This window comes from Tolypothrix sp. VBCCA 56010, assembly GCF_050875635.1.
Taxonomy (GTDB): domain Bacteria; phylum Cyanobacteriota; class Cyanobacteriia; order Cyanobacteriales; family Nostocaceae; genus Hassallia.
Map to the genome: position 1 here is coordinate 1 of NZ_JBPAOH010000041.1, position 50,687 is coordinate 50,687.

The 50,687-nt window shown below is 40.2% G+C and carries 39 protein-coding genes and 2 pseudogenes; 25 read left to right on the plus strand and 16 right to left on the minus strand.

The annotated features are described in order from the left end of the window. Window positions 1-131 precede the first annotated feature (131 nt). The 8 genes from AABK37_RS16015 (at window position 132) to AABK37_RS16050 (ending at window position 14,983) form a co-directional block, all read left to right on the plus strand. Complete coding sequence (locus tag AABK37_RS16015) at window positions 132-2,921, plus strand: protein kinase domain-containing protein (protein ID WP_432552553.1); 2,790 nt, start codon at window positions 132-134, stop codon at window positions 2,919-2,921. After that, window positions 2,918-4,111 (plus strand): CHAT domain-containing protein, encoded by a 1,194-nt coding sequence (locus tag AABK37_RS16020; RefSeq protein ID WP_432552554.1) that lies wholly within the window; start codon window positions 2,918-2,920, stop codon window positions 4,109-4,111. Before AABK37_RS16015 ends, AABK37_RS16020 begins: the two co-directional genes overlap by 4 nt. A 113-nt stretch (window positions 4,112-4,224) precedes the next feature. Continuing rightward, window positions 4,225-7,950 carry a caspase family protein gene (locus AABK37_RS16025; protein ID WP_432552555.1) on the plus strand — a complete coding sequence of 1,242 codons (3,726 nt, stop codon included), beginning with the start codon at window positions 4,225-4,227 and terminating at the stop codon, window positions 7,948-7,950. Then, on the plus strand, window positions 7,947-9,134 hold the full coding sequence (locus AABK37_RS16030) for a CHAT domain-containing protein (protein ID WP_432552556.1): 1,188 nt from the start codon (window positions 7,947-7,949) through the stop codon (window positions 9,132-9,134). Before AABK37_RS16025 ends, AABK37_RS16030 begins: the two co-directional genes overlap by 4 nt. Next, the gene (locus AABK37_RS16035) at window positions 9,134-9,913 is read left to right on the plus strand and encodes a hypothetical protein (protein WP_432552557.1); all 780 of its coding nucleotides are present in this window, start codon (window positions 9,134-9,136) and stop codon (window positions 9,911-9,913) included. Before AABK37_RS16030 ends, AABK37_RS16035 begins: the two co-directional genes overlap by 1 nt. Next, a complete protein-coding gene (locus tag AABK37_RS16040) occupies window positions 9,910-11,784 on the plus strand; it encodes a ligand-binding sensor domain-containing protein (RefSeq protein WP_432552558.1) in 1,875 nt (624 codons plus the stop codon). Before AABK37_RS16035 ends, AABK37_RS16040 begins: the two co-directional genes overlap by 4 nt. A 29-nt stretch (window positions 11,785-11,813) precedes the next feature. Continuing rightward, a complete protein-coding gene (locus AABK37_RS16045) occupies window positions 11,814-13,601 on the plus strand; it encodes an Hsp70 family protein (protein WP_432552559.1) in 1,788 nt (595 codons plus the stop codon). 77 nt (window positions 13,602-13,678) lie between these two features. Then, the gene (locus AABK37_RS16050; RefSeq protein WP_432552560.1) at window positions 13,679-14,983 is read left to right on the plus strand and encodes a clostripain-related cysteine peptidase; all 1,305 of its coding nucleotides are present in this window, start codon (window positions 13,679-13,681) and stop codon (window positions 14,981-14,983) included. Between the two features lie 12 nt (window positions 14,984-14,995). Here the strand turns inward: AABK37_RS16050 and AABK37_RS16055 are convergent, their stop codons facing one another. Both AABK37_RS16055 and AABK37_RS16060 read right to left on the minus strand, forming a co-directional pair. Beyond that, window positions 14,996-15,433, minus strand: coding sequence for an HNH endonuclease (locus AABK37_RS16055; protein WP_432552561.1), 438 nt, complete (start codon window positions 15,431-15,433; stop codon window positions 14,996-14,998). Next, window positions 15,426-15,827 (minus strand): STAS/SEC14 domain-containing protein, encoded by a 402-nt coding sequence (locus tag AABK37_RS16060; RefSeq protein ID WP_432552562.1) that lies wholly within the window; start codon window positions 15,825-15,827, stop codon window positions 15,426-15,428. The genes AABK37_RS16055 and AABK37_RS16060 overlap by 8 nt, the downstream gene beginning before the upstream one ends. 267 nt (window positions 15,828-16,094) lie before the next feature. On the opposite strand from AABK37_RS16060, the gene AABK37_RS16065 reads away from it, so the two are divergent. From AABK37_RS16065 to AABK37_RS16075, 3 genes are read left to right on the plus strand one after another with little or no spacing between them, the layout of a single operon-like run. Then, window positions 16,095-17,015: a HipA-like protein gene (locus AABK37_RS16065; RefSeq protein WP_432552563.1), complete on the plus strand. Its 921-nt coding sequence runs from the start codon at window positions 16,095-16,097 to the stop codon at window positions 17,013-17,015. Continuing rightward, the gene (locus tag AABK37_RS16070) at window positions 17,012-17,782 is read left to right on the plus strand and encodes an HIRAN domain-containing protein (protein WP_432552564.1); all 771 of its coding nucleotides are present in this window, start codon (window positions 17,012-17,014) and stop codon (window positions 17,780-17,782) included. The genes AABK37_RS16065 and AABK37_RS16070 overlap by 4 nt, the downstream gene beginning before the upstream one ends. Beyond that, window positions 17,779-18,015 carry a hypothetical protein gene (locus AABK37_RS16075; RefSeq protein WP_432552565.1) on the plus strand — a complete coding sequence of 79 codons (237 nt, stop codon included), beginning with the start codon at window positions 17,779-17,781 and terminating at the stop codon, window positions 18,013-18,015. Before AABK37_RS16070 ends, AABK37_RS16075 begins: the two co-directional genes overlap by 4 nt. 456 nt (window positions 18,016-18,471) lie before the next feature. Here AABK37_RS16075 and AABK37_RS16080 read toward each other — a convergent pair whose 3' ends face one another. The 9 genes from AABK37_RS16080 to AABK37_RS16120 all read right to left on the minus strand — a co-directional run bounded on the left by AABK37_RS16080 (window position 18,472) and on the right by AABK37_RS16120 (window position 29,474). Then, window positions 18,472-19,437, minus strand: a complete 966-nt coding sequence (locus tag AABK37_RS16080; protein WP_432552591.1) for a CHAT domain-containing protein — start codon at window positions 19,435-19,437, stop codon at window positions 18,472-18,474. A 710-nt stretch (window positions 19,438-20,147) separates the two neighbouring features. Then, a complete protein-coding gene (locus AABK37_RS16085) occupies window positions 20,148-21,221 on the minus strand; it encodes a VWA domain-containing protein (RefSeq protein ID WP_432552566.1) in 1,074 nt (357 codons plus the stop codon). Beyond that, window positions 21,211-22,125: an AAA family ATPase gene (locus AABK37_RS16090; protein WP_432552567.1), complete on the minus strand. Its 915-nt coding sequence runs from the start codon at window positions 22,123-22,125 to the stop codon at window positions 21,211-21,213. The genes AABK37_RS16085 and AABK37_RS16090 overlap by 11 nt, the downstream gene beginning before the upstream one ends. Next, window positions 22,113-23,204, minus strand: coding sequence for an XRE family transcriptional regulator (locus AABK37_RS16095; protein WP_432552568.1), 1,092 nt, complete (start codon window positions 23,202-23,204; stop codon window positions 22,113-22,115). Before AABK37_RS16095 ends, AABK37_RS16090 begins: the two co-directional genes overlap by 13 nt. A gap of 102 nt (window positions 23,205-23,306) precedes the next feature. Then, window positions 23,307-24,632, minus strand: coding sequence for a WD40 repeat domain-containing protein (locus AABK37_RS16100; protein ID WP_432552569.1), 1,326 nt, complete (start codon window positions 24,630-24,632; stop codon window positions 23,307-23,309). 7 nt (window positions 24,633-24,639) lie between these two features. After that, complete coding sequence (locus AABK37_RS16105; RefSeq protein WP_432552570.1) at window positions 24,640-25,713, minus strand: trypsin-like peptidase domain-containing protein; 1,074 nt, start codon at window positions 25,711-25,713, stop codon at window positions 24,640-24,642. Window positions 25,714-25,992: 279 nt separating this feature from the next. After that, window positions 25,993-27,294, minus strand: a complete 1,302-nt coding sequence (locus AABK37_RS16110) for a tetratricopeptide repeat protein (RefSeq protein WP_432552571.1) — start codon at window positions 27,292-27,294, stop codon at window positions 25,993-25,995. 260 nt (window positions 27,295-27,554) lie between these two features. Further along, window positions 27,555-27,983: a hypothetical protein gene (locus AABK37_RS16115; RefSeq protein ID WP_432552572.1), complete on the minus strand. Its 429-nt coding sequence runs from the start codon at window positions 27,981-27,983 to the stop codon at window positions 27,555-27,557. Window positions 27,984-28,043: 60 nt separating this feature from the next. Then, window positions 28,044-29,474 carry an NB-ARC domain-containing protein gene (locus AABK37_RS16120; RefSeq protein WP_432552573.1) on the minus strand — a complete coding sequence of 477 codons (1,431 nt, stop codon included), beginning with the start codon at window positions 29,472-29,474 and terminating at the stop codon, window positions 28,044-28,046. Between the two features lie 314 nt (window positions 29,475-29,788). Here AABK37_RS16120 and AABK37_RS16125 point away from each other — a divergent pair, with 314 nt between their 5' ends. Beyond that, window positions 29,789-30,538, plus strand: coding sequence for a sucrose-phosphate phosphatase (locus AABK37_RS16125; protein WP_432552574.1), 750 nt, complete (start codon window positions 29,789-29,791; stop codon window positions 30,536-30,538). A 184-nt stretch (window positions 30,539-30,722) separates the two neighbouring features. On the opposite strand, the gene AABK37_RS16130 is transcribed toward AABK37_RS16125, so the two are convergent. Further along, window positions 30,723-34,943: an NB-ARC domain-containing protein gene (locus tag AABK37_RS16130; protein WP_432552575.1), complete on the minus strand. Its 4,221-nt coding sequence runs from the start codon at window positions 34,941-34,943 to the stop codon at window positions 30,723-30,725. A 45-nt stretch (window positions 34,944-34,988) separates the two neighbouring features. Here AABK37_RS16130 and AABK37_RS16135 point away from each other — a divergent pair, with 45 nt between their 5' ends. The 10 genes from AABK37_RS16135 (at window position 34,989) to AABK37_RS16180 (ending at window position 46,199) form a co-directional block, all read left to right on the plus strand. Further along, window positions 34,989-37,145: a CHAT domain-containing protein gene (locus tag AABK37_RS16135; RefSeq protein WP_432552576.1), complete on the plus strand. Its 2,157-nt coding sequence runs from the start codon at window positions 34,989-34,991 to the stop codon at window positions 37,143-37,145. A 1-nt stretch (window position 37,146) separates the two neighbouring features. Then, window positions 37,147-38,790 carry a hypothetical protein gene (locus AABK37_RS16140; protein WP_432552577.1) on the plus strand — a complete coding sequence of 548 codons (1,644 nt, stop codon included), beginning with the start codon at window positions 37,147-37,149 and terminating at the stop codon, window positions 38,788-38,790. Window positions 38,791-38,944: 154 nt separating this feature from the next. Continuing rightward, a complete protein-coding gene (locus tag AABK37_RS16145; protein WP_432552578.1) occupies window positions 38,945-39,520 on the plus strand; it encodes a hypothetical protein in 576 nt (191 codons plus the stop codon). Between the two features lie 124 nt (window positions 39,521-39,644). Next, a complete protein-coding gene (locus tag AABK37_RS16150) occupies window positions 39,645-40,643 on the plus strand; it encodes a tyrosine-type recombinase/integrase (RefSeq protein ID WP_432552579.1) in 999 nt (332 codons plus the stop codon). A gap of 623 nt (window positions 40,644-41,266) precedes the next feature. Next, window positions 41,267-42,685 (plus strand): NB-ARC domain-containing protein, encoded by a 1,419-nt coding sequence (locus tag AABK37_RS16155; RefSeq protein WP_432552580.1) that lies wholly within the window; start codon window positions 41,267-41,269, stop codon window positions 42,683-42,685. A gap of 439 nt (window positions 42,686-43,124) precedes the next feature. Continuing rightward, window positions 43,125-43,406, plus strand: a complete 282-nt coding sequence (locus AABK37_RS16160; RefSeq protein ID WP_432552581.1) for a TRADD-N-associated membrane domain-containing protein — start codon at window positions 43,125-43,127, stop codon at window positions 43,404-43,406. A gap of 609 nt (window positions 43,407-44,015) precedes the next feature. Then, window positions 44,016-44,189, plus strand: coding sequence for a hypothetical protein (locus AABK37_RS16165; RefSeq protein WP_432552582.1), 174 nt, complete (start codon window positions 44,016-44,018; stop codon window positions 44,187-44,189). A gap of 3 nt (window positions 44,190-44,192) precedes the next feature. Beyond that, window positions 44,193-44,843, plus strand: a complete 651-nt coding sequence (locus AABK37_RS16170) for a hypothetical protein (protein WP_432552583.1) — start codon at window positions 44,193-44,195, stop codon at window positions 44,841-44,843. Between the two features lie 32 nt (window positions 44,844-44,875). Then, a complete protein-coding gene (locus AABK37_RS16175; RefSeq protein ID WP_432552584.1) occupies window positions 44,876-45,283 on the plus strand; it encodes a DEAD/DEAH box helicase in 408 nt (135 codons plus the stop codon). Beyond that, on the plus strand, window positions 45,231-46,199 hold the full coding sequence (locus AABK37_RS16180; protein ID WP_432552585.1) for a helicase-related protein: 969 nt from the start codon (window positions 45,231-45,233) through the stop codon (window positions 46,197-46,199). Before AABK37_RS16175 ends, AABK37_RS16180 begins: the two co-directional genes overlap by 53 nt. A 182-nt stretch (window positions 46,200-46,381) precedes the next feature. Here the strand turns inward: AABK37_RS16180 and AABK37_RS16185 are convergent. Further along, window positions 46,382-47,900: pseudogene (locus AABK37_RS16185) on the minus strand (ISLre2 family transposase). A 221-nt stretch (window positions 47,901-48,121) separates the two neighbouring features. On the opposite strand from AABK37_RS16185, the gene AABK37_RS16190 reads away from it, so the two are divergent. From AABK37_RS16190 to AABK37_RS16200, 3 genes are all read left to right on the plus strand, one after another. Further along, window positions 48,122-48,637: a Zn-binding domain-containing protein gene (locus AABK37_RS16190; protein WP_432552586.1), complete on the plus strand. Its 516-nt coding sequence runs from the start codon at window positions 48,122-48,124 to the stop codon at window positions 48,635-48,637. A gap of 277 nt (window positions 48,638-48,914) precedes the next feature. Then, window positions 48,915-49,238, plus strand: coding sequence for a hypothetical protein (locus tag AABK37_RS16195; RefSeq protein WP_432552587.1), 324 nt, complete (start codon window positions 48,915-48,917; stop codon window positions 49,236-49,238). A 150-nt stretch (window positions 49,239-49,388) separates the two neighbouring features. Beyond that, on the plus strand, window positions 49,389-49,529 hold the full coding sequence (locus AABK37_RS16200; RefSeq protein WP_432552588.1) for a hypothetical protein: 141 nt from the start codon (window positions 49,389-49,391) through the stop codon (window positions 49,527-49,529). Window positions 49,530-49,534: 5 nt separating this feature from the next. Here AABK37_RS16200 and AABK37_RS16205 read toward each other — a convergent pair whose 3' ends face one another. From AABK37_RS16205 to AABK37_RS16215, 3 genes and pseudogenes are all read right to left on the minus strand, one after another. Next, entirely contained in the window at window positions 49,535-49,855 is a 321-nt protein-coding gene (locus AABK37_RS16205) for a hypothetical protein (protein ID WP_432552589.1), read from the minus strand. A gap of 66 nt (window positions 49,856-49,921) precedes the next feature. Beyond that, window positions 49,922-50,332 (minus strand): transposase, encoded by a 411-nt coding sequence (locus tag AABK37_RS16210; RefSeq protein WP_432552590.1) that lies wholly within the window; start codon window positions 50,330-50,332, stop codon window positions 49,922-49,924. 71 nt (window positions 50,333-50,403) lie between these two features. Continuing rightward, window positions 50,404-50,586 (minus strand): annotated as a pseudogene (locus AABK37_RS16215) (ISKra4 family transposase); the annotation flags it as partial. Window positions 50,587-50,687 lie beyond the last annotated feature (101 nt).

The following is a 50,687-nucleotide window of genomic DNA, read 5'->3' on the forward strand; positions in this document are numbered from 1 at the left end:
CTTGCCACACCTTGATTCCTTAAAAACTACCCATAAGGGTTTTGACCCTTCTTGCTTAGTCTCTCACAAAAATGGTCGGTTTATTTCCGCCACCCTGTACTAGTTATGAATTTTTTTGGAATAATATATCATTGGATAATTCAGATTCCATAGATACCATACTTACAAATTCTCCAGATACTTTATCTATAGGTGAGTTAATCAAAGGACGCTATCGAATTATTAAAATTTTCAGTGACCAAGATAATGATAATGATTTTGCATTATATCCTCCAGAATTTGAGGAATTGATTAATCAATTTTTGATTAAAGATGAAGCTCTACCAGGTGAACCAATCGCCATATTTAAACAATTTTTATCTAAAAATAGAACTATTATACTGAATAAAGATACATCCATTTTGCATTCTGCAAAATTACAATTTGAGAACCAAGCCATAATTTTAGGTAAAATAGGCCATCACTCCAATTTGCCCCGACTTTTAGATTATTTTGAATTTCAAGAAGCTTCTTATCTAGTTTGCGACTATATTGATGGTCATACACTACAGCAAGAATTACAAAAATCTGGTTTATTGAGCGAAGTTAATATCATAGATTTTCTTCAAGATTTTCTGCCAATCTTAGAATATGTTCATAGTCAACAGGTAATTCACCAAAATATTAACCCTACTCAAATAGTTCGTCGTAAGCAAGATGGTAGTCTATGTTTAATAGACTTTAGAATAGCATTATTGCTGACTTCCAATCAGTCAATTTTGATTATCGGAACCCCTGGGTTTGCAGCACCAGAGCAAATGGCAGGGCGCTCGGTTTATGCTAGTGATATCTATGCTCTTGGGGTCACTTGTGTTTATTTGTTAACTGGCAAATTACCGCGTCAGTTGGAGACTAATACGGCAGGGGTGTGGCTCTATGACGTAGATGTTAGCAATGAACTTGCTGAAATTTTGCAAAAAATGTTGGCTGTTAACGTTAGAGAACGCTATCAATCTGCCACTGAGGTATTGCAAGCTATTCGACAACTGACCAATTATTATCAAACAATCAAGCTGTCACCTGAGTTTGAATCTAAATTTGTAGCATATAGTTTATTACAGAATGTATCATCAAATTCATTACTAATTGGTGGAGAATTAGAAGTTGCGATTTGTCTCACCTTACTAAATGACAACAACACAACCTACATCCTAGAAATCTCCCACAACGAAGTCACTGGAAACGAACTCAACATATTTCTCACTGCCCCTGGCTTTCAATTTAACGCTGACAACACCACAAGCTTACCCATTGACCCCGACACCGCCAATATCACCCAAACCGCAACTTTCAATCTTACCGCCCTGCGTCCAGGCAAAACGAAAATCAAAGCAGAACTTTACTGTGGAGAAACCTATAAAACAACCCTCGAAACCGAAGTAGAAGTTACCGCATTTGAAGAAACAGAACTACGCCCACTTATTGCCGCCCGATCGCGTCCCGTTCCCCAACCAGATATAATTCTCCAAGTGCGTACTACTTGGAACGCAGATATCTGCGCTTGTACTTTCAATTATCACATCGATAGCTATCAACCACGCCTGCTATTCGCGGATGACGTTGACTACAACTCACAGTCTTTATCTGCTACTTGGGTCGAGCGATCGCACTCATTATTAAAAACCACCCTTGAAGAAGTAGCAAGTAGCCTTAGAGAAGATTTCCGTTCTCGCCTTGTTTCTCTCGGTCATTACCTGTTTCATTCCTTACTTCCAGAAGAACTGCAAAATACCTTTCGCACCATAGCCAGTTTTAATCAGCCTTTCACTTTACTGATATTAGCTCACCAGGATGCTTGGTTTCCTTGGGAACTGTTGCATGATGGGCAGAAATTTTTAGGCGATCGCTTTATTATTGGCCGATGGCTTTGGGAGTTAGAAAAATCACGACCCTATGAGTTTCCTGTGGGTGCGGTGAATGTTGCCCATTATGCTAGTGTGGAACAACCGGAACTTTGGACTGAGCTTTTGCACTCATCAGGAGCGCCGCCACCTATTTCCATGCAAGCTGGTATATTTAATGATATTACTTTGTTTGAATCAATACGTGGCTTGCATTTAATTCGCTATGGTCAATCTGTGGACACAACAAACCGCCAGGATGCGCCAGTGCGGGTGAATAGCAGTAGCGATATTCAGGATATTGAGCGTGAGGTGCAACCAGCCAAGCTGAGTCTGCGTCGCAATCATCCCCTTGTATCTTTGAGTTATCTAAATGCAGGACAACCGGAATTAACAGCATTAGAGCAAACCTGGGCTTCTACCTTTGTCAGAGCAGGTTGTAGCGCCTTTGTTGGTTCCCTCTGGGCGGTGCAACCGAATGTGGAAGCAGCTTTTGTTAGTGCTTTTTATAACAGCATTTGGGCAGGGCAAACTTTGGGTGTGGCGTTCCAAACGGCTCGCAGATTGGCTAAAACCGTTGTACCAGAATCCTTGGACTGGCTGGCTTATGTATTATTTGGCGACCCAATGGCGCGTCCTTACCGACCAGTACAGGGACAGGGCTACGCGGTTGTGGAACCTATAGGTCAAGAAATTGACGACCCAGTACCCCCAGGAAGCACAGTAAGGTTTCGCGTTAGCCTGCGCCGTACTCCTCCTGTATGGTACGAGAATCGATTAATGGAAGTGGCTGAAGATTTAAGTTTTGATGATTTACGTGTTTTTATCGTCACGTCCGGATTGCAGGTTACTCCTGGTGATTCAATACTTATGACACGCACAGCTACCGGAGATTATTTAGGTTGGTTTACGCTTACTGCCCCTGCTGAGATGGAAACTCGCTCAGTGTTAGTTCAGGTTTATTTTGAGGACGGGATAGAACCTGTTCACAATTTGCGTTTTGCACTGAATATTGTTAAGCAGGACGGTGAGGCGCAATGAGAGGAATTGGCAGTCCAGTTGGTGTAAATTTGGCTAGTTCTTGCTTAGAAATTATAATCGATAAAGATTACTACTCAATTGGTCGGTGGAGCTTTCCTAAACCTGATAATAAAGTTTTGGAAGTGCTGACCGAAGAAATTTTAGATTGTTTTGATACTTTAAGAATAACTCTTAATAAAGAAAAAACCCTCGCACTAGACGAGGGTTTGTGCAATCAATATTTAATCAAATTAGCTGAATGGGGACGGACTGCTTATCAAGCATTTTTTGGTGAAGATAGACCAAATAAAATCCTCACCAGTCGCCTAAATGAAAATGTTGCTCCTACCTTTGTTTCTGAAGTTATGCCGTTTCCTTGGGAGGTTTTGTTTGAGGGAACTGAAGAGGACTATGAACAGGGAAACCCTGAAATGTTTTGGGGAATGCGCTACACCCCGGCTCGGATTCTCAACCCAGAAAAAGATATCGCAGATTATGTCTTGGAGCAAGCCCAACCTTCAGATATGTTATTTTGCTTGCATCACAGGTTGCTTTATGCTCATAAAAACGAAAGACCAGAAATTGAAAAGTTGGTGAGGGTGACAGCAAAAGACCGTTTTACATTGCTGGGGACAGCTTGCAATTTGACAAATGATAAATCCAGCGATCCCTTAAGTGATGATTTACTCAAGTATCTTTACAAAGCTAGCCACAATATGTTGCATTTTGCTTGCCATTGTAAGGAGAGTAGGCGGGGGGATAAACTGCTGATTTCTTTTATTAAAGATGAGGATATTGTAGAAAATGGCTTGGTTTTAGAGTTAGAAACTTACAAATTTTTGTTGCGACAGGGGAAATTTCTCTGTCAGCCATTGGTGTTTCTTAATGCTTGTCAGTCGGCTGGGGGTGCGGATGAGTTACGGAGGACTTTCAATTTACCCAAGGTGTTTATTCAGCATGGTGCGGCAGCTGTGATTGCTACAGCTTGTCCTGTACCGGATATGTTTGCGGCTGCATTTGCGAAGGTGTTTTATGAGTTTTTTCTGCGGGGGATGGTGGTGATGGATGAAGTAACTGGGGATAAAGTCGTTAAAATTCTGACAATTGGGGAGGCATTACGTGCAACGAGACGGTATTTTTTGAAGGAGTTTAATAATCCGTTGGGGTTGGCTTATGGTGTTTATAGTCCTGCGAGTTATAGGGTGGGGTGAGTGTGAACACTGTATTGTAATTTAGTAAGTATTTATTTATTTAAATAAAACGTGTTATTAATATCTAAAAATTTTCTAGTTAATTTTGCAATTTATGGAGAGAACAGTTGTAAATGGCGAAAGTTGCGCTGCTAATAGGAGTTGCTAAATATGAGGACGCAGGATTAAATCCATTACCTAGCGCCATCAAAGATGTTGAGTCAATGCAACGTGTATTGGAAAATCCTGAACTAGGCAATTTTAATTTGGTTACAACCTTGCTCAATCCCCAAAGACAAGAGATGGAGGATGCCATTTACGAACTGTTTGCTAATTGTAAAAAAGAGGACTTACTATTATTCTACTTTTCTGGTCATGGGCTGAAAGACGAAGCGGGTAAATTTTATATGTCAACCAGTATTACCCGTAAAAACAACGGGAGATTAGTAAGGCACACAGCAATAGCAGCTAGTTTTTTACAAGAAAATATTTATGAGAGTAAATCCAAAAGAATAGTGGTTATTCTGGATTCTTCTTTTAGCGGCGCGATTGCTCAAGGGGTAAACATCAGTCGTACAGAAATGGCTTTCCTTACTTCTTCCACATCAACTCAGTTTTCGTTTGAGCAACAAGGATTGGAAGAATCAATATATACTCATTATCTAGTTGAGGGTATTGAAACCGGAGCGGCAGATCACGATGGAGATGGATGGATTGCATTATATGGATTGCATGAATACGCGAGTAACAAAGTGCAAGAAGCTGCTCCGGCAATGACACCACAATTTTATCCTATTGGAGAAGGTTACAAGATTGTAGTGGCTAAAGCACCTGTTAGTAATCCAACTCAGAGAAACAAGCTAAAACTAAAGGAAACTGTTGATTATGAAAACGAGATAACATCTCAAGAAAAAAATGAACTAGAAAAGCTTAAGCAAGACTTGGATAATCAACGCATCCAATTAGAATTGGAGCGTGCAAAGTTAAAGGAGGATTTTTATAATTCAATTATTCAGTTAAAAAACTGGCATTCATTTGTATTGCATTTGAAGAATAATCCAGAGGATGCTGGACTCATATTACAACTATTCAAAACACAGCAGCAAATAAATAAAAATGACATAACAGCTTTTTTAACACTGCTGCTGGATAATGATGATTTGAAACAATTTCGTAGTGGTGAATCTGGTAAAATCCTACTACAAGAGTTGACCAGGCTATCTGAAGAACAGAATATTTTGGTAGGTACTAGAGATGCATTGATTGTTGGAATAAATCGGTATCCTTTTCTTAAAAATTCACTGACAGCAAAGGCTCACCATCTTCAAGCCCCTGCTTATAATGCAGAAGCTGTTGCTCAACTTCTGGAAGCCTACGGTGATTTTTTAGTAAGACGCTTACCAGTTACCAATATTGATGGAAAATTGCAGGTAGACCCAAACATACCTGTGAAAGCACAAGAGTTAGAGGAAGCAATAATTAATTTGTTTCTCCCAGAAAGTCGTAAACCAGCAGATACAGCATTACTATATTTTTCTGGACACGGACTACGTAAGACCAGAGGAATATCAGAAGGATATTTGGCTACTAGTGATGCAAGTCCTAGCAAAGGATTGTATGGAATATCTCTACAATGGCTACGCCGATTGCTACAAGAAAGTAAAGTTAGACAGCCAATTATAATTTTAGATTGTTCTCATAGTGGAGAATTATTAAATTTTGATGAAGTAGATGCTTGGAATAAAAATAAGACATACAGTAGTTGTTTTATTGCTAGTTCACGCGAGTTTGAGGATTCATATCAAACACCTGATAACAAACATGGTGTATTCACAACTGCACTACTCAAAGGTTTAGAGCCTAAGAAAGAAAACTTTGTTACTAACCATAATTTAGTAGATTTCCTTAATCGTGAACGCCTATTATTACCTCAACGTCCTATTTTTGCAAATTATGGTGAACCGATAATTATTACCAGTCGCCTGCTAGTAGAAACAAAAAAGTTATCACTGTTACAAGAATCGTTAACTTATGATTTATGGTTAGACGTATCACAAAACGTAGTTTCTGTAGGTGAAGAGTTAGACATTACTTTACATCAAAACCAACCCCGTGCAGATAATAATAGTTCCTATCTACTTGAAATTCCTTATGAGGAAGCGATCGCCAACGAACTAAACCTCATCATCAACGCTCCAGGCTTCCAAATCAACGGCGACAACACCGCCAGCCTACCCCTCGATACCTACACAGTGCAAGAAACCCAAACCGCCCGCTTCCGCCTCACAGCCCTTCGCCCAGGTAACGCCACCATCACCGCTGAACTCTACCGAGGGGACACCTTCGAGACAAAACTAGAAACTCAAATTCAAGTCGCTGAAATTGACGAAGCAACCTTCATCCCTCAATGCATAACCACCCAACCCCGTCCCGTCCCCCAACCAGATTTTATCCTCCGCATTCAAACAATTTGGAATGAAACAAACTCCACCTGTAAATTCCAATACCAACTCAGAAGTTTCCGGTTCCCTTCAGTATTTCCCGGTAACAACATGTATACATCAGACTCACTTTCAACCAATTGGTTAGAACAGACGCGGGGATTGTTAGCAACTACACTCGAAAATACATCCGGTAGTTTACCAACTGAGGGAAAATCTCGTTTAATTTCCCTTGGTCAATACTTATTTGAGCAAGTCTTCCCCACAGAATTACAAAACGAGTTTCGCAGTTTAATACCCCAAAATTCTACTTTTACACTTTTAATTATCGCCGACCAAGAAGCTTGGATACCTTGGGAATTATTATATGATGGTCAAAGATTTTTAGGCGATCGCTTCATCATTAGCCGATGGCTACAAGAATTAAACGACACCAGACCCTACGAGTTTCCTGTAGGTACAGTTGACATCGCTCATTACGCCAACGTCGAACAACCCCAACTCTGGGCTACCCTCCTGGAAGCACACGGCGCACCTCCACCCCAGCCTTTACCAGCAGGTGTATTGCATGATTCCACTGAAGCTATACGGGGTTTGCATTTAATTCGCTACAGTCAATCCTCAGATGCAGCCAACCTTCGTAACGCTCCTGTAACCTTAGATAATATCAACGACACAGAAGACATAGAACTCCAAATGCGTCCCGCCAAACTAAACCTGCGGCGCAATCGTCCATTTGTAACCTTGAGTTACGTGAAAACCGATACTTCAGAATTGACAGCATTAGAAAACACATGGGCATCCGCCTTTATCCGCGCTGGATGTAGCGGCTTCACAGGTTCCCTTTGGGCTGTAGAACCAGCAGTAGAAGCTGCCTTTATTAGTAGCTTCTACAATCGTCTGTGGGCTGGCGCTTCCTTGGGCGAAGCTTTTTATACTAGCCGTCAGTTAGCCCGTGCAGCTGCACCTGATTCCCTTGACTGGCTAGCCTACGTTCTTTTTGGCGACCCAATGGCGCGTCCTTACCGTCCCGTTCCTGGTGATGGTTATGCCATTGTCGAACCTATAGGACGGGAAATTGATGACCCATTGCCCCCCGGTGCGATCGCTCGTTTTCGTGTTACTCTGCGAAGAAACCCCCCTGTGTGGCATGAAGATAGAGTCATCGAAGTAGCAGAGCATCTCGTCTTTGAAAATCTACAGGTACACATCGTAACCTATGGTCTGCAAGTGATTCCAGATTTGCCTATCACAATGACACTTACTGCCAAAGGTGATTATTTAGGCTGGTTTACCCTGGCTGTACCTAATGAAATTACTGAAACGTCAGCTTTAGTTCAGGTATATTTTGCAGATGGAATGCGACCAATTCATAGCTTAAATTTCTCTCTCAACATAGAGAACGGGAGGGAGGAATGAGCGGTATTAGTAGCGCTATTCGCCATCAAACAATGGCATCTTTTTTACCAATTGTAATCCCTAAAGAAAATTATTATAATATTGGTTGGCAAAAGTTTAATATAACTGCCACTGATGAGGAACTTCTGAGATTTACAAATAATGTTTTAGAGTCTTTTTGGAGGCTAGAAAAAGCAATTAATCAAGCCAAAAGTATCAAATTAGATGCAGAAATTTGCCATCAAGAAATGAGAGAACTGGCAAAGTGGGGTTTAGCAGCTTACCGCAGATTTTTTGAAGAGGAAGGCTCTCGTGAAATTATCGAGGGTCGTTGTAAGATGATGGGTAGTGAAATCCCAGCGCCCACCTTTATATCTGAGAGGGTACTTTTTCCTTGGGAAGTACTGTATGCAGGGGATAATTACCAAGAACCTAATCCAGAAATGTTTTGGGGGCTGCGCTACACTCCGGCTCGAATTCTTACTCCCGAAAAAGATATCTCTCGTTTTTTGGCAGACAGAACCACACCATTAGATATGATGTTTTGTCTGCATCATCGACTGCGAGAAGCTCATCAAAATGAATGGCTGCTAATTCAAAAACTGATTCGCAGTTACCAAAATAGCCGATGCTCTCTTCTTTCGGCAGCAGGGAAATTAATAGGGGTTGAAAGTGGAGAAAACCTACTTGATTATTTCATAGAAGCTAACCATAACATTTTGCATTTTGCATGTCATTGTCTGTCAGAAGAACTAGATATTGATACGCTGCTATTTACTTTGTTAAACGATGAAGGACAAGAAGGCGAACCTTTAGTGATTCAATTAGGGGCTATATCTTTCATTTTGGTAAAAGAAGATAAACAATTTCAGTGCCAACCATTAGTTTTCCTAAATGCCTGTCAGTCAGCAGGTGGTACTGATGCATTACGCAAAACTTTTAACTTACCCCAAATGTTTATCAAGCGGGGTGCAGAGGCAGTAATTGCAACTGCTTGTCCCGTTCCCGACCGTTTTGCTGCGGCTTTTGCTCAACAATTTTATACTTTTTTTATAGATAAACAAATGACAATTGGGGAAGCCCTACAAGCTACCCGCAGATATTTTATAGAGGAGTATAATAATCCTTTAGGTCTGGCTTATGGTCTTTACAGTCCTGCTTACTATCGACTAACTCAACCCTTGGCTACAGTAGGTGTCGCCTGATGAGAAACTATCCATCTACCTCAGCAATTACCCAAGCAGAATTAGATAACTTACTGACGCAACTGCAACAACTGCGCTCCTCAATTACTACTGCACGGGAGACAATTGCACCATTGGAAACAAATCTCGCAACAGCTTACAACGAATTTCAGGCGGTAGTAGGTGCATTACGTCGTCAGTCAATGCGCTTACAAGCAGAAATTGCCTTCCTTCGCAGCCAAATTCAACGTTTCACCCAGGATGAAGACTACACGCAACAGCAGGATGTGGGAAACGATAATTTTCTCTACAATGAAGAACAAACAACAGAATTTAGTTTAAAAGACCCAGAAGCGATTGATAAAGATATGCTACTAGAGCATATTTTTCGGTTACTAGATCCTGATGTCAACGCTGAGGATGCAGAGTTACTGGCTAATCTCCAGGGTTTATGCAGTGACGCTGCCGCTAGTTTAGCCGATGTTTTAGAAGAATTACCTTGGGGAGTAGTTTGGATAACTCGTAATTCCCAAGAAAACTTGACACAGCAATACCAACGTCTGAAGATTTGGGAGAATGCGTTAAACCGACAGCTACAAAATTTAAAACAAGCAACAGAACGTTTGTATAAAGATTCACGTTACGGACTTTGGCAGCAACAGCAAAAAAGTCAAGAACACTGGCATAATTTTCTCAATCAATGTATCGAACAGCAGCAAGACCAGAATTACGAATTACAAGCTGAGTTAGACAAATTAAAAGAGGAGTGGGGGCGCATCACCAGCACTAACAGATTATGAGTAGTAAAGACTACCAACTTGATTTACCAGTACCAGTAGGGGGAGAAGATTTGCCCATCCCCGTTGCTGATACTGCACCGCAACAGGAACAACCTAGCGATAAAGCGTTTTTAGAATGGAGTAACTTGGCAAGTCAGCGCCATGTGCGCTCTTTAACTTTTGACCCAACGCACGGAGATTTATGGTTGGCGACTGGGGGAGGGATACTGCACTGGAAGCTGGAATTAAACCGATTTGTGAGATACGCCAGCGAACATGGTTTGCCAGGTAACTCAGTGTTAGCAGTTGCCGTAGATGGTGCGGGTCAAGTTTGGGCTGCTCACGAACATTTTGGAATTTATTATCTAAAAAATGATACTTGGCGACCTTACCGCATCCTGGGCGAGGTAAAGGTAAGTTGTTTGACCCTGGACTCTACTGGTAAACTTTGGGCTGGAACTGCTAGCGGTATTTATGCTATCAACACTCCAGACCGCAAACCCGCTATAGAACTACCCCCTGCTGGTTTTCCTCCGAGAGCGATCGCGATCGCCAACGAAAATGATATTTGGCTGTGCAATGCTCAAGGCGTTTATAATTACAAAAATGCTAGCTGGATGCGTACTACCGACAGTGTGCAGCCAGATGTTCTCACACTAGCTCGTCAAGGTGAAAACCTGTGGTTAGGAACTTTTCGCGGACTGGTACGCATTGACTTATCAACGAACAAACCGCACAAAATTGATACTACATATCCTGGTGAAGTTACTGCCCTATCTCCCCATCCGCAAGGAGTTTGGGTAGCTTGTGGCGGACAGGTGGGTTTAGCAACAGAAACTGGTTGGACACCCTTGACAGAAAAGCGATTTAATGCACCTATTACCAGCTTGCTAGCTGGTAGAGACGATCAGGTATGGATTGGTACTCATGATGGACTATTGCGCGGAGAGAACAAACAAATACTCTTGCACTTAACGGACAATCCCCCTGATGTCATTGGGTTAGCTTCCCGCGAAAAATCTCCACCCACTTTCAGCAGTTTAGTGCAAGCACTGTCAGTACAGCAATTTGCAGACCGTTCTATTTTATGGATTGGTACGGCACTAGGTTTATTTCGTTATGACTTATTTACCGAAAGTTGGCGGCGTTATGGACAACTTGCCAGCCAAGATATCCGCGCTATCATCACCAGCCAAGACCAAGAAACTGTTTGGGTTGCGAGTTGGAGTAGCGGTTTACATAGCTTAAAACAGCAGAATGAACTCCAAACCGCGCCCAATATTTCTGAACCGATTTTAACCCTAACTGCTGGAAGCGATCGCTACTGGGCTGTTGGGTTAGATGGTCTTTATCAGTACAAAGATTTAGCTTGGGTACAAGTAATTTATAACAAGGAACTGCTTGTGAGGGGATGGCTGCAAGCAATTGCCCAAGCTGTCACAGACCATGTTTGGCTAGGTACTTCGGCAGGATTGTTGTTATATAAAACTGATACAAAACGACTGACTCCAATTACTGGTAACTTAGGCAGTGCAGAAATTCGCTTGCTACTAGCAATTAATAGAGATGAGTCGGAACAGGTTTGGGTGGGTACAAGTCAGGGATTGTACGTAGGTAATGTTGACAACTGGGAACCAATACCTGAGCTTGAGAACCGAATCATAACAGCTTTGGTATGGGATAAGAACAATAGCAGTTTATGGGTTGGGACAGATAAGGGGTTATTTTGTCTCCTAAGTCAGGGCAATAGATGGAAAATCAACGAATTTAACATCCACAATAGTGGCTTAGGGGCAAATCGAGTCACAGCACTGACCATCAGCACTGGTGAAGATAAAGAGACTAAATTATGGGTAGGTACACCTTCTGGTTTAAGTTGCTACACATATTAAAAAATCTAAAATTGAAAGGGGAGTAGACGGTGAGTGAGGTAGATATTTTAGGAATTGATTTAGGGACAACCAATTCAGCCATTGCGATTTGGGAAGCAGACACAGGACAGGCGAGAGTTTTATCCAACTCAGAAGGCGATTGCCTCACTCCCTCTGTTGTGATGTTCGATACCCAAACAAATCAACCCATTGTCGGTAAATCAGCTTTGGGTTTCATCACCACTCACCCCAGTCAAGTCATCTACTCTGTAAAACGCTTCATGGGCTGTACCTTTCGTGACGAACGGGTACGCATCGACCAAACCCAAGTTACCTACACTATTGCAGAAATGCAGCAGAGCAAAGTTGCTGTCCGTGTAGGCGAAGAAATTTTTACACCTCCGCAGATTTCTGCTCAAATTTTGCGTAAGCTGAAGGAAGATGCTGAGGCAGCTTTGGGTAAAACAATATCCCAAGCTGTCATTACTGTTCCGGCTTATTTTAGCGAGTCTCAGCGTCAGGCTACCAAAGAAGCCGGAGAATTAGCTGGGTTGCGAGTTCCCCGAATAATTAATGAACCAACGGCTGCGGCTTTAGCGTTTGGCTTGGGTACAGAACCCCAAACAGTCGCGGTGTATGACTTGGGTGGTGGTACATTTGATATTTCAATTCTGCGGATTGAAAAGGGTTTGTTTCGGGTAAAAGCTACCAGTGGCGATACCCATTTAGGTGGGGATGATTTAGATTTAGCAATTATGAGTTGGATGAAGAAAGCGTTCAAGCAGCAGCATGGTGTAGATTTACCTATTGCAGAAGATAATAGCTTGCGTTCCCAATTCAGAAAAACAGCAGAAATTGCCAAAATTGCCCTGACCCAAGCCACAGAGTATCAAATTAGTATTCTAAATCTTTTTGCTGTAGAAAAACAGTATTTGGGGCTAGAAGCAACATTAACTCGTATTGAGTTAGAAAAACTTATGCAACCTTTTATCAAACGCACGTTAGATATCTGCGATGCGACTTTGAAAGAAGCAAAGTTGCAAGCAACAGACATTGACCAAGTATTATTGGTTGGTGGACAAACCAGATTACCCGCTATCAAGAAAGCATTACGCGATCGCTACGGTTGGACAATCAACGACTCTGTAAATCCAGATGAAGCTGTAGCTAGAGGTGCGGCGGTTCAGGGGGCAAGATTATGTGGTTATCTTCGGGAGGAGGTGAAACTCTGGGACATAACACCCTTGTCTTTGGGAATTGAGTTAGCTAACAGCAAGATGGATGCGATTATTCGTGCTAATGAACCGATACCAGTTACCAAGTGGCGCAAGGGTTCCCAAGCTTTTACTACTCAGCGCGACGGACAAGAAAGTATCCGCTTCCGCATTTATCAAGGTGAACGACCAATTGCAGGGGACAATGAATTTATTGGTGAAGTGGTTCTTAACCTAGCAACTACTCGTCCGGCTGGGGAAGTTCGGGTTAATTGTATGTTCAAAGTTGACCACGATGGTATTCTCCATGTTTTGGCGGAAGATATCACTACTGATGGGCAACCTGTAGAGAAGACATTTGACCGCTTTTACCGCTTGACTCAACAAGAGGTAGACCAGAAACTTGAAGAAGCGAAAGTGCATGAAAATGAAGACGCTGTTACCAATCGGATTTTTCAGTTAGAAGAAGAAATAATCCGACTGCAACGTGTGATTAATCAAGATAAAACATCTGACAATCTACTGTTAGAAACTTTAGAAAACTTGAAAGCAGCTATTAATAGCCGCGATGTCAACCAAGCAGAGGAACTACTTACCGAACTTAAAAGCAAAATAATCAATTAACAGTTTGTGGAATTTTCGGTAATCGCAGCGATAAATTTGTATAAAAATAAGAAACTTTAAACGTAGAATGTTCAAACATGACTCAAAATAATCGTCGCTGGACTGTGATGGTTTACATGGCTGGGGACAATGGTAAGGTTTTCGAGCAACTTCAAGGAAAACGCTTGATGGCTCCGATGGAAGCACAAGGCTATCAAGACATTGCAGAAATGGAAGCTGTCGGGTCTACTCCAGATGTGGCTGTTTTGGTACAGTTTGATACTCTATCTGACCGCGAACACACATACCGTATATATATTCGCCCTTTAGAAGAATCCAGGCAAATTGAGAATATCGCAGAGCAGAACATGGGCGATCCTCGCGCATTACGAGATTTTATTGTTTGGGGAATTGAGAATTATCCCGCAGAAAACTATGCGGTAATTTTGTGGAATCACGGTACTGGCTGGAAAGAAGATGACATCTATGCTTTTGCGCGATCGCGTGGTGTTCAGGTGCAGGCGAGTGAAGATGAAGTGCGATCGCTTACCCGAAATCATCGACGGTTGTCTCGTGCTTTTTTCCTTTCCTCAATTACGGAAGTGCTGCAACTGGAGGATGAAGATTCGCGGGCGATCGCTTTTGATGATTCATCATTAGACTTCCTGGATAATGCCAAACTTCAGCAGGCTTTTCAGGAAGCAGAAGCGATTACGGGTAAAAAAGTTAGCTTAATTGGCATGGATGCCTGTTTAATGGGCATGGTGGAAGTGGCTTACCAGTTGCGAACAAATGCTAATTATATGGTTGCATCGCAAGAGGTAGAACCCCTAACAGGTTATCCCTACACAGCAATTTTGCAGAATTTAACCGCCCATCCAGAAATGACATCAGCGGCGTTGGCAAAGTTAATTGTACGAGAGTATGGGCGTTACTACGAAGGAGAATGGCGGGGTAGTGTAGCTCAAATTACTCAATCAGCGACTAATTTGAGGGTGGTTGAGAAACTAGCTGAGGTGTTAGAAAGATTGGCGGCTGTTTTGCGCCAATTGATTGCGGAGTCAGATATTTATACTGAGAATGCACTATTTCATGCTCAACGTAAGGCAGTGCGTTTTGATGATAAGGATTTTGTAGATTTATATGACTTTTTGAAGGTGTTACGGGATAAATATGCTGGTGATAGTGATGAATTGACCAAGGTGATTGATGAAGTAATGGATTTGATGATTATTGAAGTGGAACCGCAGTTAATTTTGGCAAATGTTACTTCAGGGGTAAGATTTGAGCGTGTGAAGGGGTTGTCAATTTATTCTCCAGTGAGGGGTTATTCTCAATTTTATGAGCGATCGGATTTTGCTGGTTGTGGGTGGGGGGAGTTTTTGCAGTTGCTGAACAAATAGTCAAAATTGTTATCAATCATTAACATTCCCTGGAGGATGTTCCCCCATTGCGTATAATACTCGGCGCAAATTCACAACTCCTTCTCGATTCAACTGTAGGGTTTCTACCGTAGCTCTCCCTGTTGAAGTCAAACCAATAACTAATGTAAAATCATTATTCCATGCAAAATTATCATTCCATAATTGTTGACGTGGGTGATACAAAGGTACAGTTTCACCAGTTACTGGGTCACCACCTTGGACTTTATTATATTTGTGATTGTTGCAACCCTGACAAGAAAGAGCCAAATTATTTAGATTCGTTTCTCCACCTTGATTCTTGGAAATAATATGCTCGGCAGAAAAAGCTTGAACAGCAAAGCGTTCTTGGCTTCTACAATATTCGCAACATCCATTAGCTCGCTTAACCACAAACTTTTTTTGCTGCGCTGTCACTCTATTTTCAGACATGATTTGTTGCGTGAATGCCTAAGTTTTCCATCAATGCAGTCAGTGAAATTCCACGCATACGTGCTAATTCTGCTAAATTTTCTATACGCTGTGCTTGGATTTTTTCTATTTCATCAGTTAATTGTAATAATTTTTGATACTCATATTCTGTGAGAATTTCATCATCTCGTTTAGTCATCAATTCTTTGTAATCTCTCTGAAGATTTGCAGGAATACCTTGATTAATTTTGAGTAATAATTCCGCTTCTGCTTGCGGCAGTTTAGTAGCTTTACGTTGCGCTTGTAAAATAATAACTTGCGATACAAATTGTTCTAATTCAGACAAGTTTAATTGCTCAACTGCTTTGAGCAACTCTTCTGAAGATAATTGTACTTCAACTTTGACGATTGACATTATCTGCCTCTTGCCTGCTAATTTATCAATAATTTTATCCTAAGCTGTGGGAAGCCCTAGAACATATGTTTTCCAGCAGTTTGCTTGAAGTTGTCCTGAAGCCGCTTGTATGTGGTTAGCACTGAAGGTATCTCCAAAGAAAATACTGGGTGTCAAGCGAAAGTAAAACATTTTGACCGAGTTTGACAGGAAAAATGTAACATTATTTTGTTGCAATGTGGAGAAAGTGCGATTCCTGCGGAAAGCTATACGCTAACGCTCTTATTTATGGCCTCCCAATTCCCAATCCTACTTGTCACACAACAAGCTTATGAAGCATCCTCGAATGAAACTTTAGGTAGCAAATATAAGTTTTGGTTTTACCACGAAGAACTTGGTCGTTGTCTCTATAAGCAAAGCCGAGAAAACCTGGGAGAAGATTGGGCAGAAAAAGTCGCATCAGAATTATGTGAACTATTGGGACTTCCCCATGCTGTTTATGAATTGGCTTCGACTTGGGAAGGCTCGCGCGGTGTCGTCTCACCCAACTTTTTACCACAAGGGGGGACGCTTGTTCATGGTAACGAACTTCTTTCCTCAATTGTGCCGAACTATCCTGCGTTTGGGACTTATGGCATATCACAACATACAATAGATGTAGTGCTGAGGGTGATTCCACGTGAATCTATAAATTTACCCATTGATTGGGCACCGCCCTCTGGTATCCAAACAGCAGTAGATGTGTTTGTTGGCTATCTTCTGCTAGATGCGTGGATTGGTAATGGCGATCGCCACCACGAAAACTGGGGGATTGTCCGAATGAAAACAGCATCGACTTCAGAAGAAACGGAACACCTCGCACCTACTTACGACCATGCTTCAAGTTTAGGACGCGACCTCTCTAACTCTCAAAGACAGAAACGCTCAGTTGAGGCTTATGCAAACAAATGTTTCTCAGCGTTTTATGGCAGTGTTAATGATAGAAAGACTCTTAAAACTTTTGATGTGTTCTCACTGGTTGCTAATCGCTATCCCGAAGCTGCTTGTGTGTGGTTGGCGCGACTTGAAAATATTTCCAAAGCCAATATTTTAGATATTTTTAATCCTATTAACCGCTCGCTTATCTCTCCCGAAGGCAGTAATTTTGCTCAATCCATTCTGGAAATCAATAAACACAGGCTACTTACCTTGAGGGAAACACTATCTTGAAGACAACGAAAACATTATTTTTAGCTTGGCAAGACCCTATTGGTCGCTTTTGGTTCCCCATTGGTCGGTTGACATTTGACCAAGGTATCTATCAATTTGTCTATACCCAAGGTGTAAAAGAGGCTGAAGAGAAATCTGCTTTTAAAGCTTTGTCTTCGTTTCCGCGCTTAGACGAGATTTATAGATCAACTCAGTTATTTCCAGTATTTGCTAATCGGTTAATGTCGCGATCGCGTCCTGATTACTCAAGTTTTATTGAGTGGCTCAATATTCCGAATGATGAAAATGACCCTATTACAATTTTAGCCCGCAGTGGTGGCGAACGAGAAACAGATACACTCGCCGTTTTTCCTTGTCCAGAAGTTGATGAACAAGGACATTACCATCTTTACTTTTTCTCGCATGGGCTGCGACATCTGCCAGGTAGTGCAATTGAGCGGATTAATCAGCTTGAATGTGGGGAAAAATTATGGTTAGCTCACGAATTTCAAAATCCCTACGATTCTCAGGCTTTAATTTTAAACACCGAAGACCACTACATTGTTGGTTATTGTCCGCGATATTTGCTTGCAGAAGTTTTTGAGTTGCTTCGACAAAATTCTCACTTAAAGGTGCAGGTAGAGCGTGTCAATAAACCTCCAACACCGCTACAGTTTCGCCTGCTGTGTAAAATGAGTGTCGATGCTCCAGATGATTTTCGTCCCTTTTCCAGTTCTCAATACCAGCCTCTCATTGCTGAGATTGCGACTGCGATAAAATCTAGTTGAAGGGTAGCAAAGCTATAATTAGGATAAAAGACAAGCCAGATAGCGCCGATGAAGAATCACATATGGCAGAATTAACAATTCAAATTTCTGATGAATTAGCTCAATGTTTAGAACCTCTGCAAAATCGTTTAACCGAATTGCTTTGGCGATTGTTAGACGTTGCAAATTTATCAATAAATTCTCAACCAATAGTTGAAACCGAGACTACAGATATTCCCGCAGTTTATCAATAAGTTATTGATTTTTTAATTAAACGTCCTACACCTGAAGAAATTATTGCTTTTAAAGTTTCACCCCAAGCTAAAACGCGGTTGGAAGAGTTATTAGAAAAAAATCGTTCTACAACACTTAGTTCGATGAAGTTAACTGAGTTAGATGTTTATTAGCAATTAGAACATATGATAATTTTATTAAAGGCACGAGCTTTCAAATAGATTTTAGTTCATTACAACAGAGTTTACAAATAACTGGTGTAGCTTATTGTTAATTTAAATGATTAATGAGAATAATAGCAAAGTCAGGATCTGCACTGTAAAGAAGTCCTAAGTCGCTGTCCTCTATTCCAATTCTTATACATACTGCTTTTCGTCCTTATAGTGATTTTATTTTCAAGCTCATTTTTAATAAGTGTTCTAATGTCTCTTGTTCATCTTGGTTTAATATTTTAGACAGATTTTTAACCTACTAGACTATTTACAATTTAGTTTTGATTTAATATTTTCAAAATCAGCCGCGTACTTCCCTCTTTTAAAGACAACTTCAAGTTCTTTGCAGATTTTACAAAGAGCTTGTTTGTCATCTATACTATGCAAATAACTAATTAGCTCTAAGGCAAAGTCAGTATCGGTTGATTGCCTTAAAAATCCAAGCTGATTTGGTTCAATTCCAATTTTTATACAAAGTGCTTTTCGTGCCGAATATTCTGCACGTCCACTACGTATCAAGAGTTCTGTAAGTATTTCTCTGTCAGAATCGTTTAGTTCCTCAGATGGCTCAGACGCAGGTTCATTCGCTCCTGTAAGCTGTTCTTCAGGTAAACTGCTCTTAATAACCTTCTCATCAATATTTGGCTTATTCTTGAGAATCGGGGTTAGTTGCTCTCGAACACCTGCTAACCGAATTGCAGCGCAAGCAAGTTTGTGGGCAAATTCAACGGGCTTTCCTGCTCCTAGAGCATCGTAAAAACCCACAGCAAATTCAATTGCTGCTTTATCTCCAATTGCCTTGTTCATGCCAATCACATAGTTAATTTGTTGAGAAATTGCGCTTGCTTGCACCTCCGAATAACAGCCGTTAAGAACAACACACTCAACTTGATCCGCAAACAGTTCAAACAGTCCTGCTAAGGCTTCTCCATCAACTAGCTTTACCGAACCTGTTTCATCTTTAAATACCAGACCTTCATCCCCCGTTCCATGCCCAGAAAAATGAACAATAGAAGGATTGATATCCAGCATTGCCCGCTGAATGTCCCTCGGTCGCACTGCCAACCTTGATTCTAAAACGAACTGATCGCGTTTTTTTGCCCGCTGTAATCCTTCTTCAATATCTCGCACCTCCTGATCTAAACGTAGTCGTGAAGTATTTTTAGGATTTGCTGTCAAAATTAAGATTGTTTGCGCTTGGTTAGTTAGAAATTTGGTATTTGATTCAATACTGTCGATAGAAGTTGTTATTGCTTCAGGAATTGATAGATTAACTTCTGCAATTTCTAATCGCCGATTCTTTATTTGTAAACCTGCTACCTGTGTTTTTGCACCTTCCGAATCTCCAAAAGCAAAACTTTTCATCCCTCCACTATAAATCATTAATGGCTCAAAACCTGCTTCCACCAGAGGCTCCGCTAAAGTCTCAACCAAAGAAGCTAGCCGCAACACCTCTCCCATATCCTCCTGCTGCACTCTCTGACTCAACCTCTGCGCCAACTCCCGCGCTACCTCATCCGGTTTAGTATACGCCAACGCCGTCCACTCCTGAGCCTCCCGCAAATCTTGCGTATCTGCGTCATCATCAGTCAATCGCTGCGCCACATAATCGAGCAAAAACTCCCCTAATTCATCAAATCTTTCCTGTCCAAACTGCTCCTTCAATTCCCGCAACAACAAATTACGGTCAGCAATATCCATTTCATACATCTCATAACCCACTTGCCGACACAACCGCGACAGCAACACATGAGCAACCGTAGTCCAAGGGGCTTCGGGGACAAAATTTGCCCAAATCTGGTAAAGTAAATCAGGTGTAAGTACCAAATGAAACGCCGCGTGACGAGCCAAGTTGCGGTGTGCTTCCCCAAACTGCTGGGCAAATCCTTCAACCCGTCTTTGAGCAATTCTTATCGCACGGGTTTGGTTAATATCAGCCGTCACTTCAGCCATGAGTACATCACCTCTCCAGCAATATATCGACCCCGCAACACACTAATTGCCGCATTCATCCCCTGGGGACTCATCTCAAACATCGACACAAAACGGGCAATTTCTCCAGCAGTAGTTTGTCGCCAGTATTCACTCGGCATCGGATTCAACCAAGCAAAATAACGCACCGACTGTTGTAACTGCTCAATCCACTCCTTAGTACTATCAACCCGTTCAGAGTCAAAATTCCCCCGTGCGGCTCCAGCATCGCTTACAATTAATACCGCCGCTCGTTCGCCAATTTCCTCCAATACTTCAGAAACAGCCTTGGCATCAAGCATTGCCGGATGACGATACAAGTATTCATCCGGGTAGTCATGAAAATAAAATACATTGGTTGTTCTCAGTCGTCCTCCCCGTTGTGCCGTTTCCACCAACTGCCGCGATAAATCGTGAAACGGCACCATCGAGCCTTCTTGGTCGATTAGTAGCACTAGATCAGTACGATTGGTGCGGGGCGGCATCATCACGGGTTGTAGTAAAATACCCTCACGCCCAATTTTTGCCACAGTCGCCTCAATATCTAACTCAGTGGGTACTCCTTGGCGCTCCGGACGACGCAAATAACGCCAGCATTGCTTCATTTGTCGCTTGGTAACGGGAAAATATTCTGTTAAAAGCATATAGCGAGGGCGTTTCATCTCCCTATCCCCGCGACTGCTCCGCACAGCTTGCACTGGTTCTGGGATGATACCAGGTGTCTCTAAATCAGACGATTGGTCGTCAAGTAATGACTGCTCATCTACAGGTGAATTATAAGTATTAGGTTTTGTACTTTTGTCTTCTTGCTCTGACTTTGGCCACCACATCTCCCTAAACAAACGTCGAATCAGGCGATTTTCCTCCTCAGATTTTGCCCATAATATACAGCATAGCTGCTCTAATTCTTGATGATCGCTAATTCCAAAACCTGCTTCTAAACTACGTACAACCACCAGATATTCTTCAACCCCCAATGGCAAACCATGCCGCGATCGCAGGCTGTTAAAAATATCCAGCAGGGGTAGTTCTTCAAGCTTCATATTTCAAATACCGCAGATGGTCTTCCCATTTCTTGAACAGAACTTCTGGAAAAGGTATTTCTCCCTCCAACTGCTTTAACACCTCATCTTCAGGAAATTGCCGCAACACTGCAAACCAATCTAACAATTCACTGGTACTAACTTTTTTACCTGCTTTACCCTTCTCCATCTTCTGCCGTAATTCGCTAAAACGCTTCACCGCAGCTTCCACCAAATCAGAGGAAGATTCCAAATAGTGTGACTTGACAATATTAGCTAACTGTGAATAAGGAAACTGAATATAATAAAACAGACAACGCCGCAGGAAAGCATCAGGTAAATCCTTTTCATCGTTGCTGGTAACGATGACAATGGGGGGGTAATTTGCTTTTACTTCTTCTCCCTTTTCTTCAATCGTAAACCTCTGCTCATCTAACTCTCGCAACAAATCATTGGGGAAGTCAATATCAGCTTTATCAATTTCATCAATCAGCACTATAGTGCGTTGTTCATTTTTAAACGCACGTCCCAAAGGCCCCAGTTTGATGTAATTGTCTAAATTCTCGACTTTGGAATTGCTAGCTTCCCCCATGCGAGCAAGTTGAGCATCGTGCAAACGACCAACAGCGTCGTAGGTGTAAAGTCCATCCCTGGCTCTGGTCGTAGACTTAATATACCAAGTTTTGTAGGGTAAGCCCAACTCGTAAGCTACCCCTTGCGCTAAAGTGGTTTTACCACATCCCGGTTCACCTTTGAGCAATAGGGGACGTTTTTCCAGAAAAATAGCGAGATTAACAGCTTTAATGAGTTCGGGTGATGGCAAGTAAGGAGAAAGCCCATACTTTTGACACTCTTGGGGTGAAATTGGCTTGCCAGCATAATATTGCTTGCCATTGGCGGTGAGTACACTTGCTAAATCAACCATTTCGCCAAATCTCCTTCCCAACTCAAATCAAAGTGCGTGCAAATTTCTTCATAGACAAATTGAGGAATGCCGTTATCGGACTTTTCCCATAAACGCTGATAAGTTAAATCAGCAGGTATCTGCAAATCACGAAATACTTTCATATCCCTTAGCCAATCCTTTAAGACATCGGTTGCAAAAGGGCTAACAGGTGGCAAGCACAGGGGAATTCGGGGATACTCCGGTTCATCAAATTGCTTTGCTAGCATGATTTGTGATTTACAAACACTGCCATAATTATCAACTAGGAACATCAACAAATGCGTATTTTTCAGTGGTGGATTGAGCTTTCCCCTATCTACTAGCGGTTCCCAAAACTCCTGAAGCCAACCACAGAGAACGTTTGGCAGCATACAGTCAACTTTTTCAAAGATGAGAATGACATCTTGAGTCTGCCAGCGATCGCAAATTTTATCGATAATGTATTCTGGTTTAGTATCTATTGGCAGTAGAAAGGAACGAGCTAGTTGTTTCCACAAGCGTTCAGTACTGCGGTAAGCCGCATTATTAGTAACATCGTTTTTAATTGGAGAGTTATTCTTCCATGCTGATTTGATCCGGAATAAACGAGTAACCAGTAATTCTTGTCCACAGTCAGGTTCCCCGTGAACCAGGAATGCAGCTGTTCGATGTTGTTCCAATACATCTTCCACTAACCGCACCTGCTGTTTAAAGTCTATTTGCAGCAGTAAATCAAACAGTAAATGTGGTGGTGTAGAAATAGTTTGGGTTGCTGCTGGCGGTAGAAATTCTACAATCAGTGCATCGATAGTGGCTTGGACATCAATGCCCACATCTTCACGAATTACCTTTAGTAACGCACAAATTGCTGGTTTCCCTGGAGTAACTTCACCAAATTCCACCAGTTTGACGAACATATCCACGATAAACGAATCAGTAGTTAAACTCCAATCCAGACGGTTTAACACAGACGCACCAACCAACGCCCTTGTTAAATGTCCTCGACGCTCGTCCTTATTCTCCATCAGAGGTCTAAGCAGAGGCAATAACTTGTTTATTAAATCGCTACCTATTGCCATCAGTTCACTAGCACTGGAAAGGGGTGTATATGCCTGGGAAGTTTTGGTTATCTTACCTCTATTACTTTTATCATCTTTGAAATCAAACAGATATAAGCGTAATTAACAAGGTATACCCCAAATCCTAATTTTGGAATCATCAGTACCACTAACTAAAATTTTGGCATGAGGACTGAAAACAAGAGAATTTACCAAACTTTGAGGTTCAAGAGTCTGTATCAGTTCTCCCGTTTGATAATTCCAAATTCGGATTGTATTATCTTCGCCTCCACTGGCGATAATTTTTCCGTCTGGACTAAATGCGATCGCATTTACAGAATCCGTGTGTCCAGTAAAAATACGCATTTCATAGCTATAATTTGTATTCCACAACTTTATTGGTGAATTGAAAACACCTTTATCGCCAACATTACTACCTCCACTACCAATGGTTTGTCCATCAGGACTAACAGCAACTGAACGAATTGATCCTACCGAACTGTCGAACCAAGATACCAGAGAACCAAAAAAGTCGGAAGGACGATTTAAGGTACGTATTCTCTCCCCATTGCGCCAATTCCAAATCATTATTGCACCATCAAGACCACCGCTTACTAAAAACCGCCCATTACGGCTAAAGGTAACAGAATTGACATCCCATCCATGCCCCCTTAAGGTGTGTAGCTTTTTTCCGCTACTGTGATGCCAAAGTCTAATAGCAGCGTCAGAATGTCCAGTAGCGAGGGTTTGCCCATCCGGGCTAAAGGCAACACAACTAGTTCGTAAAGAAACCAACGAACTGCCTAAAGTTTGTCTAAGTTTACCAGTACTTACATCCCACAACTTGATAGTACCATCCTGAAACTCCATGTTGCTGGCACTTGCCAAAGTTTGCCCATCTGGACTAAAGTCAACAGCAAGAACTGGGCTGGAGTGTTCTGTTAAAGTAGTTAGCAGTTCTCCAGTCGTCAAGTTCCATAATTTTATTGTGCGTAGGCGTAGCCCGTCGTAGACATCGCGACTGCCACTAGCAATAGTATTCCCATTTGGGCTAACGGCAACGGATAAAACGGAGTCTAAGTGTCCGTTTAGAGTTTTTATGCTGATGTAGCAACCATCAACTTGGTTTTTCTGTTCTGTTAATTCTTTTTTAATTTCTTGCAGTAGTTCATCTATGCTTACCTTTACGTCTTCTCCCACGTCCTCACGAATCGCTTCCAACAAAGCACAAAGTGCAGGTTTACCAGCAGTCGTTTCACTTAAGGCTACCAATTCCCTCAACATATCTGTGATGAAATCATCCACAGGCTGATTGAAGACCAAGCGATTTAATACAGGTGTACTCATGCCTAGCGATCGCATTAAATATCCTTTACGCTGGCTTTCGCTTTGCATAAGTGGTCTAAGCAGACGCAATAATTTTTGGATGATGTTGCTACTTATCGCCATCGGCTAACTATTTCGTCAAACGAGTAGAAATTTCTGGTGCGTTGCTTTTCAGGTCATTTAATAGAGCGATCGCACTCGTTCCTGCATTACGTAAATACCTCCGTTGCGTACTTGGTTCTACTAACATCCCACCGCTATGGTGAATACCAACTACCTGAAAATCATCATCGAAAACAGGCGACCCCGATGAACCTGGTTCTGTACTAGTAGTATACTGTAATACCTGATTATCGGCGTAAGCGACAAAGTTATTTTGTATGGAGATTTTCTTTAAATGCCCACCAGGATGCTGAATAATTGCTACGCGCTCATCTCGCCGCATTGATTTACTTTTGAAGATTAAGGGTTTGCCGAAGTCGGGTACTTCTTTGAGGGTTACTACTGTATAATCCAATTCTTCATTAGTGTAAAAAGCACTATCCGGCAAAGCCCCAATAGTCTGTGTTGGGCATTCTTTACCGTTAATATCCAGTTGATAGTTGAAGCTAAAATTACTTTTTTCTGCTACTTCCTGGCTGTTGATAACGTGATTGTTCGTCATTAGTAAATCGGGTGCAATCATAAACCCCGTACCCGCACCTTTGGGAGTAGCAATACGCACCACAGCTTTTGAAGCTTCTAGAGCTAAGTTTAAAATGTAAATGTGGCGTAGGGTATTTTCCCCGATAATTTTTTCTTGTATGTCAACTATACTATCAGTTCCGCGCCAAGAATCAATAGAGCGATCGCGAGTACTGGCAACATCTAGGAGAGGATATATTTGAAATAAGCCCAGAATAAAATCTTTATCATCACCATCGCCGATATAGTTCTGAATATAGTTAAGGAAAACTGCCAAAGCTTCTTTACCGTAAGCAACCTGTCCAAACTGCGACAAAAAGCTTACTATCCTTACAGAGAAACTCATGGGACTACCTTCCCAATCTACCCGTGCTAGTATTATCTCTGCTTTCGGATCTCCTCCAAAAGCTCCTGTAAGAAAATCTCGGCGATCGCGCACATTAGCAAAGTCTGGTAAATTTTGAACAATGCGGGTGAGGCGTTGGAAGTCAGGTTGTGATAACTGAACGGTCAATGTCACTACTCTTATAGCAAGTATCAATAATACTTATTAATTACTGTGAATATTGACTTTTAGTTTAGTGTTTATTGTTCCAAGTTACTCTGGGTGTCTTCAGTAAATCGCAGCATAGCTTGGGCAGAAATCACACTTACTGATCTTCCACATCGTAGATTGTCACCTCCCCTACAGCTAACCAGTAACTATTGTTGTCTCATGCTCTCGACACAAACACTTCTAGACGTATGTTTACCACAGAATATATTTTTATAATTATTATTTAGCTCCGCTTTATTTAATTTATTTTTTGTATAAATATTTATACTTCCTTAACAAGGAAATAATTTGGGCATTGCATCTAATTAAAAAACAAATACTTCCAATAAATCCAAGTTGATTCAGCAGCGAAAACCAATCTCTAACTCCTGATTTTTTTTGGTAATATATATGTACGAGATGCACAGCAGCGTCTCCAATCATTAAAGGACTTTTAAGGCGTTTACCTTCAGCAAGTAAAGCTATAAAAGCTTTTATAGCTTGCGAAATATTTCCAGAATTTTTAAAAGTACGCGCTTTATTCGCTAACACTTCAGCAACTGATTTATCAGGATAATCAAAATTACAATATGCTGCTTCTGCATATTGCAAGTACTGTAATGCAGCCTCATAGTTAGGATCGGGGTTTTTGCTATAAGCAGCTCCTGCTAAGTTAAATATTAGACCTTGACGTTCTGCAAATGATGTATTGACAACACTGAGTCCCGATTCTGTCGCTTTCTTAAATTTTGTAATCGCTTCTTCTATATTTTCTCTGGATTGCAAAATATTATTTTTACAATATTCTAACCAGCTTATCCCAAAATAAGTTAAGGCTAAGTAGTGTAAATTATTATTTATAATAGAAGTTTCTTTGGATTCATTAAATGTTTTTTCTGCCTCCTCTAGTTTGCTAGCTTTCACGTAAGCCATACCTAAACTATATAAAAAGCGTCCTCTATCAAAAACATGATCTATTTGATATATAAGTGACATTGATTCTTGATATTTTGAGATAGATAAGTTCATCTTACCCATGCGGTCATATAAACTACCTAAATTTAATAGCGCATCCGCTTGCCGATATACGTTACCTAATCGAGACAATATTTCTACAGCTTTTTGTAAATGCCATTCTGCTTTTTGATGTTTCTCCAAACGTTGCAAAGTAGTGCCAGCACCGATATGATTTAATGCTAAATGAGTTTCATCACCCACACTAATACTATACTCAATACCATCTGTATGATATTTCAAAGATTCGCGTAGTTGACCAATCTCTTCTAAGTAACGTCCAAAACCATAGAATAACCAAGGACTATCAAAGCCTGCTCCAATACGGATTTCTTCTTCTGCCCATAATCCCCAATATCTCCAGTCTTGAGTTAAATCACAGTAATGTAGTAGTACCTGGCAATATTTTCTCCTATTAACAACCTTAACTTTATTAATCATGTGGCTAAACAACTCATTAATATCTAAAACTATTTTCTTACTGTCTTCTCCTTGATGTATATATAACTTACTACTATATGCCTCAACTTGAGAAATGAGTTGATTTGACATATTCTCATGACCAAGCCCCGTTGGGGCGGGGTGTAGGGTGTGGGGTGTGGGGTGTAGGGAAAGAGATAGCCCCAACAACCAGTGGGAAACATACGCCCCGTCTTTTAAGACGATTGCGTTGGTCTCTTAATCATACGCCCCGAAGTGCGCCGTCTTCTCCCTTACACCCTAACCATGCAACCCCACACCCTTCTTGTTGACGTTTTAAGAGTATACGAGATATGTACTCATCATTTACTTTAGTTGTTTTTCCTATCACATTATTCATACCTTGACTGTAATGTTTCGTTCACATAGCGAGATGTAAAGGAGTGTAATGAGACTTTTTTTCTACCTACTTCTGGTGTGCTTAATTCAATAAGTGATAGTTTGTCTAATCTCTCAATACCACCATGCACTTCTTTTTCAGTCAAGTCATCTAACCCGTACAGTTCTTTAATAGAAATAGGGTCAGGCATGACTGCTAAATGAAGTAGTAAAGAGATAGAAGCTGCATCATCTTGTTCCATTATTTTTTGCCAACTAGTTTCAAAAAGATAATCATATAAATTACGTTCTGTAGACACTGACCGTAATCTTTCTATAACGTCATCAAAATCCACGAACTCTACTTGACTAACAAATAGTTTCATTGCCAGAGGCATCCCCGCAGTCACATCTAAAACTTTTTCTATTTGGGAATCTGGCACTTCTTGTAAAGGGTTTTGACTTGGAGTTGGATATTTTTATTTAGCTATTTGTAAAATAAATTATTTAGAAATATTCCGATTCATTTTTTCCATCTTAACTTTTGCAAGCTTTCCGCCCACATTTTCACGAGTTGTTAAGATTACACTGCTTTTCCCTAAAATAGGGCGTAGTTTGTCTGCTATTTTTCCAGGACTTTCTGTATCTTCTAGCCCATCTATAACAACTAAGCAACGATTTAATATTAGATATTTATTAATTTGTTGTTGGAGTTTATCTAGGTCTTTGCCTAAATTTACCCAATTAGGAATTCTTAGTTCTTCTCCTATTTTCTTAAGCGCATCCTCTACGGTTAATTGTGAATCAATGATAGATTCTCGTTTGCCAAATGCGTCAGTTTTATATTCACATATACGAGCGCGAACCCATGCAACCCTTTGGAAATTTATTTTTTCGTAAGCACTTTCAACTAATTTGTGACAAAAAGCTGTTTTACCCATACCACCCATTCCAACAATGCTGAGAATTTGGGTGGGGTCTTCCTCTAAGCACTTAAGCATACTTATCAGTTCATCATTGCGACCGATAAATTTACCGTAGTGTTTCTCACTTTGCCATGTTTGATTATCTAACAAATGCCTACTACCATGCCGTTGAAGGTCATTAACAGGTGTTGTGTCTGTTGGTGTGGAGGAAGGTAAATTAATTAAGCGCGGTTTAGCCTTTCCTTGAATTAGTTTAATAGTCTGACCGTGGTTGCTAATCAATGGAGATTGAGGAACTTTCGTCATGTCGTAGTATGCTTGTAGCTTCTGCTCAACTGAAGCTATCAACGTTCGGTTTGTGATCCACTCAAACTCTGGAATTACATGGGGGTTAAGTCCTGACAAAAGCGCCCCCGTTAGTACCCCATGCTTACCATCTAACTGCTGATAGGCAACTTCATAATCACGGGATGCTGCAATCAAAAAGCGATCGCATCCCGAACTATGTCTTCCCAGTTCGGTATCTTTGAAATTGAGCAATTCTCCACTAAAACAGCAATCCAGCCAAATAACCTGCTGTTGTACAGAACTTTGCTGTAAGATATCCCATAAATCTCGCAGCGAATAACCCCAATGGTTTTTGCTGGGACTAGCATCACTGGTTGCTAAATAACCTTGCGTCAAACTTTGTCTTAATTGCTTTCGCAGTCCATGTCCTGTAAAAAATAACAGTGCTGTTTCAGGAGGTTTCCCACTTTCTGGGAGAAATAAATTGAGGATAGCTTTTTCTAATTCTTCTATCTTGAGAGGTTTATCTGGGTCAACCTGCAATTTTCCATTAATATCGCTAGCAGGTAAGCGTGTTACTCGGAAGTTGTTGTGGGTTTCTAAAAGTTGGGCGATCGCTTCTGCGTCAGTTGCAGGGGTGGTGAGATGCTTATAGTTACCTGTCGAATCTTTGAGGAAAGGGTACTTGTTGATTCCTACGACTAAAGCATCTCGGCTCATGTGGGCAGTGTCAGGTTAAGTGTTTTTACTTAGATATATATTATAACTACAAGACGGCATTATTGTTTTTCTGAAAGTTAGTGAGTGCGATCTTGTTTGCCACCAAAGTTGCTGTGTTATATGTAACAGTATTGTTCTATTTTAGTGGAAATATCATAGCCATTAAGTGCTATTAGTACTTAACTTTCGTAGAGTATTCGATTGTGCAAATTCACGAATTCAGATACAATGACTGAATCAAGTTTTGTACTTATACTTGTATAAGGTATATCAAAAATTATTTAGTTAATTACACAAGCAATAAACTGTAGTTTATGAAACCATTTCTGTTCGTAACTGATTTAGATTACACGCTTGTGGGGGATAAGAAAGCTTTAGAGCAATTGAACAAAGAATTAGACAGCCATCGGAAAAAATATGGAACTAGGATTGTTTATGCAACAGGGCGATCGCTTACACTATATAAGGAGTTAACAGCAGAACAATCGCTTCTCGAACCTAATGCACTTATTACTTCGGTAGGGACTGAAATCTACTTAGATTCCAAAACATACAAACTTGATTCAGAATGGTCAGAAAAGCTATCTTTTGGCTGGAACCGCAACTTCATCGCAGAAATTGCAGGAAAATTCCCAGAACTAGTTCCTCAACAGCAGTCAGAACAGGGTCCGTTCAAGGCGAGCTATCTTATTAGTGAACAGGATGCTGTAGAAATATTACCCCAGTTAAAGTCTGAACTGGAAAACAATAGTTTGAAGTTTAATTTAATCTATAGCGGTGGCAAAGACCTTGATGTTCTACCCCTTTATGCTGATAAAGGGTTAGCAGTGAAATTTTTACAACAGAAGTGGGAAGTTGATTCCTATACAACAGTTGTATGTGGTGATTCTGGAAATGATATAGCTTTATTTAGTGCTGGAGAAGAACGAGGAATTATTGTTGGAAATGCTCGTCCAGAATTACTTGAATGGTACAAGGCTAATTCAACTGATTACCGTTATCGCGCTCGATCTTCTTATGCTGCTGGTATTTTAGAAGGCTTACAATACTTTAAGTTTCTGTAAAAACATTTGGCAAGTAAATATCCCACTTTTTAGACAAGAGGTTTCTCCAGACTATTGATACCAATCCGCGTTCTAAAACGTAACTCTCAAAATCTGGATTTGGAATTCGGGAGTTGGAAATAGGAATTTATAAATTACGGTTATGAATGCAAATTGGTATGAGAAACCTCTTGATTGTATTTCCTCAATTAATTATCGCTCCTAAAGCGATGAGTGTAGCCTGTTGAGCATTGGTTAAACCCTCAACACCGTTAATTTTCATACTTTGATAAGGTTTACTATTAGGTTCTATAGTATCGATACATTTCCCTGTAAATATATTCCATGTTTTGATAGTTTGGTCTTGACTACTACTAACTAAAATTCCACCTCTTGGGCTGAACATCAAAGATTCCACAGCCGCTTCATGCCCTTCTAAGCAAAGAAGAGGCTTTTTAGTATCAAGACTCCACAAACTAATAGTTTTATCATGTCCGCTACTTGCAAAAAGCAGACCATCGGGATGAAAAGCAACAGTCAGGATTCTATCTGTACGATCTTCATGATCGTCAAAATTATCAATTAATTTTTTGCTTTTGATATCCCATAATTTCAGTTTGTGATCAAATCCTCCGCTAATAAGGTAATTACCATTTGGGCTAAAAGCAATGGAGTGAACCTGGTTATGATGCCCTTTTAAGACATGAACTGCATTAGTTTCATAATTCCACAATCGTATTGTTTTGTCACGACTGCTACTTGCTATTAAAGGCTCATGAGGACTAAAAGCAAGTGATAATACACGATTAGTATGTCCATTACGAGATTCATCTAAATCGTTGATAACTTCACGATTTTCGATATCCCATAAAATTATCTTACGGTCGTTACCACCACTAGCTAATTTTTTACCATCAGGGCTAAAAGCTAATATCCGCACTCTATCGGTGTGTTGTTCCCTCAAATTAGCATATTCTCGCCACTGACTATTTTGTAATCGCCATAGACGTATTGTATTATCTTCGCTGGCACTAGCAAGCATATTACCATCTGGGTTGAAAACTACTGACCAAACCCAATCTGTATGCTTTGAAAGTGTTATTACGGGTTCTTTATTACATATTCCTTCTTGAATATTCCAAAGCCGGATTTTATTATCTTCACTCCCACTTACAAGCATTTTGGCATTAGGACTAAATGCGACTGACCAAATCCTATTCGTATATCCTTGTATAGTTTTTTGGCATTTACCAGTGTTAATATCCCACACCTTAATAGCATGATCGTCAGCACCACTAATTAGCAAATTTTCAGGGTTAGGACAGAAAGCTACAGAACGTAACTGATTCTTGTGCCCATTCTTATATGTCCCTAGTATTTTTAAACATTCACCATTATCAATATTCCACAACCTAATGTTATGATGCTCATCAATTCCACTAGGATTTTTGTCGCTACTGCCACTAGCAAGGGTTTTACCATTTAAACTAAAAGCAATTGTCCATACTTGCTTTATCTGATCAGATTTTAAAGTTTTAAAAGATTCATTAATATTCGTCTTCCATAATCGGATTGTTCCATCTTCACTACCACTAGCAATGATTGCACCGTTGGGACAAAATGCAACACAACGTACTGCCTTTTCATGCTCTTTCCAATTCTTTAAAAGCTGAGGACGGTTAATATCGCTAATGTCCCACAAGCACACATATCCATCTTGACTACCACTGACTAAAGTATGACGATTACTAAAGGCAATAGAGTATACTTCTTGTTGTTCAAGGTCGATTTTCTGAACTTCTACACCTTTATCTACATCCCATAAAACTATATATTTATCTCCCGCACTAACCAAAATATTTCCATCTAAATTGAACTTAATAGAGTAAATGCATTGATCGTCGTTTAGTTCATTGAGTTTTTTTTGTGATTTGACATCCCATAATCTGATAGTTTTATCTTCTCCTGCACTAGCTAATATTGATCCATCTGGGCTGAAAGCTACTGACCAAACTTGATGATTGTGACTCTCTACATCGCTAAATAATCTCAGCTTGTAGCTGTCAATTTCCCACAATCGAATATTACCACTAGCATCTCCTGCTGCAAAATACTTTCCATCGCAGCTGAAAGTAATTGAATGAATGCAACTCAAAGTTTCTGAAAAAGTCGATTTATAAAATTGTGAATTTGTGAAATCGACATCATGCAACTCTGCATTTTGCAAATCAGCATTCCAAACAGGAATATTAGAGAAATTTTCACCAGTTAAATCAGTTCCCAGCAACAAAAGTAAATTCAGGATATTACCTCCCAGATACCCCTCTACTGGCTCTTGCTCACGCCACTCCGATAAAATCGTTTTTAGGCGTTCTTTGACTGGTTTATTTCCACCAAATTTCTTCAGTAAACCCTTTTTAATCGGCTCAAGTATACGATACTTTTGTACATCTTTAATATAGTCTTTTGCATGAGCCTGAAGTAAAGAGCATTGGTTAAATAATTGTGGCTTTTGCTTGACTATTTCATCAATAATTGTGTTAATCAATCGATTAATAACATAATCCCTTACCATTGGTACTAGGTTAAAGCCTGAAGATTCTTTATTAATCAATGTTAGATATTCTAGATTATAAGAGTCTCTAATATCTTTATGATTAATTGGCTCATTTTCAATAGCGAGTAGATACAATATTTGCTTTTTCGACTCATCTAATTCATCGAATTGATAACCTAAAAGATTATGAATTCCCTCTGGTAAATCTTGAAGTATAATATCATACTCATCATCTTTATAAACGTGGATTTGTTTAATACTATGCCTTTCTCTGTATTCAATATAGCTTTCAAAAAATCTTGAAATTTCCCCATTATATCTATCCAAAATTATTCTATATACAATATTGAGAGCTACAGGATTACCTCCATAGTAATCAACTAAACCTGTCCAATAATTTTCTTCAAATTCTGTAGCGTCACAATATATATCTGGAGAAAATGCATCTTTTACATCTTCAACTTTTAAGCCATTCACTAAAACAGTTCGATAGTAACGATTGTCAATTTTGTGATTATTTAGTTCTAGCAGGTGCTTATGACTTGTTAATAATAAACAACTTTGATGTGAGTTTTGTATAATTTGTTCGATAAATTTCCCAAACTCTTCCCAGCCTTTTCTGTAAACTTTGTGTCCATCATTATCATGAATAATTTCCGTAACATCATCCAGTACAAGTAAGCATTTATTTTGTTGAAAGTAGTTAATTAAATACTTAATTCTATTGTTGATATTTTCTGAACTATGTTGAGCTTGAGAGTGAATAGAAAAAAATTTAACTAAATCATCTATTAAAACGTGAAAAGAAGAAGTAAGACGCAAGTTTTTCCAGATAATATACTTGAAATTATTCTTAATTTTTTCTTTGAACTTAATTGCTAAAGTCGTTTTCCCAATTCCCGTCATGCCAACTAAGCTGACTAAGCGACATTTATCGGTAAGGACAAACTGTTCTAATTCGTCTAATTCTGCTGCCCGACCAAAAAAATTAGATACATTAGGAGGCATTTCTGCTAATTCTTCTATGGTATCTAGATTTAATAAAGAATTAGTTACATTCTTATTATCGTTTCGATTCGACTTAATTTTTGTGAAATTTTGTTTGCCTTGAATTAGATTAATGATTTCGCCGTGATTACTAATTAAAGGAGATTGAGGAACTTTCGTGAGTTGAGAATATTTTTTTAGCTCTTCACGTACTACTACATTTAGTTTGTCGCTAGATAACCACTCACCACCTTGTAATTTATCAGGGTCAAGTGCTTTCAAAATTGCCCCTGTAAGTATGCCATGTTGTCCATCTAATTGCTTAAATGCAACTTCATCACCGTGCGATGCGGCTATCAGACTACGATCGCGTCCGGAACTTTGTTGCCCAATTTCACTTTCCTTAAAATTAAGCAATTCTCCGCTAAAACAGCAATCCAGCCAAATAACTTGTTGCTTTACTGAACTTTTCTGCAAAATATTCTGTAATTCTCCCAGTGACATACCCCATTGTCCTTTGCTGGGATTAGCATCGCTAGTTGCCAAAAAACCTTGTTTTAGTCCCAAAGGCTTCCGCAGTCCATGTCCAGCAAAAAATAATAACGCAGTTGCTGGAACATTATCGCTATCTGGGAGAAAGAGTTTTACAATCGCTTCTTCTAACTCTTCTGCCTTAACAATTTTATTCGGGTCTACCTGTAATTTCCCATCAATTACACTCTCTGGTAGACGCTTGACGCCAAAATCACCATATTCCTCCAGCAATTGCGCGATCGCTTCTGCATCAGCAGCAGGAGTTGTCAGGTGTTTTGCTGGACTTGTCGGTGTATCCTTTAAAAAAGGATATTGATTGATACCAACTACAAGTACATCTCGTCTCATAGTAAATAAGCTACATTGATATATTATAATCAGACACCTTGCTCAATGAATTTTTCCATTGACAAAACTCTCATAGCTCTTTTACTAGCTCTTAAAGAGCTACAAATTCCGTTGAGCCAAGACGAACAAGCAATTTTGCAAGATATTGGACAGCAGCTTGATATAGACCCTGATTACTGGGACTTTATCCAAGAAGAGATAACAGCACTTATTGAAGCTAATTATACCTTAAACCAGCTTTTTCAAACCAAAATAGCCAAATTAGACGCATTAGATGGTCAAATACCTAGAGATTTTCTGCCTAATTTAGCTGAGTTAAAAAAAGAAGTTTTTGGAGAAACAAAAGAAATAGTAACCTTCGATGGTCAAACCAGAGGTGAGAATTACGATCGCTCAAAGCAGGTAATTAACATTACTAGTACCATCCTACTTACGGAAAACCAAGACCAAACCACAAAGCAACTCGTTTTTTTAGAACAAATCTCTGAATATGTAGAAAACTATCGTTACTTTAATACTTACTTCACTGACACAAACAACAAAATAACAATCCCACCAACCGAACCTCTAATTCACGGACAGACTTATTTCCTATGTATAAATATTAGCCCTGAACCGCAAGGAATAGATACAACTCTCTTCCCAGATAAAACCTTAACTCAAGTATGGAATAACCAAGAAACCCTGTCTCTAGATGTAGTGGTTGCTTCTAAGGATTTCATTATCGATACAAGCACCAAAAAACTAATCTTACCCCGCAGTGGTGCATCAGATATTGTACAGTTCACTGTTAAACCTAACTTATTTGAAGGTCGGGGCTACATGCAGGTGGAGTTGTTCTACCGTGGCTATCTACTTCAGTCCAAACAACTGACAGTCTTAATTATACCCATAGCCAATGCGGAAATTCCTGATTCTCTACGTCCACCTCAAACTGCTCGTATTACCTTCACCACCACTGACTTACTCACTACTGAGCAGCTAGCACTACTTCCTGAACGAGTGTTAACCGTAGATGTGGAACTTGACCCAAGGGATGGCAGTATTGGCTTTCGCTTTCTTGACCGCACCTACAGTAACAAAGAACTAGCATTTTACGATACTACCTTGCAACCTGCCGCCTTGGGGAGTGCGATCGCCGCAATTCGTCAACAACTTTACTTAACTTTACATGACGGATATTGGGGACAAGTTGAGGGAAGCATGGAGCTACTAAACGCTTGGCTTCCTAAATTAGCGGATGTGGGACATGACCTTTATCGCCAACTCCTACCCCATCATTCCAGTAACTTACTGACAGATGACCAAGAGGAAAAATTACAAGCTGCAACTCTACCAAATACAGTGATTCAAGTCAACCCAGTGTTAGGAAAAGTAACAATTCCGTGGGCGCTGTTGTACGAGCGTAAAGTTAAACCTAGTAAACAGAATCGGGTGTGCGATCGCTTTACCGAGCATGACTTAGATTGTACAAATTGTCCCAATAAAAATGACCAGAAAGTTATTTGTCCCCATGCTTTCTGGGGCTATCGTTATTCTATCGAACAACTACCATGCTGGTCAACTAGCAAACATCCTGCTCCCATCGCATTAGTCCGACAAATTCAAAATAATCAGCCGTTGCAGTTGAGTTTCAATGTATATCGGGATTTTCAACTTTGGCGAGAGCATTTACCCAAACTAAAAGCTGCTGGCTCACTAAATATACTACGTGCAGAGGAAATGTTAGAACTAGAAAATATTTGGGAGGAACATGGTAATCTATTAGATTTAGTATACTTTTACTGCCACGGTGGTTTAGAGGAAATGCCCAAACGACCGTATATAGAAATCAGCGATGAGCGAATTTACAGTAATTTCCTTGAGTGTTATGAATCAACTTGGAAACATCATCCCCTAGTATTTCTAAATGGCTGTGCAACAGGGGACTACGGCCCGGAAAGCTACGTCAGTTTAATTGATGATTTTTTGAATGCGGGAGCTAGTGGAGTCGTTGGTACCGAATGTCCAGTATCAGAAAACTTTGCTGAATACTTCGCTACTGAGGTATTTAAGCGTCTGTTTACAGGCGAACCAATGGGACTAGCAATGCTTGCAGTACGCCGAAAACTCCTGGAACAGCATTACAATCCCCTTGGCTTAGTCTATTCTTTGTATGCTGCCCATGAAATTGCTTTAGCACATCCTGTATCCCAAACATAATATGAAACGCTGGATTTTTGTTGTTGTATGCTTATTACTAATTTGCCCCACATCTGCGTTAGCTGAAACTAATATTACGGTGGATGCTAAAGATAATCCTTTGCAAATTAAGGGTTGGTTGAATGAAGAAAATACTCTTATAGGAAGTATACGCCTCTCCGCTCCAGCGGCGGTGGAACAATTCATATTTCTCGCTTCCGACTTGAAGCGTCAAGAAGGCGATGAAATAATTGGTCGCCAGCAGATATCATTTATTGGCGAAACTAAATTGCCACCAGGCGTACCTAAAGATTTTCAGGTTAAAGTCAGCAACCCCCAGTCACCAGGGACATATAAAGGACAAATTCAAGTATTACTTCCTGGTCAAAAACCGCAAGCTATTGATATCACTTTGTTGGTAAAAGCTAGACCAAAAATGACACCGTTGCGGGGAAATGAACAGGTGCAGTTACAATTAACCCAATGTAGTTGGTGGTTGGATTGTAGTTTGGCACATTTATTGTTTCCTAAAAGTGCCTTTTTGCAAAGTTGGGATTTAGCTTTTGATAACACACAAGATGCACCTGTGAAAGTGAATAGTGCTGAAGTGTTGTTAAAAGGAGAGCAAACTAGCTATCAATTAAATTCTAACCAAATTAAAGTAGCTAATATTCACCAAATTTTCAAACCCAACCAAATTGTCAAATTGCCATTAACTTGGGATACAAATAAAATCCCCTCAGACCGCTATACAGGAGCAGTCTATTTAAATTTAGAAGATGCTAAAGAACGTTTAATCATTCCAGTAAATTTAACTATGCGAATTGCACCCATAATGCCACTGTTGGTGTTATTTTTCGGGATTATTTTGGGAAGATTAATTAAATATATGCAAGAAAAAGGTATTCCCCAATCGTCAGCACTAGCTAAAGTTAAGGAACTAGAAAAGCAAGTTGCTCAAACTGCTCCAGCAGACCAAAAGATTATCTTGCCAATGGTGGAAGAAGTTAAGCAATTGGTGCAGCGGATGAAGTTGGAAAAAGCAACAGTAGAATTAGAGAAAGTTACTGCTCGTTGGGAGTGTTTACAGCAGCTACGCACTATCGAGCAAAAGTTGGAACCACTCAGAAACTATCTCCAAGTTCAGGGAAATAATGGTATTTTGCAAAAAATTAAAACCGTGCGTTCGCAAATTGACTTCCGACAAGATGAACAAGCAAAAATCTTGGTGGAAGAAGTGCAGCAAGATGTAGTTAAATTACAATCTCCAACAATGATGGGACCAGGTAAAATGCCTGATATTAACTTGTCAGAAGTGGTAATTAATTTCAGGAAAGCTGTTGTTGCTGTTGGTAATGTGGTTGAATCTGGGGTAAAAAAACCTGTAGATAAATGGGTTCTGTGGTCGCAGAAAGTGCTTACATTTATTTCTGGAAGTGAGTTTCGCACTCAAGCAACTTATTGGTTTGCGCGACCTTTATTTTCTCTGGTGTTGTTAATTGGTTTATCAGGAGTGGGGTTACGTTCTCTTTACATACAGAAAGGGGCAACTTTTGGTGCTGACCCTTTTTCTGATTATTTAGGGTTGCTAGTTTGGGGACTGAGTGCAGACGTGGCAAGTCGCAGTTTAAGTAATTTGGCTGAGACAGAGGCAAAAAAAGAGTAACTTTTTCGCACTCGTAATGGATCTGATATCGTGTCCGGTTAAAGACTTATCATTTAGACCGCAGGGGGCACATCTTGCAGGGGGAAAGAGGCTTTTCCGAGCTCCCCCCATTTTGGTAAACTATCTACACGTTGGTACATAGGCGGGTGTAGAAATGGCAAAAGTTGAACGCGAATCAATTAACTTCAAACTCCCTAAAGCCTTAACAGCAGCACTGAGGAAAGTAGCACGCGATCGCAACACCACCGCCACCGATTTGGTCATCGAGGGACTGCATCACGTCCTGGGTTCGGTTCCGGGTACAGAATTGGGTGTAGAAACTCGTCTACACCAACTCGAAAAACAATTAAATCACCTCGCCAATAGTACAGATGGGCGTGTAGACAGTGGTGTAGAGAACAGACTAAGCTCGTTAGAGCAGAAACTAGAAGAATTCGCGTTGCGGTTGGCAAAAATTGAAGGAGCGATCGCAACCCTTAGTCAGCAACGATCGCATACAGGTGGAGGCTACAGAAGGCAAGCTTTTAATTATCATCCTCCCCAGCTAGAACTTCAGCCTTATAAGAGTGAAAATTTAGCCAAAAGATTGGGAGTTGATGAGGCAACCCTAACAAGAGAGCGAGAAAATCAGAGTGAAAGTGAGTTTGAAATTTGGTGTCGTCGTAAAGACCCAAGTCCCGTGGGGTGGCGTTTTAACTCGAAAGACAAGCTTTATCATCCAGTGAAGTGAAAAGTGAAATCTCTTTTTGTAACTGTTGCTGATAATACTGACGAAGATTGTAATTTGTCGGCTGACAAAGTATGCGTAAATCAGATAGTGTGGAAACAGTCATTATCACACTATTTTTTCTGTTATGGCTGATGGGCTAAGTGAAAACATCACTCTTTTAGAAACGGCATACACCCTAGCGATTGGGGATGACTTTTGTATTGATGGCGACCCAGATGTAATCGACCAATTACTTGCTGATACGCGATCGCCTAATACCAAACGAGCCTACGAGAAAGATTTACGGGATTTTTTCTTGTTTATATCGGGACGGCTGCCCGACCAAAATTTAGTGTTAGAGTTTCTGCACCTAGAGCAGCGTCACGCCGTCGCGGTGGTGTTAAAGTACAAAGCTCACCTGGTCAATAAGAAGAAACTTGCAGAAGCAACAGTCAATCGGCGGCTGAGTGCAATTAAATCTCTCACCGCGATGGGGCGCAAGTTGGGGGTGTGTAACTACACGCTCGAGGATATTAAAGGGGAGAAAGTTGAATCGTACAGAGATACAACGGGTATACCACCCACCGATTTTGCCAAAGTGTTAGCGTTGGTGAATAGAAAAACTCTTAAAGGCAAGCGAGATTATGCAATACTGCGGCTGCTGTGGGATAATGCTTTGCGGCGTAGTGAAGTATGTAATTTGAATGTCGGCGATTTTAACGCCCAATCAAGTACTTTATCTATATTAGGTAAGGGTAAGGGGACGCAAAAAGTAGTTGTTGATTTAAGTCGCAAAACTGTGGAGGCTCTAGCTGACTGGCTGATAGCGAGTAAAAGGGCAAGTAAATTAAAACAGCCGCTATTTACAGTAATTGCCTACAACGGCAATGGTCAACGCCTCACTGGGGAAGCAATTCGCCGGCTGGTGGATGGGTTATGTAAGGCATCGGGTATCACCAAACAAATGTCACCCCACCGCATTCGTCATAGTTCCATCACTACTGTTTTGGATAAGAACAACGGGAATTACCGCGCCACGCAACGATTTAGCCGCCATGCTAAACCTGATACGGTGATGAAATATGATGATAACCGGCAGAAATTGCAGAAGCAAATGACCGATATATTGGCAGATTTGGTGTAATTGGAAAACTTTAACTTTTTGATATCACCCTTAACGATAAGCTCGGCGTATACACCCCCTACGCTTTCAGCCACAAATCTTATATTTTCGTGTTCGCAAAGATATTGTTAGCAAAAATATGCATTCTTTTTGGAAGGGGGAGTGCGAGTGCGCGATGGGGCGCGGGTGAAGAAAGCACCATTGCACTTGTAAGTAGGGGTGGAAACGGGCGAACGCGCTAAAATTGCGTAAAAATTGTTTACTTGATAAAAATAATTTTATTATTTGTTAATAATCACCGAAGAAAGCCAAGTTTATTAACAAGTAATAATTTCTAAAACCATTGTTGTAGCTAGGTTTTACTGATAAAACTAAGTTATTTTCTGTAACTTCGCACTAACCATATTTTACTAGATTTTACAATTTATAATTCAAATAAGTCTACTGATACTTTATATCTTGGTATGTTGCTCATCTGACAAGGGTATAAGCAGATTTTATCTAATACTTTTCTTGGTGCAGTTATTTGTAGAATGACGCTGTACTCATTATGTCTGCGGTAACCGTGCGAGGTAAGCTCAGGAAGTTACCAAATAAAATCAATTAATCATCATTAAGTAAATCTCAAGTTGAGGTAAAAAGCTATGGTTGCTCGCAGTCGCATCCTTACTTGTGAAGCTTTGCAGAGGCTTAAAAATGCAATTAGTAAAAGATTTCCATACAAACACTATCCGCGAATTTATGTGGGTTCATTCGGTTCAGACTATAACTTTGCTGAACTACAAAAGCAAATGGAGGAGTATTTTGATTCTAGTTTCTCAATTTGCCCTGATACGCTGCGAAAAATTCTGCGTCGTGAAAAAGCTGATAAAAAATCTCTCACAGGCTTATTTCAATTTTTCGGAGAATCTTTGGAAGAAGACGAAATGATTGTTCCGATAGATAAATTACTAACGAGCAAATCATCGCAGTATTGTCAGCGAAATAATTTGCGCCAGCTTCCCTACTATAATTTACCTCAAATACCTCATATACAGTTTATTGGTCGTTCTGCTGAGTTAGAACAACTGTTACAGCTTTTGCGTTCAGATTATCCGCGACCAATTATTAGAATAGACGGCTTGGATGGGTCGGGTAAAACAGCCTTAGTTTTGGAAGCTGCTTACTTGTGTTTGGAAGCTAAACACGGTCAGCGCAGAATCAATGCCCCAATATTCGATGCTATTATCTTTGTTTCTGCGAAAGAGAAGAGTTTTTCTACTGGTGACGACATCGATTATTTTTTGAGGAAGTATACTTTAAATGAAATTATTCGCACTATAGCTTCTACTTTGGAAGATCCATCGATTAACCGAGCTACTGGACATGAGCAGTTCATTCGCATATGTAAGAGCTTGAAAAAGCAACAAACTTTATTGATTGTAGATGATTTACATAACATGATTGTAGAGGAGCAAAGAAAAATTATCAGTTTTTTATCTGAACTTCCACCTACTACAAAGGTGGTTCTTACAACTCGTAGGCAGGAATCTTTATCGCATATTCGTTTAGGTTGTTTATCTGAAGAAGAAAGTTATCAATTAATTAGGCAGCAGCTACAGGAAAAAAAAATTACTCTTGCTGATGAAGACATAAATCGTCTTTACGAGTCTTTTTCAGGAATTCCTATTGCATTTATCTACTCTATTGGTAAATTAGTCAGTGGTTATCCAATGGATAGTATAATTTGCGATGAATGTAAAATAAGAAATGATGTAGCTAGTTTTTGTTTTGAGAATTCAATTCAGTCGATTAGAGGGACACCTGCTTATAATTTGCTAGCATCAATTTCGTTATTCCCTGATTCTGCTGATAAAGATGCTGCCATCATGGTAGCTGGCTTAAGCCAAGAGCCTAAACATAAAGTTAGCGACTATTTTGTTGAGTTAAGTAACCTTTCTCTCATTTCGGAGCAAGAGGGAAGGTACGTGATGCTACCTATTACTCGTAACTATACTTTGAGAGAATTTCCCCAGTACCCAGAATTTGAGAGAGACGCAAGAGGTCGTTTATTTGACTGGTAATGAGTGGCTGCCTACTAATTCGGATAAACTAAGCCTTATATTGTCTGCTCTGGTTTAGCTTGCCCATCTTGGTATAGTCTTTTAGACTCAAATGAGATGCTCCCAGTAAAATGTTCAGTCTGAACAGTTTGTCTTTTAATCTGTTACAAACTGTATGTATAGAAACACTTTTTCGCTCTTATTAACCCAGTACTGAGAAAGCGGTTATTACCGGGCAAGTCTTTAATTTATACTCAGCCTGTATTTTCCAAGGCAGGGAATATTAAAGTTAGAAGCCTGCTTGGTAGTTGGTAGCTACTAAGCAGGCTTTTACAAATTTCTCTCTCAAAGGAGGTGTAAATCTAACAACTTCAAAATGCAAGGATAAAACCTGCTGAGTTTGCTTGATAGTTGGCAGCTAGCAAGCAGTTATTAAACGTTTCACCTTTGAGGAAATAAAATGAACAGACAACATAACATTAACATTGGACTGCAATGGTTTCAAGAGCGTCGCCGTCAAGCTAATGCAAGCTTTAACGTTGCTGTTGGTTTTGCTGGTGCAACTGCATTATTGAGCGTTGTGTTCGCAATATCTGTATGTATGGGCAAGACTTCAGAAGCAACGGGAGCAGCAGCACTGGGTTTAACGTCAGGTGCGGTTAGCGCATACTGCTTTAAGCTCTCGGATGATGCCAACAAACGCTTAGACGCAGCGGTTAAGGAGCTATTAGACGACGAGTAAGCAAAACGCTGTCATTTTGAGCCGATTTTAATTGGAGAAAACAAGGAACGCACTTACTTACGCCCCGCCTAGTATGTGAATTTTGTTCCGGCTTAGGTTCCAACTTAGGGCGCTTTCGCGTCCTTCTAGTTGGAATGTCTTCGGGTTTTCTCATTTGGAATAAATCACCCACGTCAGAGCCAAAGTAGTTGCACAGGGCTATGGCAACGCAAGTGGGTTAACTTTAAAGTCGGCGAACGCTGCCTTGGGACTTGCGGCGGTTGAGGGATTTTGAATAAGGCGTACACCGAGGGTCTTTCTTTCAAACATAAAACAAAAGCTTTCGTAGGGGCGCCTTCACGCATTCGCGTCTCTACACAAATATTGCCTCACCCTTAGCAAAGTGCAATTCTAGTTCTATGAGCGCTCTTGTTTCAACACAAAAACCATCTGTTGATTGTTATTCTCAGGCGGGAATACTTAGAAATCGCGCTCCGGTAACTTCTGCGCCGCCAAGAAGCATCGAATATTTAAAACACGCTTACTAAGTGGAAGCTTAAAAACCACCGCACTCCTTGGATATACTAGACCCTCAAAAATATCTACGCTGACCTGATGGGCGAACACAAAGTGAATCACCCTCAACCCACACCAGAACAACTAGCACTGCTAGCAGCAGCACTCGTCAGGCGGGAGATTTTGGACTTGTACCAGCAATCAGATGAACTATGGATTGTAGACACGGGAACATCTGCGAACGCTTGGTGGGAATTTTCAATTAATTTCACTACTGCTTCTGGGTAATAAATGACACATAAGCAATCTGTTGCTTATTTAACAACTTATAATGACAAGCATAAAAGCTATATAACTATGACCGAAAACCAACCTACCGATTACGCTGCTATACTCCGCGCTCTTCATCAAACTCCTGTCAAACCACCTGATTGGCTATCGGTGAGCAAACACGTCTACTCTCCTGAATATGGAGTAGGCGAAATTATGGCATTATTGGGTAAACGGCTAATTGTAAAGTTTATTGAAGAAGTTAACCCCACTCAATTTACGGATTGGGAAGTTGCAATTACCCAAGGACAAATTCAGCAAGCAAACACATATCTGGAACTATCTACTTATGAAAGTGAAAAAAGTGATTTATCCGCAACAAATGCTTTGCTTTTCCAGCAAATACCTGAGTTAAAATTTCAAGCGATCGCTCTTGAATTAGCTTCATCAATTGTGGTAGTAGACATTAAAAACGCCTTTGGCGGGATAGTTCACCCCATACCAACTGATTTACCACCACACCTACGTATTGCGCTTGCTAGTTGTGGAATTACTCAACTTTATTCTCACCAACTAGAAGCACTGAAGAAATTACGTGCGGGATTTGACTTGAGTTTAGTTACTCCTACTGCTTCAAAGAAAAACTATGAAGCTACAATATCCCCATCTTAGAATCCTGCCACAAACAGCCCCAAACAACAGCATTGTATATTTTTCCACTCAAGGCACTAGCGCTAGACCAAATTCGGAAGTTACATCACTTAGTACGAGCAATACCGGGTAGCCGTATCAAAATAGGTTTGATGACCGGGGATACACCAAAAGAAGAACGAACGAAATTGTTTATTCCCCATCCCCCAAATATTTTAGCGGTTAGCCCTGACTTATTACACCACTTTTTATACAACGTGCGCCGTCGGGAGTCAGGGCAGGGGTGGCGACTGTTTTTAAGACAATTGCGCTATGTTGTGATAGATGAAAGTCACAGTTATTTAGGGGCATTCGGCGCACACTTTGCCAACCTTATGCGACGACTACAATTAGCTGTGGATGCGGTTGGTGGTAATTCCGACTCATTACAGTTTATCTGCGAAACGCGCTACAATTGGTAATCCCCAGGAAATGGCTTTACGCTTGGGCGGGCGAACCGATCAACCACAAAGGCTACACTTAATTGAAAGTAGCGGGGCTCATAGTGCGGGGCGTACTTTATTGTGTCTTGCTCCTAGCAGTGCGGCGAATGTTGATGCCTGCAAAATTATTTTAAGTTGGTTGCAGCATGATTTAAGCGGAATAGTATTTTGCAATTCCCGTGCTGCGGTTAAAGGATTGATGGGACTAATCCAACGTGAAGCTCAACGCCAAGGATTTAGTTCCAAAGCAAGTTCGGTGGCGGTATTTTATAGTTCGCTCACGAGCGATCGCCGTCAAGAAATTATCCAAAAACTGCGAACTGGAGAAATTAAGGTAATAATTTCAACATCTAGTTTAGAAGCTGGAATTGATTTACCCGAATTGGATTGTTGTTTATTACGCGGTTTTCCTGGTAGCTTAATGTCATTTTGGCAACGAGTAGGCAGAGCCGGACGCAAACAACATGGACTGGTAATATATCTACCCCTAGCGCAAAACCCCATTGATGTATACTACGCCAAGAATCCAGAACAGTTGCTATCGAAAGAAATAGAATCAGCTGCATTTAACCCAGATTACCCAACAATTTTAGGCAAACATCTTGAGTGTGGTTGTGTAGAAAGTGCTGTTAGTTTACAAGAGCTGAATCGCCGTTTTGGTTATGTTGCTCTTGCTGTAGCAGATTCTCTGTTGCAGCAAAATAAACTTTATTTAAGCAATAACGGTAAGTTGTGGGGTAAAGGATATCCACATAAAGATGTAAACATTAGAAGTACGCTAAACACTCAAATAAAACTTGTAGATAAGCATACGGGAGAGACAATAGAAAGTATGTCACTTCCCCTGGGAGCAACGCGATTTTCTGAAGTTGGACAAAAAACAAGCGATCGCTAAAATCTATATTTAAGTAAAAAGTTATTTTTATAACATAAAATACACATAAAAGCACGAGAATTAATCTTGATGAGTTATCTCAAAAAGATTACTGGGAGGTAATTTGGTAATAATTTCGCTTTAATGTTTAGTATTAATTATTACAAAAACCCGATGACGAGGGAGCTTATGTATAAAATTTTTCAAGCACTGCTGGGATTAAGGAAAGAATTAAAAACAGAGTTACAAAAATTGTCCCAACTATAAGCGCACCATTGACATCGCAGGTGTAACATAATCTCTGCGTTATTTTGAAGCCAAAATTTACTGTTCCCCTTCATACGTAAGTTAACAGCCTGACGGATTAAACTTTCAACTGCACCGCTACCAAGCGGTAGCTGATGCGTTGCGACTAATTGATAGTTTAATAGTCTCCTGCGGTAAGCTTTGAGAATATAATTACGCTCTCGCACCAAAATTTTACAACGCTCTCCAGTTGCTGTTAAAATAAATTCACCCATGTTTCTCATTAAATCGAGAGCTTGACCTTTTTTTAAAGCTTTCCGAGCTTTTTTAAACCATGATTGGCGCTCATTATCTGTGTTAAAAGCAGCATCAGCAAAGTCTTGTAAATGCGATGCAGCGTGATAAAAATCTAATAATTGATAAGTGGCAGATGGACATTTTACTTTTTCTAATAAAGGCGGAATATGTTTCCAGATCCATTCAGCACCATCAGCAATAAACAATACCTGTTTAGCTTGACTTATCCCCAAATCAACTAGATACATTTCTAAGATATTTAGAAAATCTTGATAACCCGAATATGTACCGTCATTGGTAATAGGAATCGATGATGTCCTAATTTTTTTGCCATGTTCATTCACTACATAAATAGTTAACAATTTTGGCTCAACCCATTCTCCCGTGAAGCCTACTCGATTGGTTTTCAGCTTACGTCTACCTTTTTTGTTAATCCGGATTCTCGTTCTCCCACCCAACGGGAGAGCCAGTTCGACGGGACGGTACAGGCAACCGCCGACTGGACTCACCATCTACGGCAATGACAACGCGCTGGTCTTTAAGAACATTACCTGTGGGTAAACTGCCAATCTCTAAACTGGATAACTTAGATTGACGCAAATTTAGTCCAATTTTACCAAAGTAATATGTTAATCGTTCTATTCGTTTTAGACTAATATCTATACCCCAATCAATTAGGATTTTACGTGCAGCTTCAAACGAACCAGAAATTGCTCCATACTTAACAATTGTTGTTAAGACATTAGGGGTTAACCCTTCTGATATACCTAGCCATCTTAGAAATGGACAAAACCCAGATTGTGAAGATTTGCTTTTTTGATGTGATTGATTATTATGTTCAAGTACATATGGTAATTTTAAAGTCACTAGTACATTTCCAACTGTTAATATTTGTCGTTGGTAATTACCATGCTTTCTTGATTTTTCATGCCACCAACCTTGTGTCTGAGTAGTTGCTGTATTTAAAGCATCTTGAGAGTGAGACAGTTTATTTAGTAAAAGTGTTACACATTCTCCCGCTAAAATTAATGCGGTATTTCTAATTTCTTCTTCCCTATCTTTAAAAGTCTGCCCAGACCATTCGCTAAGATTTGTTATTTCTAAAAGTTTCGTAACTTTTTCTTTAAAATCTGATAGTGATTTGCTTAAATCTAGACTTGAATGTATATTTTTGTTCATGAAGTGTAGGCGTTCCCTGTTTTGACATTAAATCTCAAAACTATTACTCAAAGGGAATCCTACCCTTTTTTTATCACTATAAGAAAACTAAAGACCCATTAAAATAAATTTACCTAAGTAAATTTAAGTAGTTAAGCTATACATAAAGTATCTCTTTTACTAATCTACTGAAGTGACTTTTTAGCGATCGCTCGTTTTTTATCCAACTTCAGAAAATCGCGTTGCTCCCATCTGAAGTAGCGTTTGATGAACCATTAGTTACAAAATATCAAGCGCCTTGCGTGCGGGTGGAGATAAATGAAGCCCTGCAACAAGCGCTTTCGGTTCAGGTTAATCAGTACAAAAAAGAAATTGCTGCTGCTTTTAATGACTTTGGTGATATACCAGAGCAATTTAAAGCTTTATGGACTAGTCATCCTGATTTTGTAGCTTTGCACAGTATCCAACACCAAATAATCAAAGCAGTATCTTTAGTAGTTTTATCCTCTAGCTTAGACGTTGATGGTATGGTCATGCCTCATGAAGGCGGTACAAAAGGATACTTTTTTGATACTTGTGATGGTGGTAACGGTGCAGCAGAAGCTATTTTCTCTGATTTACCTAAATTTGCTACCAAGGCTTATACTCTCGCGGCTCAATGCAATTGTGAAGCTGGTTGTCCCCGGTGTCTTCATTCTTGTGGGTGTCCGCAGCATAATGCACAGATTGCACAAGGACTTGGGTCTATTTTTGCTTGAATCTATTAGCAATGCCACACTCATGGTAGGAAATATGCCGGGATAGGTGTGGAATGGGGCACGTTGTAAGGAAGAGGAAATATGACGATAACCGCTCAAAATTGCACTCATCAAATGACCAATATATTAGCGTATTTAGTTTAGTTTCAGTGACCAAATATCGCAATTATGAATGAAAATATACTAACAGAACCTGAAATCCAACAAGTTTTGTCACAAGTTAAAACTGCCTTAACAACACCACTCACCACTGTGCGATCGCATTTGAATGACAATTATGAGTAGCCCTCTTTCCCCTATAGAAGATCCAGACTTTTATTCGTCCATTCAGGAGAGCCTAAAAGAGCTTTCCGCTGAGTTGGGATTTCCTTTGGACGATGCATCAGTCATGGAAATATACCAGAATGCATGTGATTTACTCAGCCACGTTTCCCCATCACCCCTCACTCTTGCCCGTGTTGCAGGAACATTACTGGTTTACCAAATCGAGGACACAGAACCGGAAGAATTAAAGTGGTTTAACAACCAGGTTCAACAATGTCTGGACTCTGAAGAAGTTGAGGAGTTGATTGAATCGATACATCGCACTGATGCTTTGTGATCGCTCTATTAGGCATCGCATGAAAGAAATGCGTGTGCGCTTCAGGCGTTGCGCTGCTGCCGCCGTTGGTGCGATCGCTCCTCGTGCATAAGATGATTTGAATAATCCCTATAAGAAAGTAAATCAAGATTTTTATAAGGATAACAAACAATGACACCCATCGTTGCATTTGAAACAGCACTTCAGTTTTTGACTGTAACCTATGCAGTTTCAGCAATATTTCTGCTGCTAGTTACTCAAGTCTGTTTAGCCGCAATCGAAACATTTATAGATGATAGTACTTTCTTTTAACGATATTACTGAATTCTAAACCAACCGCCAGTATCACCACTTGCCCAACAAAGAGAGCGTGCAGCAGAAAATGTTTCATTGCAGAGGGTTTTGAACTTTTGAGCGGCACTAATATCTTTACCCTCATAACCCTTGGGGTGAAATATTCGCCCAATGTATCGACCTTGCAATCGGATTTGACCCACTACATAAATTCCACCACCAACAGAATAAATACTTCCTTCTTCGTTGCGAGAATAACAAGCAATGTAACCACCATCAAGCAACATGTATTTATTAACGGTGGGTAAAAATTTATGTTCATACCCAGGTGCAGCCGGGAGCATCCCAATTTGGCAAAAATAAAAGAATCCATATTATTCGCGATGTAGATTCGCGAATAATATAGGAATTCAGTCTTGTGGTTCTTCCTCTTCAAGCTCAGATCCAGAACTAATGTCTAGCAGACAATCATCAAGAGTATGAATTATTCTCTGTATTTCATCCCAAACAGAACGTCTAAAAACCGACATAACAGCATCAAGGTGTTCTTGAGTACCAGCTTTGCCCAAATGCTTATATTTACTCAGTTTGTTTGATGTCGCGCATTGGAAGTATGCAATTGTAGCTTGTAATTTATAGTACCAATATTTCTTCAAATTTTGACGAACTTGATAACGCGCTACCCAAGTCCCGGATGCAGCCATATCTCCCTGCTTTAATAAAAGTGCTTGTTGTTTTTCCAAGGCTATAATCGTCTTTTTAATCCGCTCAAATCGAGCTAATTTATCCAGTTGAGTATCGTTGGTTCTTGGTCTTGGCATAGAAAGACACAGAAATCTATTCGCGATTATAACTCGCGAAGGAAAACATCTTCACTTTTATGTGGTTTATTTTACATTAGGATGGGAGCTAGTTTGCCATTTAGGTAAGCACAACGCAAAGAGAGCATATATGGTATGCGTTCATACTTCCACTGCGCTCCGACTATTTGTAGTCGCTTATCGATCTGCTTAACGGCTGACTCTACTGCTCCAGAACCAATCGAGCTTAATTGCTCGGCTTGGAAGTACATATACAGCGGATTGCAGGTAGGTGTAGTACAATAAAACCAGTGGTTCAATGTTTAAGATGAAACCTTACTCCGTCGATTTTCGGCAAAAAATAATCAAAGCTTAC

Bases quoted from the DNA above. Each gene is read 5' to 3' on its own strand.
- AABK37_RS16060 (WP_432552562.1), bottom strand. From the start codon at position 15,827: ATGTCAATCGTCAAAGTTGAAGTACAATTATCTTCAGAAGAGTTGCTC.
- AABK37_RS16055 (WP_432552561.1), bottom strand. From the start codon at position 15,433: ATGTCTGAAAATAGAGTGACAGCGCAGCAAAAAAAGTTTGTGGTTAAG.
- AABK37_RS16095 (WP_432552568.1), bottom strand. From the start codon at position 23,204: ATGGCAATAGGTAGCGATTTAATAAACAAGTTATTGCCTCTGCTTAGA.
- AABK37_RS16150 (WP_432552579.1), top strand. From the start codon at position 39,645: ATGGCTGATGGGCTAAGTGAAAACATCACTCTTTTAGAAACGGCATAC.
- AABK37_RS16130 (WP_432552575.1), bottom strand. From the start codon at position 34,943: ATGAGACGAGATGTACTTGTAGTTGGTATCAATCAATATCCTTTTTTA.
- AABK37_RS16040 (WP_432552558.1), top strand. From the start codon at position 9,910: ATGAGTAGTAAAGACTACCAACTTGATTTACCAGTACCAGTAGGGGGA.
- AABK37_RS16210 (WP_432552590.1), bottom strand. From the start codon at position 50,332: ATGCCAAGACCAAGAACCAACGATACTCAACTGGATAAATTAGCTCGA.
- AABK37_RS16160 (WP_432552581.1), top strand. From the start codon at position 43,125: ATGAACAGACAACATAACATTAACATTGGACTGCAATGGTTTCAAGAG.
- AABK37_RS16155 (WP_432552580.1), top strand. From the start codon at position 41,267: ATGGTTGCTCGCAGTCGCATCCTTACTTGTGAAGCTTTGCAGAGGCTT.
- AABK37_RS16140 (WP_432552577.1), top strand. From the start codon at position 37,147: ATGAAACGCTGGATTTTTGTTGTTGTATGCTTATTACTAATTTGCCCC.
- AABK37_RS16030 (WP_432552556.1), top strand. From the start codon at position 7,947: ATGAGCGGTATTAGTAGCGCTATTCGCCATCAAACAATGGCATCTTTT.
- AABK37_RS16100 (WP_432552569.1), bottom strand. From the start codon at position 24,632: ATGGCGATAAGTAGCAACATCATCCAAAAATTATTGCGTCTGCTTAGA.
- AABK37_RS16145 (WP_432552578.1), top strand. From the start codon at position 38,945: ATGGCAAAAGTTGAACGCGAATCAATTAACTTCAAACTCCCTAAAGCC.
- AABK37_RS16125 (WP_432552574.1), top strand. From the start codon at position 29,789: ATGAAACCATTTCTGTTCGTAACTGATTTAGATTACACGCTTGTGGGG.
- AABK37_RS16120 (WP_432552573.1), bottom strand. From the start codon at position 29,474: ATGAGCCGAGATGCTTTAGTCGTAGGAATCAACAAGTACCCTTTCCTC.
- AABK37_RS16195 (WP_432552587.1), top strand. From the start codon at position 48,915: ATGAGTAGCCCTCTTTCCCCTATAGAAGATCCAGACTTTTATTCGTCC.
- AABK37_RS16065 (WP_432552563.1), top strand. From the start codon at position 16,095: ATGGCCTCCCAATTCCCAATCCTACTTGTCACACAACAAGCTTATGAA.
- AABK37_RS16050 (WP_432552560.1), top strand. From the start codon at position 13,679: ATGACTCAAAATAATCGTCGCTGGACTGTGATGGTTTACATGGCTGGG.
- AABK37_RS16085 (WP_432552566.1), bottom strand. From the start codon at position 21,221: ATGAAGCTTGAAGAACTACCCCTGCTGGATATTTTTAACAGCCTGCGA.
- AABK37_RS16135 (WP_432552576.1), top strand. From the start codon at position 34,989: ATGAATTTTTCCATTGACAAAACTCTCATAGCTCTTTTACTAGCTCTT.
- AABK37_RS16110 (WP_432552571.1), bottom strand. From the start codon at position 27,294: ATGTCAAATCAACTCATTTCTCAAGTTGAGGCATATAGTAGTAAGTTA.
- AABK37_RS16035 (WP_432552557.1), top strand. From the start codon at position 9,134: ATGAGAAACTATCCATCTACCTCAGCAATTACCCAAGCAGAATTAGAT.
- AABK37_RS16205 (WP_432552589.1), bottom strand. From the start codon at position 49,855: ATGCTCCCGGCTGCACCTGGGTATGAACATAAATTTTTACCCACCGTT.
- AABK37_RS16170 (WP_432552583.1), top strand. From the start codon at position 44,193: ATGACACATAAGCAATCTGTTGCTTATTTAACAACTTATAATGACAAG.
- AABK37_RS16025 (WP_432552555.1), top strand. From the start codon at position 4,225: ATGGCGAAAGTTGCGCTGCTAATAGGAGTTGCTAAATATGAGGACGCA.
- AABK37_RS16090 (WP_432552567.1), bottom strand. From the start codon at position 22,125: ATGGTTGATTTAGCAAGTGTACTCACCGCCAATGGCAAGCAATATTAT.
- AABK37_RS16200 (WP_432552588.1), top strand. From the start codon at position 49,389: ATGACACCCATCGTTGCATTTGAAACAGCACTTCAGTTTTTGACTGTA.
- AABK37_RS16020 (WP_432552554.1), top strand. From the start codon at position 2,918: ATGAGAGGAATTGGCAGTCCAGTTGGTGTAAATTTGGCTAGTTCTTGC.